Source organism: Pseudomonas gingeri (assembly GCF_013385635.1).
GTDB classification, from domain to species: Bacteria; Pseudomonadota; Gammaproteobacteria; order Pseudomonadales; family Pseudomonadaceae; genus Aquipseudomonas; species Aquipseudomonas gingeri_A.
Genome location: NZ_JACAPR010000009.1, coordinates 56731 through 113428, shown reverse-complemented (window position 1 = coordinate 113428; position 56698 = coordinate 56731). Strand labels below are relative to the sequence as shown.

Sequence of the window (56698 nt, the reverse complement as noted above, 5' to 3'; positions counted from 1 at the left end):
CTGCCTGAGACAACGAGCGAGCTGGCGAGCCAGGTAGAAATCTTCGAACACGGGTTCACGGTCCAGCGTTATGGCAGTGAGCAGGTAGATCCTTCCCGGTTCTGAATAGCGACCAGTACGCAAGCGGTGGGACCGATAATAGGTGGTCATCCATGACACTCCCGAATAGTTGGAGAACCAACGTACCGTAGAGGTCGCAAGCCTGGCGCTGAATCAATGCGGCTGGATGTGCCTGGAGGAATGCTTTCGGGGGCAAGCCCACTCCCACAATGAGGTGCCTGTCGTCGTTTTTCGCGGGCAAACCAGAAGACCGTACGCCATTCTCCCAGGTCATCCAAGACCTACAAAACAAGCGGAAATACCGTCAGTCAGATCCTTGATCCCCGTCATCCCGGCGAACGTATTCAGGATTACAATGGCCGCCTTTGCCAACCAAAGGAAGTCAGCCATGAAGATCCTTGTGAAAGAGTTAGCAAAATCCCACGGCAGCCAATGGCAGGTCCGGCTCGATCAGCATGCGGTGACTTTCCGCAGCGAAATCGAAGCCCGTGCCTTTGTCAGCACGCTGCAAGCACGTCTGCATGCCCCCCATTCCTTTCCCGAACAGCAACGGCAAGCCGTCGGCTGATCGCCGCGGGCCGTTTTCACAGAGAGCCTGACGCTAAGCGACTCGTGCGTTCTCCAGACGACGAGTCCCCATGGCAACCGTCACCGCCAGTACCCCACACAGGCCGATCACCAGCGCCATCGGCTTGGCGCTGCCGTCATGCAACAGCCCGACCAGCGACGCCGCACCCGCGGCGACGCTGAACTGCAGGCAACCGAACATCGCCGAAGCACTGCCGGCCCGTGCCCCCTGGCCGCGCATGGCGCATGCCGCCGCATTGGGAATGATGCAACCCAGGCTGGAAATACAGATGAACAGCGGAATCAGCAGCGGCCAGAGTTGCGCCGTGTGCAAGGTGCTGATGCCCAGCAGCGTGAGTCCCGCCGCCAGATAGACCCAGACCGCACGTGCCAGCAGAAAGGCAGGGCCATGCTTGCCCAGCAGGCGTGCATTGACCTGCGCCACCAGGATAAACCCCGCCGCATTGCTGCCGAACAACCAGCCGTAGTGCTCGGCCGGGACCCCGTACAACTTGATGAAGACGAAGGGCGAACCGGCGATGTAGGCAAACATCCCGGCAATGGCGATCCCGCCGGTCAGGGCATGACCGAAGAACACCCGGTCCGACAGCAGGCTGGCGTACTGGCGCAGCGCCCCCGACAACGGTGGCCGCGGCTGGTTGGCCGGCAGGCTTTCCGGCAGGCCGAGGGTCACGGCGACGGCGGACAATGCACTGAACAGCGTCAGCACGATAAAGATCGACTGCCAGCCATAGAGATTGACCAGCACGCCACCGAGCATCGGTGCCAGGATCGGCGCCAGGCCGGTCACCAGCATCAACTGTGAAAAGACCTTGGCCGAACCGACGGCATCACACTTGTCGCTGACCACCGCCCGGGAAATCACCGCCCCCGCGCAACCACCCAGCGCCTGCAGGAAACGCGCGGCGATCAGCCATTCCAGGTTCGGCGCGAAGGCACAGGCCAGGGACGCCACGGTGAACAGGAAAACCCCGACCAGCAACGGCCCCCGCCGACCGAAGCGATCCGCCAACGGACCATAGACCAGTTGCCCGATGGACAGTCCGAGGAAGTACACCGCCAGCGTCAGCTGGATATGCTTCTCATCGGTACCGAAGGCAATGGCCATCGACGGGAAACCCGGCAGGTAGAAATCGATGGCCAGCGGTGCGAAGGCGCTCAGGGCGCCGAGGATCAGGATTATTCGTAAGTTCATCAGGCATCCGGTAGCAGTGCGTGCAGCCGCCTAGTCTAACTGCGCGAGGATGCCTTGAACATTCCGATAGGTCGCTAACTAAATAACTACCTGGCATGATTCTGTGACGCGGAGCGTCACGGCTGCATTCCCACGCGGAGCGTGGGAACGATCGGTAGTTTTGGAATGCATTCCCATGCGGAGCGTGGGAACGATCAGTAGTTTTGGAATGCATTACCACGTGGAGCGTGGGAACGATCAATGACCGGAGTCAGCTCGCCAGCTTCACCTGGTAGCCTTCATCGCTGATCACGCTGATGATTTCGTCGGCCGTCAGCCCGCTCTGCACACCGATTTCCTTCGCGCCGAGGTCCACCTGCACGCTGGCCGCCGGATCCCTGGCCTGCACGGCCTGGGTAATGGCCTTGACGCAGTGACCGCACGACATGCCCTGGACCTTGAAGATTTGCATGACACTTCTCCTGTATTGAGGTTGGGAGCAGTCTCAAGCTTGCCATCGTGGCAAGGTCAAGTTCCTCGTGAAGCTGCCGGGCTGGCATTTCGCTCGCCCCTGCGCCAAGCTTCATCATCGACGATCCAACCGTAGGAGATTCAGCCATGCGCTGGTCAGTTTTCAGCCTGTTCGGCCTTCTCAGCCTTTTCGGTGCAACACCCTTTGCCAGCGCCGCCGGAGAAAACTACGGGGTGCTGATCATCTCCCGTGAGCGCCTGGAGGTCTCGACCCCGTGTGAAATCGGCGTCTACCTGCAGGATCAATTGTCGGCCCGACTGTTCCAGGAACAGGCGACCTCCTTCAACCTGCCACCCGGCGATATTTCCGTGCGCCTGAAAACCCTGCCGGGCCAGGCGCCGGGCTGCGCCGCGAGCATGCTTGCGGCCCCGCAGCAACTGATCAACCTCAAGGGCGGCGACGTGCGCAAATTCGCCATCGTCGCCGGACCGAATGGCATGCGCCTCAAGCAAGTACCGCTGGGTTACCAGTAAGCCGGGCCATCCGCAAAAGAGAGGCTTGACCTTGCCAAGGTGGCAAGGTTGATCCTGTGGGCAACTTCTCCAGGAGTATCGCCCATGCTCGAATCCACCCTCTTCGACCTGCCGATCGCCGGCATGACCTGCGCCAGTTGCGCAGGCCGGGTCGAACGCGCCTTGCGCAAAGTGACGGGGACCAGCGCGGTCAGCGTCAATCTCGCCACCGAACAGGCCCGCGTCCAGGCCCCCGCCGATAGCTTGCCGGCACTGCTGCAGGCCGTCGAACAGGCCGGCTACAAGGTGCCCAGCCAGAGCCTGGAACTGAGCATCGGCGGCATGACCTGCGCGTCCTGCGCCGGTCGTGTCGAGCGGGCCCTGGGCAAGGTCGCCGGGGTTCGCAGCGTCAGCGTCAACCTCGCCAATGAACGGGCGCACCTCGAATTGCTCGGCCAGGTCGACCCCGCGCTGCTGATCGCCGCCGTCAGCGCCGCCGGTTATTCCGCCACCCTGCGCCAGAGCGAAGCGGCCACGGCCCAGGCGCAACAGCAACGCCTGAGCCGCGAACGCTGGTCGCTGCTGCTGGCGATTGCCCTGGCGCTACCGCTGGTACTGCCGATGCTTGCCCAGCCATTGGGCTACGACTGGATGCTGCCGGCCTGGCTGCAGTTCGCCCTGGCGACGCCGGTGCAATTCATCTTCGGCGCACGTTTCTATGTCGCTGCGTGGAAGGCGGTCAAGGCCGGTGCCGGCAATATGGACCTGCTGGTCGCCCTCGGCACCAGCGCCGGTTATGGCCTGAGCCTCTACCAATGGGCCAACGCCGGCCACGGTCATATGCCCCATCTGTATTTCGAGGCCTCGGCGGTGGTGATCGCCCTGGTGCTACTGGGCAAATACCTCGAAAGCCGCGCCAAGCGCCAGACCGCCAGCGCCATCCGCGCCCTGGAAGCCTTGCGTCCGGAACGGGCGATCCAGGTGATCGACGGCCGCGAACAGGACGTCGCCATCAGCGCCTTGCGGCTCGACGACCTGGTACTGGTCAAGCCCGGCGAGCGTTTTCCCGTGGACGGTGAAGTAGTCGAGGGCCAGAGTCATGCCGACGAAGCCCTGATCAGCGGCGAAAGCCTGCCGGTGCCGAAACAACCGGGGGACAAGGTCACCGGCGGCGCCATCAACGGCGAAGGCCGGTTGTTGGTCAGAACCCAGGCGTTGGGAGCGGAAACCGTGCTCGCGCGGATCATCCGCCTGGTGGAAGACGCCCAGGCCGCCAAGGCGCCGATCCAGAAGCTGGTGGATAAGGTCAGCCAGGTATTCGTGCCGAGCGTACTGCTGCTGGCCCTGGCGACGCTGATCGGCTGGTGGCTGCACGGTGCGCCGCTGGAAACCGCGTTGATCAACGCCGTGGCGGTGCTGGTGATCGCCTGCCCTTGTGCCCTGGGCCTCGCCACTCCGACCGCGATCATGGCCGGTACCGGCGTCGCCGCGCGCCACGGCATCCTGATCAAGGATGCCGAAGCCCTTGAGCGCGCCCATGAAGTCAGCGCCGTGGTCTTCGACAAGACCGGCACCCTGACCTCCGGTACTCCGCGCATTGCCCATCTCAGCGCCGTGGACGGTGACGAAGCCCTCGCCCTGCAACTGGCCGGTGCCCTGCAGCGCGGCAGCGAACACCCGTTGGCCAAGGCGGTGCTCGATGCCTGCGCCGAACGTGGCCTGGCGGTCGCGGATATCCGCAACAGCCGCTCATTGACCGGACGCGGCATCGCCGGCGAGCTCGACGACCGTGCCCTGGCCCTGGGCAACCGGCGCATGCTGGACGAAAGCGGCCTGGCAGCCGGCGCCCTGGAGGAAACGGCGAGCGCCTGGGAAGCCGAAGGCCGCACCTTGTCCTGGCTGATCGAGCAGAGTCCGCAACTGCGGGTGTTGGCCTTGTTTACCTTCGGCGACACCCTCAAGCCCGGTGCCCGGCAAGCCATCGAGCAGTTGCAGGCGCGACAGATCAGCAGCCACCTGCTGACCGGCGACAATCGCGGCAGCGCCCGGGTGGTAGCCGAGGCGCTGGGCATCAGCGATGTGCACGCCGAAGTGCTGCCGGCGGACAAGGCCGCCACCGTCAGCGAACTGAAGAAGAGTGCTGTCGTGGCCATGGTCGGTGACGGCATCAACGACGCCCCGGCCCTGGCCGCCGCGGATATCGGCATCGCCATGGGCGGCGGCACCGATGTCGCCATGCATGCCGCCGGCATTACCCTGATGCGCGGCGATCCACGGCTGGTGCCCGCGGCGCTGGAAATCAGCCGCAAGACCTATGCGAAGATCCGGCAGAATCTGTTCTGGGCATTCGTCTATAACCTGATCGGTATCCCGCTGGCCGCCTTCGGCCTGCTCAACCCGGTGCTGGCGGGGGCGGCCATGGCCCTGTCCAGCGTCAGCGTGGTCAGCAATGCCTTGCTGCTCAAGACCTGGAAACCCGAAGACCTCGACTGAAGGAGAACCCATGAACATCGGCCAAGCGGCCCGCCAAAGCGGGTTGAGCGCAAAGATGATTCGTTACTACGAATCCATCGGCCTGCTCAAGGCAGCCACGCGCACGGACAGCGGCTACCGCCTGTACGGCGTGGACGAGTTGCACACCCTGGCGTTTATCAAGCGCTCGCGGGACCTGGGGTTTTCCCTGGAGGAAGTCGGCAAGCTGCTGATGCTCTGGCAGGATCGCCAGCGCGCCAGCGCCGACGTGAAGGCCTTGGCCCGGCAACATATCGACGAGTTGAACCGCAAGATCAGCGAACTCGCCGGGCTGCGCGATACCCTGCAGGACCTGGTGGAGCACTGCCAGGGCGATCATCGCCCGGACTGCCCGATCCTCAAGGACCTGGCGTCGGGGAGCTGTTGCGAGAAGACCATCGGTTGATGATCATTCCCACGCTCTGCGTGGGCATGCAGCCCGTGACGCTCCGCGTCACAACAGCGGACGCGGAGCGTCCAATGAGGCGTTCCCACGCAGAGCGTGGGAACGATCAGTCGTCAGCGATCAGTGCTGCATCCAGGGCGGAGGCGGCTCTTCGGCGAGTTTGCCCGGAGGCGCATCGTCAGCCGAACGGATCGCCTGGCGGCGTTCCTCGTCGAAGCGCGCCGCTTCGATCTCGCGCAGCACGCCGCCGACATCCGCCAACTCTTCCGGATCGTCGAACTCGCCGGTCAGCACGCTGGCCGGATGCAAGGTACCGGCTTCGAACAGGGCCCACATTTCCTTGGCGTAGCGGGTGCGCTTGAGCTCCGGGGCAAAGCGGCCGAAGTAGGAGGCCATGTTGCCGACATCACGCTCGAGCATGCTGAACGCGTGGTTGTTGCCCGCCGCGTCCACCGCCTGGGGCAAGTCGATGATCACCGGACCATCCGGTGTCAGCAGCACATTGAACTCCGACAGGTCACCGTGCACCAGACCGGTACACAGCATCAGCACGATCTGCGAAATCAGGAACGCGTGGTACTCGCGCGCCTGGTCCGGTTCCAGCACCACGTCATTGAGACGCGGCGCGGCATCGCCGTACTCGTCCGCCACCAGTTCCATCAACAGCACGCCTTCGAGGAAGTCAAACGGCTTGGGCACCCGTACGCCGGCACTGGCCAGACGGAACAGGGCCGCCACCTCGGCGTTCTGCCAGGCGTCCTCGGTTTCCTTGCGGCCGAACTTGGAGCCCTTGGCCATCGCGCGGGCCTGACGACTGTTACGCACCTTGCGGCCTTCCTGATACTCGGCCGCCTGACGAAAACTTCGTTTATTCGCCTCCTTGTAAACCTTGGCGCAACGCAGCTCGTTGCCACAGCGCACCACGTAAACAGCTGCTTCTTTGCCACTCATGAGTGGGCGCAGCACCTCGTCGACCAGACCGTCCTCGATCAGGGGTTCAATGCGTTTTGGAGTCTTCATCAGCTTTTATTGTGGGTCCTTTATTACCAAACACGCGAATGTCACTCGTTATACGGCCATCCTCTCACAGCAGGAAGGAAGATGCCGACCTCGAATGTTCTCCAATGCACTCAATGTGCCAGATTACCCCGGCAAATCCACGAGCCCCAAGGATAATAGCTGACCCTCACCCGGCCATTAACAAGCAAATGGCCTGTCATTTGCGACAATTGCCAGTCGTCGAATACTCGGTAAAAACAGGATTTTTCGCCAGACGGCCTCAATTTTTTCCTGCCCGAGCCGAAGCGCTCAGGGACAGAGGAGCTTTTGTCGGACAATCAGCACACCGCCCGCGAAACGGATTTTCAACACCGCAAGACTTGCACAGCAGCCCAGCTTCGCGCGCCATCGCTACGTCGTGGGCCCACAAGAAAAAAATCTGGAAGAATCTGGAGCGCGGATGAACATCAAGCAGAAACTGACCTGGGCGTTTGCAATCGTCGCCTGTTTGCCGGTGGTGCTGGTCGCCACCCTGGTGGTACTGAACCTGCGCAGCGAAGCGCGCAGCAGCTTTGTCGACGGCAGCGGCCGGGAGATCCGCCAGGTCAGCAATGCCATGCAGCTGTTCTTCGAAGGGGTCAGCCAGAACGTCGAATACCTGACGAAACAACCGCTGGTGAAAAACTCCGATGGCGCCGTCAAGAGCTACATGGGCGCGGATGCCGCGCAAATCGCCCTCAACGACCAGGACAAACAAATACTTGAGCTGTTGACCGGCATGACCGCGTCTCACCCGGCCTATTCCTACGTTTCCTACGGCCTCGCCAACGGTGGCTACGTCAGTACGCCGGTCGACCCGAAGATGACCAACTACGACCCGCGCGTACGCCCCTGGTACAAGACCGCCCAGGCCAATCCGGGCAAGACCCTGCGTACGACCGCCTACTACTGGGCTCCCGATGATGCCGTCATGATCGGCACCGTGCGTACCGTGGAAAACAAGCTGGGCGCCCAGGGTGGTGTCGTGGGCGTCGACGTGACGCTCAAGCAGCTCACCGAAATCGTCAAGCAGATCAAGCTCGGTGAAAGCGGCTACCTGATGCTGATGGAAAACAGCGGCACCGTCCTGGTCGACCCCAAGCAGCCGGAACACAACTTCAAGGCCCTGGACAGCCTCGGCAGCGGCTATGCCGAACTGGCCAAGGCCGGCAAGGGCCTGGTGGAAGTCGAGATCAACGGCGAGCACTACATGGCCAATATCTGGCCTTCGGAACAACTGGGCTGGACCTTTATCGGCCTGGTCAAGCAAAGCGAAGTCATGGGCACGGCCAACCAGTTGACCTGGCTGATCGCAATCATCGCCGCCGTGCTCGCGGTGATCTTCGCCCTCGTCGGCGCCAGTTTCGCCAGCCTGATCGTGCGACCGATCCGCAGCGTCTCCAGTGGCCTGGAAGGCATTGCCCAGGGCAACGGCGACCTGACCCAGAACCTGCAGATCCGCGGCAGCGATGAAACCGCGCAACTGGCGAGTTGGTTCAACCAGTTCCTGGCAGCGATCCGCAGCCTGATCCAGCATATCGGCCTGTCAGCGAACAAGATCCTCGACTCGTCACGCAACTCCACCCGGGTTTCGGGCGACATGGCCGACGCCGCCGGGCGTCAGCGCGAAGCGGTGGACATGGTGTCCACGGCGTTCCACGAAATGGTCGCCACCGCCAACGAAGTCGCGCGCTCCTGCAGCCAGGCCGCCGAGTCCGCCGACAGCGGCCAGCGCCAGGCCCGCGAAGGCCAGCAGCAGATCGACGCGGCGGTGAGCAGCGTCGATCAGTTGAGCCAGGAAATCGAGCAGTCGGCCCAGTCGATGCAGCAACTGGAGAGTGACAGCAACAATATCCAGTCGATCCTCGGTACGATCCGCTCCATCGCCGAGCAGACCAACCTGCTGGCGCTGAACGCCGCCATCGAGGCCGCCCGCGCCGGGGAACAGGGCCGTGGCTTTGCGGTGGTGGCCGACGAAGTGCGGGCCCTGGCCAAACGCACGGCGGACTCCACGGCGGAAATCGACGGGCTGCTGGGTAACCTGGCCAAACGTACCAGCCAGGTCGCGCAGCAGATGCATGCCAGCCTGGAAGTCTCGCAACAGTCGGTGACCCGTATCGGCCTGGCGCGTACCAGCTTCGGGCAGATCCGTGAGTCGGTGGACGTGATCCGCGACATGAACACCCAGATCGCCACGGCGGCGGAAGAACAGCATCAGGTAGCCGAAGACATCAACCGGCACATCAGCCAGATCCATGGCGATGCGCAGTTGGTGGCGGAGCTGGCGAACTCGGCACGGCTCGATTCCCAGAGCCTGGCGGGGTTGTCCAACGAGCTGGATGGCCTGGTGAAACGCTTCCGGACCTGAGCCCATTCACGGAGCACTCCCACGCTCCACGTGGGAGTGCATCCCGTGACGCTCTGCGTCACCGCCAAGAGCGGACGCGGTGCACCCAGTGCGGCATTCCCACGCGGAGCCTGGGAACGATCGAAACCACAGAACCAGCAGTGCTCGCTAGCGGAACAACTCTCCCGGCGTATAGCCGAACAGCCCCTTGAAGGCCGCGATATAAGCCGAGGTGGAGTCATAGCCGCAGGACAGCGCCGCGCGGGTGACGCTGTCGCCCTCTTCCAGCGCACTGAGCGACGACAGCAGGCGCATGCGCTGGCGCCAGCCGCGAAAGCTCAGGCCGGTCTCGCGCTGGAACAGGCGCATCAGGGTCTTCTCGGACATGCCCAGGCGCACCGCCCACTCGCTCAAGGTCACGCCCTGCTCCGGGCTTTCGATCAACTCGTTGCACAATCCCAGCAACCGCGGATGGCGTGGCAACGGCAGGGAAAAACCGACCTCCGGCAGACTCGCCAACTGATCCAGCAACACTTGCACCAGCCGCGCCTGGGCGCTGCCCTCCTGCGGGTAATCCGCCGGCAGCAGGCAGAAGCTCTTGATCAGCTCCCGCGCCAGCGGCGTCACCTCCAGCACCCGACAGCGCTGCGCCGCCCACGGGCAATCCTCGCGACGCACATACAGGCTGCGCATTTCCGCCTGCATCGACGTCACCACCTCATGCTCCAGACCGGCCGGAATCCACACGCCCCACTGCGGCGGAGCAAAGAAACTGCCTTCGGAGGTATGCACCCCGAGCACACCGCTGATGGCATAGGAAAACTGCACCCAGTCATGGCGATGACGCGGCGTCCACGAGCCGGCATTCAGGCTTTCGGCACGGGCATACAGCGGGCGCGGCAGGGCCGACAGCACGGGAATCTGTCTTTCGGGGCCACGTTGTCCGTTAGTCGGCATGGATCAACCTTGTGTCGCGGGATGGCTGGCGAATTCGACCTTAGGCCAGAGCCCGGTATAAGACAATGCTCATTGCACACCTTGTGGGAGAGGGGCTTATGTGGGAGGGGGCTTGCCCCCGAAGAGGCCAGTGGCCACGCTAAAAGCTTCGGGGCGGGGCGACGATCCGACAAGCCCCCCACATAAGCCCCCCCTTCCACGCAGGCCCATTCCCCCAAGAGTTTCCATTCAGAAATCCCGCGGGCCTCAGCGCTCGATAATCGCCGTCACCCCCTGGCCGCCGGCGGCACAGATCGAAATCAGGCCGCGCCCCTGCCCGGCCGTGTCGAGCAGCTTCGCCAGGCTCGCGACGATCCGACCGCCAGTGGCGGCAAACGGATGCCCGGCCGCCAGGGAGCTGCCCTTGACGTTGAGCCTGCTGCGGTCGATCGAGCCCAGCGGCGCATCGAGGCCCAGGCGCGTCTTGCAGTACTCGGGGTCCTCCCAGGCTTTCAGGGTACACAGGACCTGGGCGGCGAAGGCCTCGTGGATCTCGTAGTAGTCGAAGTCCTGCAGCGTCAGGTTGTTGCGCGCCAGCAGACGCGGCACCGCATAGGCCGGCGCCATCAGCAGGCCTTCTGCCCCCTTGACGAAATCCACCGCCGCCGCTTCGCCATCACGCAGGTAGGCCAGGATCGGCAGCCCGCGCGCCTTGGCCCATTCCTCACTGCCCAGCAGCACCAGCGAGGCGCCATCGGTCAGCGGCGTGGAGTTGCCCGCCGTCAGCGTGCCCTTGGCGCTGCGCTCGAACACCGGCTTTAGGGCCGCGAGCTTTTCCAGGGTCAGGTCCGCACGCAGGTTGTTGTCACGGGTCAGGCCGAGAAAGGGCGTGAGCAGGTCGTCATGCCAGCCCTCGGCATAAGCGGCGGCCATCTTCTGGTGACTCTCCAGGGCCAGTTGATCCTGCTCGCCGCGTGGGATGCTCCAGGTCTGCGCCATCAACTCGCAGTGTTGCCCCATGGACAGTCCGGTACGCGGCTCGCCGTTGCGCGGCAGCTCCGGTTTCAGGTGATGCGGGCGTAGCTGCAGCAGCGCCTTGAGCTTCTCGCCGGTGCTTTTGCTTCGATTGATTTGCAACAGAATCTGTCGAAGGCCTTCGTTGACCCCGATCGGTGCATCGGACGTGGTGTCGACACCACCGGCGATGCCGCACTCGATCTGGCCCAGGGCAATCTTGTTCGCCACCAGCAGGGCGGCTTCCAGCCCGGTGCCGCAGGCCTGCTGAATGTCATAGGCCGGGGTCTGCGGCGACAACCGCGAACCCAGCACGCACTCGCGGGTCAGGTTGAAATCCCGCGAATGCTTGAGCACCGCCCCCGCCGCCACTTCCCCGAGGCGCAGGCCATGCAGATTGAAACGTTCGATCAGGCCCTCCAGCGCCGCCGTCAACATCGCTTGGTTGCTCGCGGTGGCATAAGGGCCGTTGGAGCGGGCGAACGGGATGCGGTTACCCCCGATAATGGCAACACGGCGCAACGTATTCATAAAAAGCCCCCTATTATCTGAGTGATATTGCCGCTAAAAGAGTAGGCCTTTTCCTGCAAAACGAACCAGTCACCGTCCTTTGCGGTCAACCTTTGAACCCCTGCCGCCGGAGAGCGTTCCATGTCTGACCGTTATATCGACTTCGCCAACTCGACAATCGGTCAACGCCTGGTGGGAGCCCTTGGCCTGCCCGCACCGACACGCCTGGAACGCTGGCAGGCCGGACGCCTGCGGCCGGTCGAAGGCGCCTTGCTGCTGGGCGGCGGACCGCTGGCGGCGAAAGTCGGCGCCTTCGCCCTGAGACTGACCGATGCCGTCTACAGCTACGGCAGCGAGGTGCCGGGATGCACCGCGTGGATTCCCGGCCACGGCCCGAAACTCAAGGCCCTGGTATTCGATGCCAGCGCCATTGCGCAGACCGACCAGCTCAAGCAGTTGCGCGAATTCTTCCAGCCGTTGCTCAGAAACCTGGAGTCCTGCGCCCATGTAGTGATTCTCGGCCGCGCCCCGCAAAGCCTGCGCGATCCGTTCGCCGCCAGTGCACAGCGTGCCCTGGAAGGCTTCAGTCGCTCGCTGGCCAAGGAGTTGCGCAACGGCGGCACCCTGCAGTTGTTGCGGGTCGACGCTGACGCCGAGGACCAGCTCGAAGGCGCGCTGCGTTTCTTTCTGTCGCCGAAAAGCGCCTATGTCAGCGGCCAGGTGCTGCACCTCGAGGCCTGCGCCAGCCACGTCCAGGACTGGAGCCGCCCGCTCGCCGGGCGCAAGGCGCTGGTCACCGGCGCGGCACGGGGCATCGGCGCGGCGATTGCCGAAACCCTGGCCCGCGACGGTGCCGAGATCATCCTGCTGGATGTGCCGCCGGCCAAGGCCGATCTCGATGCCCTGGCCGCCCGCCTCGGCGCCCGCAGCATTGCCCTGGACATCTGTGCCGAAGATGCTGCCGCGCAGTTGGTCGAGCAACTGCCGGATGGCCTCGATATTCTCGTGCACAACGCCGGCATCACCCGCGACAAGACCCTGGCGAACATGACGCCGGAGTTCTGGGATGCGGTGCTGGCCGTCAACCTCAATGCCCCGCAGGTGCTGACCCGTGCCCTGCTCGACAGCGCTACCCTGCACGACGCCGGTCGGGTGATCCTGCTGGCCTCCATCAGCGGCATCGCCGGCAATCGCGGCCAGACCAACTACGCCGCGAGCAAGGCCGGACTGATCGGCCTGGCCCAGGCCTGGGCGCCGCTGTTGCGCGAGCGTGGTATCAGCATCAATGCCGTGGCTCCCGGTTTTATCGAGACACAGATGACCGCGCATATCCCCTTCGCCCTGCGCGAAGCCGGACGGCGCATGAGTTCCCTGGGCCAGGGCGGCCTGCCGCAGGACGTCGCCGAGGCGGTGGCCTGGCTCGCCCAACCGGGCTCGGGAGCGCTCAGCGGTCAAGCCTTGAGGGTCTGCGGACAAAGTGTATTGGGGGCCTGAACATGCAAGTGAATTGGCAGTACCTGACCATTGCCCCCGGGCTGCCGGGGTTGTATGTGCGGGCCGCCCGGCGGCGCAAGATCACCGGCACGCAGTTGCCGGCCGAGGGCCTGTGCTGCTGGGTCACCGTCGACACCAAGCGCCTGGCGGCCTACCGCAAGGTCTGTGGTTTTGCCGATACCGGCCTGATGCCGGCGACCTATCCCCATGTGCTGGCGTTTCCCCTGCAATTGCAACTGCTCACCGCCAAGGACTTTCCCTTCCCGCTGATGGGCCTGGTGCACCTGAGCAACCGTATCCGCATCCTGCGCCCACTGGGTGGCGTCACCAGCCTGCGGGTCGGCGTCCAGGTGCAGAACCTGCAACCCCACGCCAAGGGCGCGACGTTCGACCTGCTGACTCAGGTCGACGATGCCCTGGGGCCGCTCTGGGAAGCCGAGAGCCGCATGCTCTGCCGCGGGGTCAAGCTGGAGGGTCAAGCGCTTGCAGAAACCGAACCGCCACCTGCCGAACTGGCCGAGTTGACCCGCTGGCAATGCCCGGCCGATATCGGCCGCCAGTACGCCAGGGTTTCCGGCGACTACAACCCGATCCACCTGAGCGCCCTCAGTGCCAGGCTGTTCGGCTTCCCCCAGGCCATCGCCCATGGCCTGTGGAACAAGGCACGCACGCTGGCGGCCCTGGGCAATCACCTGCCGGCGGCGAACATCGAAATCGACGTAACCTTCCGCAAGCCGGTGCGCCTGCCCAACGAAGTGCTGCTGTATGCCAGCGCGCCCGGATCGAGCGGGAACCTGCGCCTGACCGGCGCCGCAGAGCTGGAGCACATGACCGGCAACTGGCATCCCATCGGCTGAGGCGGTACCGCCAAGCTGACAGCTTGCTGACCGTGATGAATATTTCATCCGCGCGCAGTGTTCTCCCTGTAGCAAGGCCCTTGCTTCCCGTTCTCATCCGCCGGAAGCTAGTCGCCTTGAAGGAGAACACTGCGCATGAACCTCGACGAACTGACCCAACGCCTGCACGGCATCCGCGATAGCAACGACTGGAAACAATTCCACAGCCCGAAAAACCTGGCGATGGCCGCCAGCGTGGAAATGGCCGAGCTGGTGGAGATCTTCCAGTGGCTGACGGAGGATCAGTCGCGCCAGTTGCCCGCGCAGAAGCTTGCCCATGCCGGGCAGGAGGTCGGAGATATCGTCCTCTATCTCCTGTTGCTGTGCAGCGAACTGGGACTGGACATGAACGAAGTGGTGCGGGCCAAGCTGGCCGACAGCGAGCGGCGGTTTGCCCAATGAGCGACCGTCATTTCGATCAACTGGCGACCCGTTTCGCGGAAAAGATCTACGGTGGCGCCAAGGGTGCGATCCGTCTCGCGGTGCTCCAGGCCGACCTCGCCGAAGCCCTGCCGGACCGGCCGTTGCGGGTACTGGACATCGGTGCCGGACTGGGCCACATGTCGTTGTGGCTGGCCGAGCGCGGTCACCAGGTGACCCTCGCCGAACCCGCCGAACCGATGCTCGAAGGCGCACGCCAGCGCTTCGCCGAGGCGGGACAGCCGGCGACCTTTATCCAGGCGCCGTGGCAGGACCTGCTCGGGCAACTCACCGAGCCCTATGACCTGGTGCTGTGCCACGCAGTACTGGAATGGCTGGCCGAACCCCATGCGATTCTGCCGGTGCTGCACCAATTGACGCGGCCCGAGGGCTGGTTGTCCCTGGCCTTCTACAACCGCGATGCGCTGATCTATCGGAATCTGCTCAAGGGCCATTTCCGCAAGATGCGCAAGAACGACATGGCCGGCGAAAAGCAGAGCCTGACCCCGCAGCAACCGCTTGATCCGCGGGAGCTGGCGGCGCAGCTCGAAGGTCTGTGGGCCGTCGAAGCCCAGAGTGGCGTGCGGGTCTTCCATGACTATATGCCGGTCGAGTTCCAGACCCGTGCCGAGTTGATCGACCTGCTGGAAATGGAGTTGGCCCATCGTCGTCACCCAAGCTTTGCCGGGCTTGGGCGTTACCTGCACTGGATCTGCCGTCCGGTGTAATGCGGAGGATGCAATGAATCGCCGTTTTGTTGTGTTGACACTGTGCCTGGGGCTGGCCGCCTGTTCGAGCCCGAACCCATATACCGCCGACTCGCGACCGATCCCGCCGGCGCCACCGCAAGCAGCCGGAGCCCTGGACCTGAGTGCCTACCCGGCACCGGCCCGCGACTATGGCCGCTATCGTACCTGGGCCTGGCTCAATGACCGGCTGCCCGCCGGCACGACCTGGGCGGACTCGGCGCAACTGGCCGAGATGGTCGGCAACGCCCTCGACGAGCAGGGTTTGCGGCCACGTCGCGACGGTACCCCGGCGGACCTGCGGGTCAGCGCCGATGTGCACATGGAAAAACGCCTGCGCCAGGTCCAGGAAGACTACGGCTATGCCGGCGCCTATGGTGGTGGTCCGTACGGAAACCGCTACGGTATGTATAACAGCGTGCCGATCGTGCGTACCTATGAAGTCCAGGTGCTCGTGGCGCGCATCAGCCTGTTCGACGCCGCGACCGGCCAGCCGGTCTGGAGCGCCAGCGCCGAAACCAGTAACCAGGGCAACCAGCTCGAACGCGCGGATGCCTTGCGCGCGGCGGTGCAGAAAGCCCTGGCTGCGTATCCACCCAGCTAGACAACTCGCCAGGCAACCGGAGAAAAATCATGTTCCGCCGTCTCGCTTTAGTCGCTTTCGCTGTGCTGCTCAGTGCCTGCGAAACCACCCAGGTCAACCATGACTTCGACGCCAGCCGCGATTTCGCGGCTTATCGCAGCTGGAGCTGGAAAGAACCCGCCCTGCAATATCGACCGGACGATCCACGGATCAAGAGTGACCTGACCGAGCAGCGCATTCGCCAGGCGGTCAGTGAACAGCTCGACCAGCGCGGCTTGCGCCCGGCGCCGGCGGGTGGCAAGGCCGATGTGAAGGTGCAGGCCTACCTGATCGTCGACAACCGCCAGCAGCAGATCAGTACCAACTACGGCGGCGGCTGGGGTGGCCCATGGCGTGGCGGCGGTTTCTGGGGTGGCCCGGGCTACAGCGAAACGCGTAATGTCGACTACCAGGTCGCGACGATCCAGGTCGACCTGCTCGACGGCAAGGACGGCAAGCTGGTCTGGCGCGGCAGTGCCGAACAGGTGGTCAATGAGACGCCAACCCCGGCCGAACGCAGCGCGGCCATCAACAAGACCGTGGCCCAGGTGATGGCGAACTATCCGCCCAGGTAGTAATTCTTGTGGTGCCCGGGCAGGCCCTGTGGCGAGCGGGCTTGCCCGCGCTCGACTGCGAAGCGGCCGCAAAACCGATCACCGTGTTTCGCCTGACACACCGCGTTCGCCGGTTTCAGGGCCGCTTCGCAGCCCAGCGCGGGCAAGCCCGCTCGCCACAAATGTCCGTCATCCCTCCTTCCACCAGTCGCCAACCCCACGACTCGCCAGCACCTCCTTTCAGCCTTGACTACACTGCCATGCAGTACAGGAAAGTAAGCGCTCGGCCACGCGCCGGCAAAGGAGTGCTCGATGTCTTTCCCCCGCCGACTCATGGCGTTGCGCGGCCCGTCGAGGCAACGCGGCGCAATCGGCCTGATGGCCGCCCTGACCCTGGGGCTGGCGTTGCTGTGCATGGTGGTGGTGGTTGATAGCGGGCGGTTGTATCTGGAAAAGCGCTCGTTGCAACGGGTGGCCGATTCGGCGGCACTGGAAGCGATGAGCCGGGCAGGTACTTGCGTCGCACCGAACCTGACGGCCGCCGGCTATGCCAATCAGAATGCCGTCCGCAATGCCTTTGTCGTGGCCAACGGCAATCGCACACTCACCACGACCTGCGGAACGCTGGTCACTGGCGCGAACAATATCCGCACCTTTTCCGCCGACGCCACGAAATCCCAGGCCATCCGGGTGGTTGCCACCAGGACCGTGCCCACCAGTATTGCAGCCGGCATAGGCGCACTGTTCTCCGGTGCCCCCAACCTGAATACCACACTGACGGCAACCGCCGTTGCCTCTCCAAAACCCCTGCCACCCCTGGCGCAACTGACCATTCGCAGCACGCTGGTCACGGTCGATTCGAGCAAATCAGCGGCGTTGAATCTTCTGTTCGGGCAGTTGCTGGGAGGCAATCTCAACCTCAGTGTCGCCGGCTGGCAAGGACTGGTCGACTCCAACATCAATCTGCTGAGCTACATGAATCAGTTGGCTATTGATCTGAACCTGGCCGCAGGAAACTACGCGGGAGTTCTCGCAACGAATGTATCCCTGACACGACTGATCGATACGGCAATTACAGTGCTCACGGCAGGGGGAACGACAACCAGTATCGCGGTCAGCGGGCTGACCGATCTCAAGGCCGCGGTAGGCAGTAACCAGGTCAAGTTGGGCGATATACTCAAGCTGCAAACAGCAACACCCTCCTCCGGTCTGGATGCAACCCTGAGTCTGTTTCAACTGGTAGAAGCCTTCGTACAGTTAGCCAATACCCAGAATTTTGCCAACGCCTCCATACCACTGGGCATTCCTGGCCTGATAAACGGCACCATCAAGATCAAGGTCATCGAACCACCTCAGCTATCAGCGGTTGGCAACCCCGCCAACATCGGTGTCAGCCCCATCGAAGTCCATACAGCCCAAGTTCGCATGGCCCTGTCACTGAACCTGCCCGTGCTGAGCAGCCCACTGGTGAACACCGCCGTCAATGGTTTGGTTTCGCCTCTGACCGATGTACTGAACAACCTGCTCAGTCTTAACCTGGGAGCCACGGTGAACTCGTTGGTTTGTGCAATTCTGGGTGGCTATTGCCAAACCAGCGACCTGAAAATACTTTCATCGTCGTCAACGCCCCCAGCGTCGAAAATAGATGTCGTACTGGGAATCGCAAGTGCCAAAACCAAAGTCACCGGCTATACCTGCGCCAGCGATGGAAGTAAAACACTGAGCACCGAGAGCAATACGTCCCTGATCACGGTCCAGACCGGTGATATCTCTGCCAGCGCACTGGACTCCCCAGGCTCGATAGCCGATACAGACGTCAATCCACTGGCTGTCATCGATATTGGTGCTATCACCTGCTTTCGCCCTTTGCTCGGACTGGGCCCGATCAGTTGTGACCCAACAACCCGCAAGCCTTTTTATGGTGGTGGTATCGGGTTAAAAATCAGCACCAACGCAACGCCTCAGGCAGCGTACCCAGATACATACATCCAGCCGCCAGAGATCAAGCAACCACCGCTGTACCAGCAGGTGCCGACCCAAGGCATCCTCAGTGCCTTGAGCCAGACACTCAGTGGCATCAAATTTCAGGTCTACAAACCTACCGGCACCAATCTACTGGGCGGGTTGCTGGCTACTGCAGGCACGCTTCTAAATGATCTCAATGGCACACTAGGGAGTGTGATTGGCGGCGTGCTTTCCCCCATAGTGGACCCCGTTCTCAACAGCCTGCTCACCAATCTCGGCATCAACCTCAACAAGGTCGAAGTCGGCGCCAACCTCAGTTGCAAACCACCGGGGCGCGCCGAGCTGGTGATCTAGTCCGTCAACACCACCGGCAACTCCACACAAAACCGAGCCCCGTCCTCGCCATTGCGCACGCTCATCCGTCCGCCCATGTTCTCGACGATGCCATAGCTCACCGACAAGCCAAGCCCGGTGCCGATGCCCACCGGCTTGGTGGTGAAGAACGGCTCGAAGATGCGTTCCAGCAAGCGCGGGTCGATGCCGCCGCCGTTGTCCTCGACGATCAGCCGCACGGCCCGTTCATCCCGTTCGGCCGTGACCGAGATCCAGGGTTCGAAGTCGCGGTTTTTCTCGCGTTTGCTCAACAGCGCATCCCGGGCATTGACCATCAGGTTGATCAGCACCTGCTCCAGTTGATCGACAAAGCCGCGCACCTGGACCTCGAACTCGATCGGCGGCACGCGCAACTCTACGCCCTTGCCTTTCATCCCCTCGCTCAACAACGACAGCGTGCCTTCCACCGCCTGCGCCGGATTGAACGGCGCGGCCTCGATTTCCGAACGCCGGCCGAACACCCGCATATGGTCGACCACCCGCGCCGCGCGCTGGACCTGGGCGTCGATGCGGTTGAGCTTGTCCTGCAGGTAGTCGATCTGCACATCGCCGTTGCTCAGGCGCTTGAGCACGTTGACGATGGCCATGCGCATCACGTTCAGCGGCTGGTTGATTTCGTGGGCCAGGCCGGTGGCCATCTCGCCGAGGGTGGCCATTTTCGCGCTCTGGGTCAGTTGCTGCTGGGAGCGGCGCACCTCGGTGTTGTCGCGGCCCACGGCCTGGACTTCCAGCAGTTGCCCCTGTTCATCGAATACGCCACGGTCCGACCAGACCCACCAGGCATGCTCGCGCCCGGGCAGTTGCAGACTGATTTCCGCGGTGCTCACCGGCTGTCCGGGCGTCAGTTGCGCCAGGCGCTGGACAAACGCCGCCTGTTGCTCCGGCGACATCCAGCTCCCCAGGTTCACCCCCGGCAGTTGCTCGGGCGCGCACTCCAGATAGGTCGCCAGCGGCTTGTTGCCGAAAATCAGCGTCAGGTCCGGGCGGTAGCGGCAGATCATCGCCGGCGAATCCTCCACCAGGATCCGGTAGCGCTCCTCGCTTTTCTCGATCCGCTCGGCGGCTTGGGTCGCCTCGGTGACATCCATCCACAAGCCCACCGCCTCCACTGGCAAGCCCAGGTCGTCACGCAGCAATCGTGCTTCATCGAGCAGCCAGTGGTACTCGCCGCCCTGGTCCTTGATCCGGTAACGACAACTGACATGGCCTTCGCGCAACAACTGGCGGGTGCGCTCGAAGTAACGATCACGGTCCTCGGGATGAATCCATTGCGCCAGGTTGCCCTGGGTACAATCGGCCAGGGTCCAGCCCAGCAGCGGCAGCAGGCTGTCGCTGAAGAACACCGGGACCAGGGCACCTTCGACATAACGCTGGACATAGATCACCGCCGGCGAACTGGCGATCAGGTTGTCCAGCCGGGCATGGGCGGCGGCGGCGGCCTGTTCCTGGTTCTTGACATCGCTGATATCGAGCATGAAACCGACGATACGCTGCGCTTCACCGGCCCCCAGTGCCTGCCCTTGCAGCCGATACCAGCGGGCAGCGCCCGCCGGATCTTCCTGGTACAGACGCACGCAGAGCAGCATGGCCTTGCCCTGCTGCAAGTCACGCATGCGGCTGGCCAGTTCCTGGCGATCGGCGGGATGGATCAGCGCCAGCCATTCGTCCATGGACACTATCGAGGCCGTCTCGCCAAGCCCCAGGCCCATCGCCAATGACGCCGCCAGTTGCAATTCGTCCCTGGTCGGCGACCACTCCCACCAGCCCGTCCCCAGCAACCCTTGCAACACGTCCAGGCGTTCCAGTTGCAGATGATGACGCTGTTGGCGCCAGCGGCTGAGCAACGGTGCGGCGAGGGCCGCCGCCAGTTGCAGCCAATCCTGGTCCGTCAGTTCCGGCGCCCGTTGTTGCACCGGGTAGAACCCGCACAGCAACCAGGCGGCCACGCCATGGTCATCGCGAAAGGGCACGAGAAAGCCATCGGCATTGCCCATGATCCCCTGCAGGCGCAGGTGTTCGCTCAGGCCATCGCGTACGCCCAGGCGCAACGGGGACATGCCGTTGAGGCTGTCCAGGCCGGTGCCCAGGGCCTGACCGCTGTGCCAGAGCGTCGGTGCATCGTGGCCACGGTAGTGACTGTGGATCTGCCACTGTTGCTGCGCCTCATCCAGCAGCGCCAGGGCTACACAGGGGATATGCCAGCGCTGGGCGAAGCTCTGCAGTTGGTCCGCCAGTACCTGCGGCAGGCGCGCCAGGCTGCACAGGCGCAATTGCTCGCTCATCTGTGCGGCGAAATGCTGAAGGTGTTCGCGGCTTTCCGAAACCTGGTTGTGCTTGAGCAGGTCGCCGATATCCAGCGCCTGCAACAGCCAGCCACCCTGATACGACTGGAGCCAGCCGCGCGTCTGTACGACCTGCCCGGCCAAGCCATTGAAATCCAGATCGAGGCTGTGCCCGAGCCAATCGGCCGGCACGCCTTCCACCGACAGCCGGCTGGATAGCGCCAGCAGGTCGCGCAGCCGGTACGGACCGCCCTGGGGCAATGCCGCGAGCCCATGGCGCAAGGGACCGCCGAGGCTCTGCACGCGCCCCTCGCCATCGAGCTGGATCTGCAAGCCCGCCGAGGAAGTGATCGGCTCGGGCAACAAGACCGGAGCCGGTTCGCCCGCCCGACCGAGCAAGCGCCCGAACAGCTTCTCCCCTGAGGTCAAAACTGCATGCTCGTGGTCGAGGTGAGAGTGTCGGGCAGGGTCGGTACGGTGCCGATACCGGGCAGCACCAGGAAAGGCAGGACGTTACGCAACCTTGAGGTGGGATAGCTGACCGTTACGGTGAGAAGTCCTTCTGGAGTAAAGTTCGTGGTGATATCACCGGCCTGAAAGTTCAGGGCCGTCGGGATCCAGCCCAGCCTCTGCTGCGCGGCAGTCTTGGCCGTGGTCTGAACCAGCGCCGGGTAGCCGACGGCCTTCGGATCAACCGCAACGGCTTGTCGTGCCGCTTCAGCCGTCGCGGCGTTGAACGACTGCATCATCAGCAACGGCAGGCTGTAGCTGACCAGCCCGTAGAGCACCGCGAAAAAAATCACGAACACCAGCGCGAACTCGATGGCGGCGGCACCTTTTTGCTTTCCGGGGAGGCTTGGGGTCATGACTGCGTCTACCCTGACAACTGCACGTAGCTATCAGCATAGAATCATTCGTCGGAAAGGGACGTTTTTTACCCGATGCATAGCCTTGTCCTACTTCTCTGGTTCACGCTCTGTGCGGCGCAGGATCTGCGCCAACGGCAAATCGCCAACAGCCTGACCCTGGGTGCCGCGGCACTGGCCCTGGCCTATCTGCTCTGGACCGGCACGACCTGGTTGGGCGCCACCGCGCAGCAAGGCGGCTGGGCGTTTCTGCTGGCCTTGCTGTTCACCCTGCCCGGTTATGCCACGGGGCGACTCGGTGCCGGCGACGTCAAGCTGCTTGCGGCACTGGCGCTGGCGAGCGACAGCCGCTACCTGCTCGGGACCTTTATCGGCGCCGGCGTGACCAGTGTCCTCTGGCTCTGGCTGGGCCCCAGGCTCTGGCCGCTGCTGGGTCAACGACTTAAGCAGGTCCTGCGGCATCTCGAACCGGGCCTGTCAAAAAAACAGCCCTTTGCCCCCTTTCTGTGGATGGGTCTTTTTTGTATGACACTCGGCATCCATTAGTCGTAGCGCAGGCTACTTCTATGTACATAGTAGGAAAGTGCGTCTACTTTTATTCAAAGCCCCCGAAGTTGCGCGTGTGGGCAGGGAACTCGTAGTCATTGGCTCGCAAGGCATGGAGTAGCGCGTGAACAAGCTTGTGTCTCAAGTGAAGGTGCTGGTAGTCGACGACCAGCCGCTGATCGTGGAAGAACTCTGCGAATTCCTGGAAAGCAGCGGCTACCGCTGCATACCCTGCCTCTCCAGCCGACAGGCCATCGAGCGGTTCAAGGAAGATGCCAGCATCGGGCTGGTCCTGTGCGACCTGCATATGCCCGAACTCGACGGCATCGAACTGGTCCAGGAGCTGCAACGGCTGGCCGGCAAGCGGCGGGTCTTCGAGTCGATCATGCTGACCGGCCGCGCCGACAAGCAGGATGTGATCAAGGCGCTGCGCGCCGGTATTGCCGACTACTACCAGAAACCGGTGGACCTCGACGAGTTGCTCGAAGGGATCCAGCGCCAGGAGGCGGTGGTCGCCGAGCGCAGCCACAGTGACAACCTCGGGCACCTGAACCAGAAACTGCAGTTCCTCGCCGAGTCCATCGACGATCTCTACCACGACCTGGATAGGGCTCGACACACACACCAAGGCACACGCGACGTCGCCAGCGGGGAAGACCTGAACGACTCCGACAGCCTGGAGGCACCGGCCATCTTCAATCAGCTGTCGCCCCGGCAAGTGGATGTGGCGCGGCTGGTGGGCAAGGGGCAGACCAACTACCAGATCGCCTGCGAACTGGGCATCACCGAAAATACCGTGAAGCTCTACGTGTCGCAGGTCCTGCGCCTGACCCACATGCATAACCGCACGCAACTGGCCCTGGCCTTGTCACCCGGCGGAGCACGACAGCGGGACGCGACCGCGCATTGATCCGCCGGGCCCAAGGGCATGCTCAATTGCCCTTGACCCTCCCGCCCTCATCCTGCTTGTAGAAATCCGGGATCGGATGCTTGTAGCTGTCCAGCCAGCGCTGCAGGCTCTGTTCGCGCTCGCTTGGCGTCGCCACCTGGGGCGTGGGGGAGCGTTGCTGGCCCCGCACCTGCAACTGCAGCCAGTTTTCCGTCTCCTGTTGATAACGCGACGACGGTCCCGACTCAATGGCCTGGACCGTCAGTGACAACAACAGGCCGCCTGCGACCCACCCTGCTCGATAGTTCATCTCGACCTCCCTTCCCTCGACTTGGCGGCGATTTACTTGACGGCCGGCTTGTCCGCCCCGGCCACCACCGCGACCTGATCCGATCCTGACGCTGCCGGGTTCTTGAGTTGCTGCGCGCGAGCCTGGGCGTCGCTGACCTGTTCGGGACTCAGGCCCAGGCGTGTCACCAGTTGCGCCGCCTGGCTCCAGTTGTCCTGGTAGATCAGCAACGTGACCAGGTTCACCGCCGCCAGTGGGTCGGACTGCTTGAGCTCGATGGCGGTGAGGAACTCGAAACGCGCATCCTCCAGGCGCAATTGATTGAGGTAGACCACCCCCAGGTCATTGCGCACCTTCTCGTCGGTCGGCGCCAGGCGTGCCGCCCGCTGCAGATGCGCCATGGCCTGGCCGCTGTCCTTGCGCGCGGCGGCCAGTTGCCCGAGTCCATGCTCGCCCTCGGCCGCCAGGCAGGTGCCGAGCAGGCTGCGATACAGCGGCTCCGCTTCGCTACGGCCCAGTTGCCGATAGACCCGCGCCTTGCGCAAGCGCACCTCATCCAGGCTTTCCGGCAACTTCTGCAGGTTGGCGAGGCTGGCGTGCAGCTTGCCCTCGTTGGCCATATCGTCCGCCAGGTTCAGCGACAACTCCTGATCGGAGCTGGGTTTGCCGCAACTGCCGCCCGCCAGGGCCGCCCACGGCGCACGCCCATCCGTGGCACAGCCACCCAGCGCCAGCAGAGCCAGCCCCGCAATCACTGCTTTCATCGCATCACTCCCTAGGATGTGCCAAAAGCCCTGGCCAAGGCGGTAAAGCCAGGCCCGGCGAGGACAATCAATAACGCCGGAAACAGAAACACCATCATCACCACGGACATCTTCGCCGACATCTTGGAAATGTATTCCTGCAGGCGGGTCAGGCGTCGGTCATCCAGCAACTGCTTGAGTGCCAGCAGCGACTTCATCGCCCCGCCGCCCTGCTGGATCAATTGCTGGAGAATCACGCAGGTGTCGTCAAACTCGTCCACCGCCAGCAACCTCGCCGCCTTGCCCAGCTCTTCGCCGAGTTCAAGGCCCGAATCGACCCGCGCCAGCACCAGGCGCAATTCGCCGGTCAGCACCGGCAGCAACTGCCCGGACTCGTTGGCGAGCACCCGTAACGCCTGCTCCACTGCCATGCCCGACTCAAAGAGAATCCGCAGCAGGGGGATAAAGGTCGAGACTTCGATGGCGACCTGTTTCTGCCGGTTCCTGGCCACCGCGGCCAGGATGCGCTTGGGCAACAGGTAACCCGCCGCCAGCGCCAGGAAAGGTGCGATCCAGGGCGATTCGAGCTTGGGAAAAAACACCCCCTGCCCCACTAGCACAATCACCAATGCCAGCAACGGCACGCCGATCTGACTGGCGGCATATAACGAACGCTGGCTCGCCTTGCGCCAACCGACACGGTTGAGCAACACCTGGGTTTCGTTATCCAGGCTCACCGAGCGTTGTCCGAAACGGCTATCGCCCAACGCCCGCAACCAGCCGCTGAGCTTGCCGGCTTCGCGGACCATATGCCCCTGCAAGCGCTGCGTCACCGCCCGTTCACGCTGGCGATCCTGCAACAGGCTGCCGACAACCAGCACCAGGGCGGCGAGAAACAGCAGTGCGCTGATCAACAGGGCCATTTCATACGCTCCGCAACATGCGCCACAGCGCCAGGCAACCGAACACCTGGAGGCCGAAGGAGACCAGCAACATGCGCTGGCCGCTCGGGTCCTGCCACATGTTCATCAGATAACCGGGGTTGGTCACCATGAAGTAACCCGCCACGCTGACCGGCAACAAGGCCAGGACCACCGCCGTCATGCGTGTCTCGCCAGTCATGGCGCGCAGTTGTCGCGCGCCTTGCTCACGCTCGCGGATCAGCTTGATCAGGTTCTCCAGCAACTCGCTGGCATTGCCGCCATAGCGATGATTGACCTTCAGGCCGAGCGCCAGGAAACGGAACTCCTCGCGCTCGTAGAACTCGGCAAAATCGCTGGCCGCTTCAGGCAGGCTGACCCCCAGGTCGACATTGCGACGCACCCGGCCCATGGCCTCGCGCAACGGGTCCGCCGATGCCTCGATGCCACCCAGGATCGCATCGGCCAGGGTCTTGCCGGACTTCAGGCTGCGCACGGCATGATCGAGCAAGGGCGGCAGTTGTTCGACCATGCGGCGCACCCGGCGCTGGTAGCGCCAGCCGACAAACAGCCGCAGGCCAAGAGGCGGCATCACCAGCATGACCAGCCCACCGATCCAGCCTGCCGCCAGTGCGCCCATCAACACAAGCACCGCCCACATCACCAGCCACAGGCCAAGTCGCTCCCCGGGACGGTCGAGGCCGGCGCGCAGAAACAGTCGATCCAGGCGGTGCTTGCCCGGGCTCACGGCGCTGGCCAATTCCGGCTGCCCCTCGGCCAGCCGGCTCAGTACCCGCTCATTACCGGTCTTGCGCATGCCCAGATAGAACAGGCGCACCGAGCCCCCGAGCAACAGCAGGCAGATCAGACCGAGCAACAGCGCGCCAAGCATGGTCGAGCCTCCTCAATCGTCAAAGGTCAGGGACGACTCGCGTCGCAACTTGTCGCCCGCCGGATTGACGGCATCGCGCAGGAAGCCGAAACCGGTACGCCGATCCAGACGGAACAGGGTATTGGTGACATAGACGTCATCGCGCACACCCACCACTTCCACCACCTCGCTGACACAGCGTCGACCGTCGGGCATGCGGGTCAGCTGGATCACCACGTCCAGCGCCGCGCAGATCATCTGCCGCAAGGTCTTCTCCGCCACCTGGCGCCCAGTCAGTCCTACCAGGGTCTCCAGCCGCAACAGGGCATCCTGGGCATTGTTGGCATGCACGGTGCTCATGGAGCCGTCGTGACCGGTGTTCATCGCCGTCAGCACATCGAGCACTTCGACGCCGCGAATCTCGCCGAGAATGATCCGGTCCGGACGCATCCGCAGGGCGTTGCGGATCAGGTCGCTGGACTTCACTTCGCCATGGCCCTCGGCATTCGGCGGGCGGGTTTCCAGGCGCACCACATGGGGGTGATTGAGTTGCAGCTCGGCGACGTCTTCGATGGTGACCAGTCGCTCATGGCGGTTGATCAGTTGACTGAGGATATTGAGCAAGGTGGTCTTGCCGGTGCCGGTGCCGCCGCTGATCAGGACATTGCAACGCTTGCCCACGGCCTCCTGGAAAAACTCGAAGATGGCCTGGTCGATGGTCTGCATCGCCACCAGGTCGCTGCTCTTGAGCATGTCCTTGCGAAATTTGCGGATCGACAGGCAAGGCCCGTCCAGGGCAATCGGCGGGATGATCGCATTGACCCGGCTGCCATCGGGCATCCGCGCATCGACCATCGGCGACGACTCGTCCAGGCGCCGTCCGAGGGGCGCGAGAATCCGCTGGATGACCCGCTCCACGTGATGGTCATCGATAAACCGCAGGTCACTCTGGTGCAGGATGCCGTCGCGCTCGACAAACACCCGGTGCGGACCGTTGACCAGGATCTCGGTCACCGCCGTATCGCGCAGCAGCACTTCCAGCGGACCGAACCCGGTCAACTCATCGACGATTTCCTCGGCGAGCCGCTCCATCTCGTAGCGGGAAATCGCCAGGTGCAGGCGCGACACGTACTCGCCGACCTTGTCGATGACAAACTGCGCCAGGGCCTGGCGCGAGCCTTCCAGCAGGTTTTTCCCCGACTCCTCGATAGCATCGATGATATAGCGGTGCAGCACCAGCTTGAGGCCTTCGTGGTCGGTATTGCCGACCGACGAGCGCGACTGGCCGCCGAACAGTTTCTCGGCCATCACTTGTGTCCCCAGAGCCGGTTGAGCCAGCCCTCGGACGTTTTGGTGCGTCCCTCGGAGCGCTTGGCCAGGCGCTCACCCAGGGTCTTGAGTCCCTGGGTGAGTGCTTCGCGGGGGGCCAGTTCGAAGAGGGTCTGGCCCTGGTTCTTCGCATTGAGCCGAACCTCGGCGCCATGGGGCAGCACCGAGATGACCTCGAAGCCGAAGGTCTTGCCGAGGGTTTCCGAGTCCGGCGAAACCCCTTTGAGGTAGCGGTCGACCAGCAGCCGGGCGTGGTCGAGCTTCATGCCTTTCTCGCGCCACAGGTTGAGCACCGTCAGGTTGCGTCGGCAGTCGAGGACACTCTGGTCGGTGTACCAGAGCAGCTTGTCGCAATGGCTGACAAAGGTGCGCAGGGCTTCGCTGTCGGACTGCCCGGTGAGGTTCACCACGATATGCTGGAAGTGCTGGCGCAAGGCGCTGAGCAGCATGTACAACTCGGCGGCACTGGTGCGCTTGAGCGGCTCGTCGCTGCTCGCATAGGCGAGGATGCGCAGGCCCGCCTCGGCGCTGGTGAAGGCACTGTCGATCATCGTCGCATCCAGTCGGCGCAGGTGACGCAGGGCATCGCCAAAATGAAACGAACTTTCCAGGCCCAGCAGCGCCAGGCTGTCGCCTCGGGGCAGACCCAGGTCGAGCAGCAGGGTCTGTTGCCCGCTTTTCTGCACCACCAGCGCCAGGTGCGTGGCCAACAACGCACCGTCGGCATTGCCCTGGGCGCCGTAGAGCACGGTAAAGCCGCCCAGTTGGGTACTGGGGGTCACCGCCGGCAGGCGCTTGCTCAGGCGTCGGACCAGCCCGGCCACTTCGCTGGAACGCGAACCATAGGCGACAAAATCCCGGGCGCCGGCCCGCATCGCGTTGAGCACCAACTGGTTGTCCATGCCGTCGCCGAGGGCGACGATCGCCAGCATTGGCTTGGCCTCCAGCACGCCCTCGATCAGGGCGCTCTGGGCCACCAGGTTCTCGCGGTCGAGGCCAACGAAGATCAACCCGGCAAAGGTGACATCCACCAGCGAGAGCAATTCATCGAGGCTGCCGCCAGCGCTCACCACCTGCCCCAGCGGCGCCAGCGCGCCCTGCAGCCATTCCAGGTCCGTGGTGTTGCGGGTGATTGCCAGAAAGGTCTGGCTCAGGCTCTGGCTCATTGCGATAACCCACTGCGGCGGTCGTAGTTGCCGTTGTCGAGGAAGAACAGCCGGAACCAGTTCGGGTCGTATTGACGCAGTTTCTCCCCCGGCAGGCCGGGCAACTGGGCATCCGCCGCGAGCGGTTGGACCAGGTGCGGGGTGACGATCATCAGCAGTTCCTGTTCTTCGCGCTTGAGGCTCGAGTTGCGAAAGAACGCGCCCAGCACCGGTATCTCGCCAAGTCCGGGCAATTTGTTGACCTGGGAGCTGTTGCGGGTGCTGATCAGGCCACTGATGACGAAGCTCTCGCCGTCGGCCAGGGAAATGCTGGTATCGGTACGGCGGATCGTCAGTGCCGGCACCGGAGTACCGGAGATGGTCACCGCATTGCTGTAGTCCAGTTCGCTGACCTCGGGCGCGACTTTCAGGGTGATGCGGTTTTTGCCGATCACCGTCGGCGTCAGTGTCAGGCGAATACCGAACTCCTTGTACTCGATGGAGATCGTGTCGCTGCCACTGCTGGGCACCGGAATCGGGATCTCGCCACCGGCCAGGAAACTCGCGCTCTGCCCGCTCAGGGCGACCAGGCTGGGACGCGCCAGGGTGTAGGCGAAGCCGCTGCTTTCCAGGGCATTGATCAGCGCTTTGACGCGCCCGCCGCCAAAACCGATATTGAAGCCGCCGGTGTCGAAGGGCAGCCCTCCGGTCAAGCTGCTGCCGACCTGAGTGCCCGGGGTACCAAACAGGAAGTTTTTGCCCTGGCCGAAAATCGAAGTTCCCGCTTCCTTGAGCTTGGTCCGGCTAACTTCGACAAAACGGATATCGGTCTGTACCTGGCTGGGCAACGAGGGATCCGCCGAGGGCGATACCGAGGCCGTGGTCAGTCCCGCCGTGGCCTTGCCCTGGACAAATACCATGCTCTGGCGCGGCGCGCTGGAACAGGCTGTCCAGACCATCAGGCTGGTGGCCCCCGGCGCCATGCCGGTGAGCAGGAAGCCCTGGTTGCCGTTGAGATGCACATCAGCGATTTTCGGATCGCCCACGGCCAGGCGGGTGATTGCCACCGGCGACTGCAACGCCTGCTGCTGGCCTTCGCCCACTTCCACCACGGCGGGCAATTGCCCGAGGCCGGAGCAGGCAACCGAAGCCGCGAGGGCGGACTCCAACGGCAAACTCCCCAGGACCAGGGCCCAGACCACGCGTTTGACGCTCGACAGCGATCCACTCATCCATAACTTCCTTGCAGATCAGGGCGTTTGTTGACTGATTTGATTGCCACGAATCACCTCGACAGCGCGGCCATGTCCCGCACCCGGCGTCGCCAGGGACTGGCCCTTGGGCGCACCGGCCAAGGCCAGCTGGGTGAACTGGAACAGATCGTGGCTGGCCGCATCGAGCTGGCCGGAACCGGCGTTTTCCCCGGCCCAGTAGCGCGGCAGCAGATGTTCGTCGGCACTGCGCACCGCCAGGCGCAGGGTGCCGACCTGGGTCGCCAGCATCATCCGGCTCAGCAGTCGTTCGGGAACCGCCAGGACCACGGTGCGCGCACCGGCGCGACGCTGCTCCTGGCGGGCGCGCTCGTCTGCCGTCATGGCCGGGGTGGCGGGATTGCCGTCATTGGTCAGGCCCAGCTGATCGCCGACACTGAGCAGACGCATCGCCGGGATCACCACCTGGGCCGACTGCTGCAGATTGCTCGCGTCCTGGCGCAGGAACAGCAGCACATCGACGTAATCGCCCGGGGTCAACTGACCGCCCGCGCCGATCACTTCATCCACGGCCACCGCCAGCGCGCGCTCATCGGAACGGATCATCCGCGCCAGCGGGCCGCCGGCCTGGAAGCTCTCGTCGCTGAGCCAGGTCCCCGCCTTCAGCGGGCGCCAGGGCGTGCGGTCCACCGCCTGTTGCAATGAACTCAAGCTGCCGGCCGGTGCATTGCGCAGCCGTTCGACCACCAGGTCGGCGGCCGTCAGCGGGACAAAAGGAGGGACATCGTGGGCCAGGACCACCACCGGTTGGCGGGCCTGGTCTTCGGCACTGGCCACGGCTTTTTCGACAGGTGCGGTGGGCGTCTCCGGCGGAGCGACCGGTGCCGGCTGACGACTCAGCGTCAATCCCCAATAACCGGCAATGAGGGCGCCGATCAACAAAATGACCGCGAGCACCATGGTGACGCGACTGTTCATGACGGCTCTCCCTTTCCTGCTGCACGACAGACTGAAAAACCTGCGCATTCAGGCAGCTATGAACATCAACTATTTCGCTATTTGAAGGTAGCGCAGCTAGGACAAAACGCCATTACCGAGCGAAAAATATCCAAAGAAAGAGCAAGAAAACCGACATTTATTGACGCCAACTTCCGGATTAATACTTTGTGATTAATCCGTTCTTACAGTTGTTGGCCGCCGTTTTCTTGACAATGCTGTGATGGCATAGGGGAACCATGTCGCAAGACCGCTGTAACAGCGCTTTCAAGCGCAAGGAGATGTCAGATGTTCCTTGATTTCTTTACCAGGCTGTATGTGCAGGTCCAGGTTTTCTTTCACCGCAAAGAGGGTGCTTCGGGTATCGAGTATGCGATTGTTGCAGCAATGGTCGCCGTGGTGATTGCGGGTTTGGCGGGTGGTATAGGGGACAAAATAGAGACGATATTCACCAATATCAAAAATGGCATAGGCTCCTAGACTGACTCCTCATATCCCTCAAAGAGGCGCTACACTCCCATGCAAACCCAGTAACAGGAATCACCCATGACTTCCTCTGCTCCCCCACGCCAACAGCTCCTTCTAGTGGATGACGAAGAGGACGCCCTCCTGGAACTGGCCGAACTGCTGGAAGGAGAAGGGTTCTCCTGCTTTACCGCGACGTCGGTCAAGCAGGCGTTGTTCCACCTGACCAAACACCCGGACATTGCGCTGGTCATCACTGACCTGCGCATGCCCGAGGAAAGCGGCATGTCGCTGATCAAGCGCTTGCGCGAACACACCTCCCGCCAACACCTGCCGGTGATCGTGACGTCCGGTCACGCCGACATGGACGATGTCAGCGATATGCTGCGCCTGCAGGTCCTCGACCTGTTCCGCAAACCCATCTATCACGTGCGCCTGCTGGAAACCCTCAACAACCTGTTTCCGCAGCCACGGATACAGGTTGTGGGTTCCTGAATCACGCCCACCCACCCGACTCCTGACGCCAGACTTACTGCGAACAGCAAAAGCGCCGGCAAGCAAGCCGGCGCCTGCATCGCCCTACAATTGATAGCTGAAACTGAGGGTATAGCGCGGCCGTCGATTGAAGGTGTCCAACGCCATATCGGACATGGGCTTGGCCGCTTCCAGGGCGATGTTGTAGTAGCGCCCGTCGCCGAAGCGAAAGCCCAGCGCCGCCGAGGACATGTCCGAGGCCTTGATCGGCGATTCATTGAACCAGGCTCGCGCCCGGTCCAGTACCACATAGGGCTGCAGCACCTTGACCCAGGCACCGTCGCGGCTGAAGCTGTAGTTCAGCTCATAGGCCACGCCCCAGCCCTTGTCGCCATTGCCCTGGTCATCCGGATAACCGCGGCCGAAATTCTGCCCGCCGAACACCGCCCGTTCGCTGTCCGGCAGGTTGTCCCGGCTCCAGTACAGCGCCGCCGAGATCACGCCCTGCCAATGCTCGAAAAACTTGTCGCTCTGCACCCCCGACAGCCGTAGCCGGAAGAAGTCCAGGTCGTACAGCTCGTTGTTGGTATTGGCGCCCATGCCATTGATGCCCTGGTAGACACCGGCACTGAGAATACGCAGGCGCTCGGCATCCGATTTGCGCCAGTCACCCTCGAATGCCAGTGCACGCAGGTCAGTCTTCTCCTCCACCTTCAGCGGTTGCCCGACCACCTGGTAACGGGTCTTGTCATTCACGCCATAGAGCCGTCCGCCGAGACTCAGCCATTCGTTGCTGGCAGCAATCAGCGGATGGCTGACGCCGATGGAAAAGCGATCGTTCTGACGATGGGGCTCCAGTTCGAGGTTGTTGTCCAGGATCAGGTTGCTGCTGGGATCACTGCGATAGTGCGACCCGTACAGGCTCAGTTGGGTGCCTTCGGCATTGAGGAACTGGCTGTAGTCGACGCGGTAGTAATGTTCCTTGTCCTTGCCCGGTGGAAACAGGCCGCTCACGCTCAGTTGCTCGCCCATCGATGTCCAGGCGTTGCTGCTGGCACCGAGCAGCGCCTGCAGGCTGTCGCGACTGCTGTCCACGGTATTCAGGGACGTGGTGAACGGCTTGCGACTGGCGATCGCGATCAGGCTGGTCGCGCCGTCGGTAGTCCCGGGCGGTGGGACCTGGGCCTGCAGGGCCACGCCGGGAATCCGGCTCATCAGGGTGGTGTAGCGTTCGAACGTCTTGCGAGTCAGTGGGCGCTCGGCCTTGAGCTTGGCCACCAGCTTGTCGAGGAGCCCGGACACCGCGCCGATATCCCCCTGCAACTGGTAGTCGCGGATATAGCCCTCGACCAGCACCACGCGGACCAGACCCTGGTTGAAGTCCTGCGGAGGCAGGAACGCGTAGGACAGCAGATAACCATCTTCCTGATAACGACGGGTGATGCCGCGTGTGGCCTCGATCAGATCGGCCAGGGTCGTCTCGTGCCCCATCAAGGGCTGATACAGCGCACCGAGTTCCTGCAACGGATAGATCGTCCCGCCTTCGATCTGCAGCTTGCGGATGGTCACTCTGGTTCCCATCAGCAACGCCTGGCCCTGGCTTGCAGCGGGTTGTGGCAACTGCGGGCTGATGCTCTGCGGACGGTAGGCGTCAGCAGGCAGGTTCGGGGTCGGCAGGGTGCGAACGGTGTCGTTGCTGTTGAGAAAACTGGGCAGGGTATCGGCGTAGACGGATGAACAGAGGGCGCACAACGAAAACAGGGCAAAAACGCGCATGGGACACTCCATTGCCAGACCGCAGCGGCGTTGCGAAAAAAGAGTATTGAGGCTCGCGGTGCATCATCTGCTGTGACACGACCGGTCCAGGAGCCTTGCAACTGCACTCGAAAAAAGACGAGAGAATCAATTGAATCCCTCGTCTCAACCAAGCGTAGGCGCTGTAGGAATGGCCGTCGAATCGGCCAGGTGCAATTCGCTATTTTCGACTGGTCAGGCCCAGGCCATTGAGCAACCCGCCAAGACCGCCCGCACTGCCACCGGTCGCGGTACCGGTGCCGGTTCCGCCGTTGACCAGGCCGCCGACCGAACCGACGGTGGCGCCCACGGCATTGACGGTTTGTCCCAGTGTGCTGACCACGGGATTGCTGCTGGCGCTGTCAAGCTTGGTGCCGATGCCGCTCACACCGCTGCCGATCTGCCCCAGCAGGCCGCCCACCGGGCCGCCCAGGCCGGTGGTGTTGCCGATGTTCTGGGTCAGGCTGGTTACGCCAGAGGTCACCGGATTCAGCGCATTGCCAAAGTTGCCGCCCAGGCTGGCCAGCGGCGCACCGGCGCCGGTGTTGGCCATCCCGGTGCCACCGAACAGGGTGCCCAGCGAAGCGATGTTGTTGCCCAGCGAGAGTCCGGTCAGCCCCAGCGAATCGAGCAAGCCATTGCTGCTGCCGGCCGCCACACCGGTGCCGACACCGCCGACGATACCGCCCACGGTTTCCAGCAGCCCGGCTCCGCCCAGGCCTGGCAGGCCGCCGGAACCGGAGCCGCTGCCCGAACCATTGGGATTCACATAACCGCCCGCCGTGCCGACCAGGCCACCGGCATTGCCGAGCAGCCCGCCGACGGTATTGGTCAGGGGATTGTTGTTACCGGCATCGGCAACCTTGTCACCGGTAGTGTCCAGCGCCGTACCGACACGCTCGAGCAGGCCACCGACCGGATTGCCCAGGCCGGTCGCACTACCGACCTTGGCCGTGGTGCTTTCCACCAGGGAGATCACCGGGACCAGCTTGTCACCGACGCCCTGGGTCAAGCCGCCCAATGGACCGGTGGTGGAAGCGGTGCTGAGGGTGTCGCCGAGCATGGTGACCCGCTGGCCGACCCCATCCACCAGGGTGCCGACTTGCCCCACTACCGGGCTGACGATGGGAATGTTCTGAATCGGCGCCGTGGCGGCAAAGGCCTTGACCCCTTTACCCAGACGGGACACCCCCGTCCCCAGGTCGCCGGCGGCATCGCCAACACCGGCGACAGTGGTGCCGAGGGCATTACCGTCGGTGCCCAACTGGCCAAGGCCGTTGGTCAGGCCGGCACTCAGGCTGCTCACCGCATCACCGGTCGAATCCACCAGGCCACCGACGCCACCGGTCAGGGCCGTGCTGCCCAGCAGGGGAACCGCCGCCAGGTTGGTGCCAAGGGTGCTGACCAGATCGCCCACGCCATCAGTAGTGGATCCCACACTACTGACAACCCGGCTGGTAACCAGGGGCGCAACCGTGCCGCCACCGGTCCCACCGCCCGTGCCACCACCACTACCGCCACCGCTACCACCACCGGCACCCGAGCTGCCGTCCGAAGCACTGGTCTCGCTATGACTGCCACCGCCACCACTGCTGCAGCCCGAGAGGCTGACTGCCACAACCAACATCAATGCCGTACTTGCTTTCCACCATATTTTTTGAGTGTTCATGAGCGTGAGTCCTTGCACCTGTGTACTGCCTGTTATTTTTAGAAAGCCCCTCGTTCCATTGACCGAGAGATACTTTCATCCGTACAGGTATAACAGTCCCGAAACCCACTTTCGACAACGCTAAACTTGGTATTAACAACTAATATAAAGTTTGCAAAATCGACGAAAAAGCTAATACCAATTAAATAGCCATTCCTTGACGCCAATATAAAAACCCATACTTATCAATGACAAACAAACTCACGCCGACACAGTAAAAAAACCTATGACTTAAGTTGTATATATACAATTTCCAGTACCGGCAGCCTGAAAAGGCTCTTGATTCGGTCCTGATGCTCAAATAGACAGTAGGCGCACAGTCACGCCATCCTGAATTTCCGCTCGCAAACCTCTATGCTCAAGGGAACTCGACGGCTCGCTTCATGGCCAAAGGCTGAAATCCGTCGCCACACGCTCATCGGGATACACACATGCAGGCAGAAAGTTTTTTCGAGTGGCTGGGCCGGGCACTGGGATCGGTGATCCGTTTTATCGTCGACGGACTGAGCGGGCTGTTCAACCTGTTGACCCACGCCGGCGGCAACTTCGTCGATGGCCTGGCCCGGGCCCTGGGCATGGACACCTCGCTGATCAGCATCCTGATCCTGATCATCGGCCTGATGTTCCTCTACTCGGCGGTCCGCGCCTTCATGCGCGCTTCGATCATTTTCGGCATCATCTGGCTGGTGCTCGGGCTCTGGCTGCTGAGTTGGATCATCCACTGACGCTCACCACGCCCGCCAAGGCCGGCGCTACAATGCGCGCTCTTTCAAGGAGCCTGCATGTCCACCCTGATCGCTGACTGGCGCGACCGCCCAACCCACCGCAAGGTCTGGGCCCTCGCCGCGCCGATGATCCTGTCGAATATTTCCGTTCCCCTCGTGGCCCTGGTCGACAGCACCGTGATCGGCCACCTGCCCCATGCCCATCAACTGGGTGCCGTGGCGGTAGGGGCCAGCCTGTACATTTTCCTGGCCTGGGCCATGGGTTTCCTGCGCATGGGCTCCACCGGATTCGCCGCGCAGGCCGCCGGTCGCGGCGACGGCACGGCGTTGCGGCAGATCCTCTTGCAGGGACTGCTGTTGAGCCTGGGGCTGGCGGCCTTCCTCGGGGTGATCGCCCTGCCCTTCAGCGATCTGGCGCTGAAGGTCATGCAACCCTCCGTCGAGCTGCACCAGTTGACCCTGGACTTCTTCCACACACGGCTGTTCGGACTGCCGGCGGCCCTGGCCAGCTATGCTCTGGTCGGCTGGTTCCTCGGTACCCAGAACGCCCGTGCGCCGCTGGCGATCCTGCTGACCACCAACCTGATGAATATCGCGCTGAACCTGTGGTTCGTGCTCGGTCTCGACTGGGGCGTGGTCGGCTCGGCCCGCGCCTCGGTCATCGCCGAATGGAGCGGCGCCCTGCTCGGCCTGGCGCTGACCGGCAAGGCCTTGCGCACCCACCCTGGCAAGGTCGCCTGGGCCGCGCTGGCGCTGTGGCAGAACTGGCGGCCGTTGCTGACGGTGAACCGCGACATATTCATTCGCAGCATGGCCCTGCAATCGGTGTTTTTCCTGATCACGGTGCAAGGCGCCCGGCTCGGCGACGCCACCGTCGCGGCCAATGCCTTGCTGCTCAACGGTCTGTTGCTGACAGCGCACGCCCTCGATGGCCTGGCCCATGCGGTGGAAGCCCTGTGCGGCCATGCCATCGGCGCCCGCGAACGGCAGACCCTGCGCCGATCGCTGGTGGTTGCCGCCGGCTGGTCACTGCTGGCCAGCCTCGCCTTCGCCCTGCTGTTCCTGCTCGGCGGCCACCTGTTCATTACCCTGCAGACCGATATCCCCAGCGTACGCGAAACCGCTTTCGGCTACCTGCCTTACCTCGCCGTATTGCCCTTGATCGCCGTCTGGAGCTACCTGCTCGACGGCCTGTTCATCGGCGCCACGCGGGCCAGGGAAATGCGCGATGCCATGCTCCTGAGCGTGCTGCTCAGCCTGCCCTTTGCCTGGGTCTTGAGCAGCCATGGCAATCACGGCCTGTGGATAAGTTTCCTGTTGTTCATGCTGCTACGCAGCCTGACCCTGGCCGCCTGTGCCTTGAAGCTGCGCAAGCAGGATCGCTGGTTCGACAGCCCGGCTCACTGAGCCCGGCTATCACTCGCACCCAGGCCGTCAGCCGTGTGTCCGACTCCAGGCCTGGCGCAGGTTTTCCAGGCGTTCACCGGGCGTCTCACCCTGCAGGCCAGGCGGAAATGACGCCGCCGGATACTGCGCGCGCAGACCCAGCCAGTCATCGAGGGTCGCGCTGTCGCGGAAGCCCTGGGCGACGCCTTCCTGCAGATGGTGCCAGGTCTTGCCGTAATCGTGGCCGCTGGCACAGCTCCACTGATAGGCATGTCGCTCCAGCAGGCAGGCCTGCAAGCGCCGTTGCTGCATGGCGCCGAGAAACTCCCGATGCCCCAGGGCGGGCCCCTCCAGGCGTGGATTGATCAGTTGCTGCCAACCGAGACTGCCAACGGCCTTGTCGGCCCAGGTGCCGCCGTGCCAGTAGAGCAGGATGATCGGCCCGAGCCAACGGCTCAGCTCGTGGGCATCCGCGCCATCGAAGAAGTAGCTGGCCGTCTGCGGGTTGTAGTAACTGAGCACACCCTGGCGCTGCGCATCGAAACGCACCACCAGCATCTGCCGCAAATGCGCGAGCAGGGTCGCCACCGGTACACGGCTGAGCAGGAACAGCCCGGCCCATTGCCGGGGTCGGGTCTGGCTCAGCTTTGCCAACTGACAGTCCGCGGCCAGCTTCACCAGCCGCGGCCCCCAGTCACGCACGCCATGGAACGGCGTGCCTTCGAACAGCAAGTGGCTCTCATAGCTGGCGTAGCGTTCCCGCAACGCCGCGACCAGCCCCGGAGCGCCGGGAATGTCCAGGAGCAGCCACAGCGTACCGGGCGTCGCCGGATCATCGCTGATCATGAGACACCGCCCTGGCCACCCGCCACGGTGCCCGGACAATCCCAGGAAGCCGGCCGGCCGCCAGCAAACGCGGGTTGGCTTAAAAGCACCAGTGGATGCCCCTCGCGCAGCAGCTCGAATGCCGACCCGCCAGGGCAACGTTGCGTGATCGCCGGTGCCGGGCTCGAGTGCAGGGCATCGCAGCGGCCAACGATTCGCGGTTGATCCGGATCGCCTTCGAGGAAACGCACCCAGATCGCGGTACCCGGCTCAAGCCCCGCCGCAAAGGCCTGGCGCTCGCCTGCCGTCGACTGGGCAAGCGGCAGCCAGCAGTCACCCTGGCTGGCCCCCTCGCCCTGATAGAACGCCAGCAACTGCACGGCCACCCGCCCCTGCGCATCGCACCTGGCCCTACGCTTGTCCGCCGCGACCACCCAGGCCCGGAACAGGCCGGACAACAGCGGCCTCGGGTAGCGGTCCGGGGTACGCAAGGCCACCTCCCAGGAGGTGGCGCGAAAGATGTTGCTGTAGATCATCGACCGCGGATCCAACGGGTTGCTGTCCCCACGATGCTCAAGGGCCGTGAGCAGCCAGAGGCGGTTCCACGGCGCACAAGGGTGGCCCGACAACGGCATGAAGCTGGCGCAGTGCAGCCCCGGAAGATCGCTTTCGCCCTGCGCCGACTCCTGGGCACGTCCGGCGCGTCGGCGGGCATCTCCCGACAGATTGACGCAGAAATCCCGGATACCCGCGCCCTCCTCCGGACAGAAACGTGCCTCGTGCACACGACGCAAGGCCCCCAGGCTGTCGGCAAACACCAGTCGATGACGGTCACGGGCGTGCTGGAAGTGAAAGTGAATACCTTCTTCGGCACACAGCCGCTGGATGAACTGCAGGTCGGACTCGTCGAACTGCACGCAATACGGGCGCAGGGTGCAGCGGCCCTTGAGGGCAAAGCGAAAGGCATCCTCGCCCAGGCCATGCTCGCCGAGCACCTGGGCAATGATGCCGGGCACCGATCGCTGCTGGAACAGTCGTCGTCGCCAGCGCTGTGCCAGGCAACCCAGGCGCGGGCCCAGGTGCAGGCGGTAATGGTCTCGCGCCAGGCCGCCACAACGCAGATTGATACCCTGGATCTGTCCGTGGATGCCCTGGCCGTTCGCCCCCAGGGCCAGGAAACAACTGCGGTACATCAATCCGCCCAGGTCCGCTGCGGCCTCCTCGTCAAGCACATCCACCTCGAAAGAGAACAGCTCGCTGACGGCCTCGTGACCACTGAAGGAGGTGACAGTCAGCGCATGGGACAAGCCGGCAACATCCAGACGAAAGAACGACTCGGTGACTGGATCGAACATTGGCTTTCCTCTACATGGACCTACGGAACCAGCTTGGGATTCTCGCCGACAGACAAGACCGAGTAGAGGGTCGAAGAGGTGTTAGAGAAATTGCCTACGCAAAACGCGGAAGCGAAGAAGCCATCACTTTGCCGTTAGCCAATAAAAAACCCACCGCCAAGGGTGGGTTTTTCGACAATCAGATGCCGCCTACATAATCAAAGGAAAAAGCCCTTTGCCGAAAGAGCTTTTTCCGAGGAACTTTCGGCCTTACCTCAAGAAGACAGGTAGGAAGAACGGGTCAGGCCGAGACGCAGGGCGTCGAGGTACTGGGTCCGCTCTTTCACACTGATATTGGCGCTCGCCACTTTGTCGCGGTAATGCGTCATCAGTTCTTCCGGCGACAAGTGCACATAACGCAGCATGTCCTCGATGGTGTCGTGGGTCTCGATACCGGCGTGGTACACGCTGCCATCGGCGTTCTGGTAGATGTTCACCGAGTCGGTATCACCGAACAGGTTGTGCATGTCACCGAGAATTTCCTGGTAGGCACCCACCAGGAAGATCCCCAGCAAGTAGTCTTCGCCTTCGTTCAGCGCATGCACCGGCAAGCTGGTCTCGATGCTCTGCTCGTCGACATACTGCTTGATCTTGCCGTCGGAGTCGCAGGTCAGGTCTTGCAGCACCGCACGGCGCAGCGGCTCTTCGTTCAGGCGGTGCAGCGGCAGGATCGGCAGCACCTGGCCGATGGCCCAGGTGTCGGGCAGGCTCTGGAACACCGAGAAGTTGCAGATGTACTTGTCGGCCAGCTTGTCGTTGAGTTCGTCGAGCACCTGGCGATGCGAGCGCTGGCGGGCCTTCAACGAGTTGTGCAGGCGTCGGCAGACGGCGAAGTAGCACTGCTCGGCCAGGGCTTTTTCGGCCAGGGTCAGCTTGCCGTCGGCATACTGGGTGGCCACGTCGCTCATGTAGTGCGTGGCGCGCCAGTAGGTTTCGGTGACCATCTCGATATCGGTCGGGCCCAGCAGTTCCACCAGCCACTGCACGGTTTCCGGCAGGTTCTCCGGGTTGTCGATATGCGGCACGTCGTCGTTGTGCTTCTCGACGTCGGTCACCTGCACCACCAGCATGGCGTGGTGGGCGGTCAGCGAGCGGCCGCTTTCCGAGAAGATGTTCGGATGCGGCAGGTTCTGCGCATCGCAGAACTCCTTGAGCATGCCGACCACGACACCAGCATAGTCATCCATGTCGTAGTTGATCGAACTGGCGTTGCGCGAGTGGGTGCCATCGTAGTCGACACCCAGGCCGCCACCGACGTCGATATGGTCCACCGGCAGGCCGAGGTTGCGCAGTTCGCCGTAATAACGGATCGCTTCCTTGAAACCGTACTGGTAGTCCGCCAGGTTGGCGATCTGCGAACCCATGTGGAAGTGCAGCAGGCGAATGCCCTGGTCCAGGCCGGCCGCGCGGAAACGCTCGACCACCGACAGCAGTTGCGCCGCCGACAGGCCGAACTTGGACTTCTCGCCACCGGTGTCGGCCCACTTGCTCGAAGCCAGGGAGGACAGACGTACCCGCAGGCCGACCTGGGGCTTGACCTTGAGGGACGCCGCCTCTTCGATCACCAGTTCGACTTCGGATTCTTTCTCGATCACGATAAAGACGTTGTGGCCGAGCTTCTGGCCCATCAAGGCCAGACGGATGAACTCGCGGTCCTTGTAGCCGTTGCAGACGATGGTGCCGCCTTTCGGCGCCAGCGCCAGCACGGCCAGCAGTTCCGGCTTGGAGCCGGCTTCCAGGCCGATGGAGACGTCCTGGGTGGCGATGATGTTCTCGATCACCGCTTCCTGCTGGTTGACCTTGATCGGGTACAGCGCGGTGTACTTGCTCTGGTATTCCAGGCGTTCGATGTTGGCGTCGAACGCACCGGTCAACTGGCGCACGCGGTCCTGCAGGATATCCGGGAAACGTACCAGCAGCGGCAGGGACAAGCCGCTCTTGCGTAACTCGTCGACCTGCTCGAAGAGGTCGATAGGCGAACTGCTTGGACCGTTCGGACGAACTTCGACGCGACCGGCGTCATTGATCGCGAAATACCCGGCCCCCCAATGGCGAATCCCATAAACACTGCGGCTGTCCGCAACTGTCCATTGGCTGCCATCGTCTTTGCGTGTGCGTCGTACGGACATCGAAGTCCCCTATAAAGAAGTCAAATAACGCCACCTGGATCCAGGCTGCGCGCAGTCTAAAGAATGAAAATGACGATTCGCCTGCATGCAAGGGTTGTGACCTTGAATCCAGTACCGAGTTTAGAGGCTGTTCGGGAACAGGCTCTGTGAAAACCATGGGGACGACCGCCAGGCCACGTTCAGCCGGGCCGGCAGGTCAACTTCACGGTGGTTTTCACAGAGGCTGCTAGCCGCCGGACTTCTTCGCCTTGAAACCGTGTTTGCCCAGTTCCGCCAACAGCAACTCGACGTGATCGCCCTGGATCTCGATGACGCCATCCTTCAAGGCGCCGCCGGTACCACAGCGTTTCTTCAACGTGGTTGCCAGTTCCCTGAGGGCGTCTTCGGCCAGGGGCACGCCGGTGATGGTGGTCACCGTCTTGCCGCCACGGCCCTTGCTTTCGCGACGCACGCGGGCAATGCCGTCACCGGCGGGGATCTGGGTTTGTTTGCAGATACAGGCGGCCACCGGCTGGCTACAGTCCGGGCAATGTCGACCTGCGTCGGTGGAGAACACCAGGCCGCCGAGGGCGGCGAAGGATGCGGCTTTTTTGGCCACCGGCAATCCTCTTGGGAGGACAAAGACTGGTCGTCGCGCCTGGGCAGGCGTCCGCGACCGCGAAGCCCCACTCAGGCAGGGGCAGCGCAACTCAAGCGGCCAGGCCGCTTGAGCTTGAAAAGTCGCGCAGTGTAACGGCAAAAAGCCGATGACCCAAGAGCCAATCGGCGCCATTTCATGAAGGTTTTGCGACCTCCGTCGCCTGGCCCTGCAAATAGCGCTTCAACGCCGCCAGGGAGTCCGGGCAATAAGGCTTCTGCGCCGTTTCGGCCAGGGCGGCGGCGACCGGGATGAAACGCGCTTCCAGCACTTCTTCCGGCTGCAGCCGCAACGGCCCGTCCCAGACGGCACTGAACACCGCGCACCAGAGCCGGTTGCCCGGCTGGTCGAAGAAAAAATGCTCATGGGCGGTCAGCGGCACGCCCCCCACGCCCAACTCTTCCTCCAGCTCGCGGGCCGCCGACTCGGCGTAGCTTTCATCGGCCTGGACCATGCCGCCCGCCGCCACATCCCAGTAACCGGGATAGATGGCCTTGCTCAGGGTACGGCGATGCACGCACAACTCGCCGGCCGAATTGAACAACAGGACATAGGTGCCGCGGCCGATAAGGCCGCGCTCGCGCAACTCGGCCCGGCCGAGAGCACCGAGTAACCGGTCCTCGCCATCGACCCAGGCGATCTGTTCGGCATCGGAGGCGGCGCGGTGCGCAGCCTCCCTCGGGGAGACATTCATCGATCAGCCCTGGTTGAGCAGTTGGCGCAGGTCGATCACCGCGGCGTTGGCCCGCGAGATGTAGTTGGCCATGACCAGCGAGTGGTTGGCGAGAATGCCGAAGCCGCTGCCGTTGAGGATCATCGGGCTCCACACCGGCTCCTGCGACGCCTCCAGCTCACGGATGATCTGCCGCACGCTGACGGTGGCATTCTTCTTCGCCAGCACGTCGGCGAAATCGACCTCGATGGCCCGCAACAGGTGCGACAGCGCCCAGGCCTGGCCACGGGCCTCGTAGAACACGTTGTCGATCTGCAACCACGGCGTCTCGACCACCTCTTCATCGACCTGCGGCGCCTGGCCGGGGATCACGCTTTCGGTTTTCAGCGCGGTATTGAGCTTGACCCGTCCGACACTGGCCGACAGACGCTGGGACAACGAGCCCAGGCGCGTGGCGACATCGCCGAGCCAGTTGTTCAGGTTATCGGCGCGGGCATAGAACAGCGCGTTGTTCTGGTTCGGATCGGACAGGCGGGCCTGGTAGCGGCTCAGGGAGTTGATCCCTTCCTGGTATTCCGACTCACTGGACGGCAGCATCCAGCTCTTGTTGTCGAAGTTGAAGCGCGGCTCGGCCTTGGCCAGGTCGGCGTCTTCGGCCGACTGCGACTGCGAACGGGCGAAATCCTTGCGCAGGGCGCGGGTCAGATCGCGGACCTGGACCAGCACGCCGTATTCCCAACTGGGGATATTGTCCAGCCAGAGGCCAGGCGGAAAGCGGTCGTTGGAGAGATAACCGCCCGGCTTGGTCAACAGGGTACCGGCAACGGTCTTGAGGGTTTCCACCGTGGTAAAGCCCACGACCATCTTGCGCCCTTCCTTCTCGGCGGCGATCTGGGCGTTCTGCTGCACGGGAAACAGCGCAGGCTCCTGGCTCCAGTACCAGCCGAGCAGGATCGTCACCACCAGGTACAACCCGATCAGGGTCGCCAGGGCACGACTGAACAGCAGGCCGCCGAAATAGCCGCGGGTCGCCGACTTGGGTTCGGCAGCACGATCCGGCGCGCTGCCTGCGCGTTTTTTCCAGTCCAGCATGGCTCTATCCTTTCAATCACTTGAGTTCATCGGTTCGACCACAACCCTACTCCATCGTGCCTTGCCTGCCTCGGCTTAAATCAACCCGGGCAAATAAAACCAGACACGGCAGCGTTGCCATCCGTCGGGCAACTATAAATCAAGCCGCCCCGGGACGCTTCACACAAGCGCCATCCAATTGGCGATGCCCGCCACACAAGGCCTGCGGGGCGACCGATCGGTCACCAAATGAATCGGATAAATTGACACGTGGCACGTGTATTGACAGAAAGAGGTGCTAGCATAGAGCCACCAGTTATTCCTCCGTCGTTCGTCTAACCAGTAGTCAGGATATGACCGAGCCAGAAGACCCCAGTCGCGAGCGCCTCAAGCATCACTTTGCCCAGCGGGTCATTCATCAGGCACGTCAGATTCTGGAGATATGGCAACGTCTGCAGCGCAGCGAGTGGTCGAGCAGCGACATGTCCGAACTCAGCGAAGCGAACCTGCGCCTGCTGCGTTTCGCCGAACGTTTCGAGCAACCGGAACATACCCAGTTGGCCCATGGCATCAGCCGCTCGCTGGAAGCGGTGGACGCCAACCGCGGCCGCCTGAGCAGCGGCCTGATCACCGAACTCAATCGCCTGATGCAACGCCTGTCGCGCACCGGTCTGCGCCACGGCGACCAGCTCGACCAGACCTTCCTGCCGCCGCTGCGCAAACCGGTCTATGTGATGCTGCAGGACCACGAGCGCGCCGAGCGACTGGCCAAGCAACTGGAGTTCTTCGGCCTCAGCGCCCAGTCGCTGGACAGTGTCGCCGCATTCCGTTCGTCCATGGCCGAGCGCCTGCCGGCGGCGATCGTCATGGACGTCGACTTCAGCGGCAACGGCATGGGCCTGCACCTGGCGGCCGAAGCCCAGCTCGGCCTCGAACAGAAACTGCCGCTGCTGTTTTTCAGCCTGCACGAAACCGATACGCCGACCCGCCTGGCCGCCGTGCGCGCCGGGGGCCAGGAGTTCCTCACCGGGACCCTGGAGGCCTCCAGCCTGCTGGAGAAAATCGAAGTCCTGACCTGCGTTGCCCAATATGACCCCTACAAGGTCCTGGTCATCGATGACTCGCGGGCCCAGGCGCTGCACACCGAGCGCCTGCTCAATAGCGCCGGGATCGTCACCCGCACGTTGATCGATCCGATCCAGGCCATGGCCGAACTGGCGGATTTCCAGCCCGACCTGATCATCCTCGACATGTACATGCCGGCCTGTACCGGTACCGAGCTGGCCAAGGTGATCCGCCACAACGACCGTTATGTCAGCGTGCCGATCATCTACCTGTCCGCCGAGGACGACCTGGACAAGCAACTCGACGCCATGAGCGAAGGCGGCGACGACTTCCTGACCAAGCCGATCAAGCCGCGCCACCTGATCACCACCGTGCGCAACCGCGCGGCACGGGCGCGCAACCTCAAGGCGCGGATGGTCCGCGACAGCCTGACCGGCCTGTACAACCACACCCATATCCTGCAACTGCTCGAAGACTGCAGCTTCCGCGCCCGTCGCGAATGCAAGCCGCTGAGTTTCGCCATGCTCGATATCGACCACTTCAAGCGGGTCAACGACAGCCACGGCCACCCCATGGGCGACCGGGTGATCAAGAGCCTGGCGCTGTTTCTCAAGCAGCGCCTGCGCAAGACCGACTTTATCGGCCGTTATGGCGGCGAAGAGTTCGCCATCGTCATGCCCGACACCGACCTGGAGTCGGCCTACAAGGTGCTGGATGAGATTCGCCAGCGCTTCGCCGAAATCCATTACCCGGCGCAACCGCAGGACCTGTGGTGCACCTTCAGCGCCGGGGTGGTCGAACTGCATGAAGACAGCGACAGCCTGATGATGGCGACCCAGGCCGACGAGGCGCTCTACCGCGCCAAGCATGCCGGGCGCAACCGCGTGCAGGTCGCACGGCAAAGTGCCAGCTTTTCATCGGATTCGACCGACTCCGTCATGACACTGTAACCAAACAGCAATAACTTCAGGCACTTACCACTACTTGTCGTGGATAGAATCCTGAATGCGCCTGAAGCTGCTGACCAATCTCAACACCCTGTTGCTCGTTGCCGTGTGCCTGGCACTCGGCGCTACGCTCTGGTGGTCGCAACAGGCGCTGGAACGTCCCTATCAGTTGATGGAGCGCTACCTCGGCCTGTCGCAGCAGTTCCAGAACCAGGCGGCGCGCAATATCGAGGACTACCTGGGCAGCGGCGACGCCTTGCGCCTGAGCAGTGCGAGCCAGGCCATCGAAGCGATCGAACAGGAACTCGCCGCCCTGCCGCCGTCGATGACCGCAACCCTGCACCCCAGCCTCGCCGCCCTGAACGACTTCAGCAAGACCGACCTGCTGGCCGCCGGCAAGCTGGCCGGTGATCCGCAAGCCCTGCTGCTGCAAGCCGAGCGCGAACTGGGGGGCAACCTCGAACAACTGACCCAGTACGCTACCGGCGCCAAAAGTCCCGAGGCCGCGGCCTACCTGCCACCGCTGCTGGCGGCGTCCTCGCACCTGGCCAAGCTCTCGTTGGCCCGGGACAAACTGGTCAGCAGCGGCCGCAGCGAGCTGGCCGCCGATGTCGAGCGCGAACTGGCCAGTATCAGCACCCAGGCCGGACAGCTGGAAGCCCTGCCCCTGCTGGGCGTGACCTCGAGCAGCGAATCCAACACCGACGACTTCAGCGCCATGATGGGCCTGGAGAGCAGCGAGAAAACCGTCGCCACCGACACCGGCGTCGACCTCAAGCGCGAGCTGCACAGCCTGCTGACCCGCTATCCGGCCGAACTGACCCGCACCCGCGAACAGATCCAGCGCCGGGCCGACCTGGCCACCGCGACCCACCTGAAGATCAGCGCCGTGCAACAGGCCATCGCCGCACTGGAGCCGGTGGTGCGTGCCCAGCACGGCAAGATCCAGGGCGAAGTGCGGCTGATGCAGGGCGTGATGATCGGCCTGATCCTGCTGATCGCCCTGTTGATCGATACCCTGCAGCGCAAGCTGGCACGGGTGCTGACCAACCTCGCCCCGGCCCTGTCGACCTGGGCCGAGGGCGATTTCAGCCGGGATATCCAGTTGGGCAAGACCAACCGCGAACTGCACGATATCGAAGCCTCGCTGAACCGCCTGCGCGCCTACCTGGTGGATCTGGTGGGGACCATTCGCCAGAACGCCGAGCAGGTCGCCGGCAGCAGCCGCGCCCTGGCCGAACTGAGCAGCGGCCTGCATAGCGGGGCCGAGCGCCAGGCCGGCGATACCGCACAGATTCGCGACTCTCTGGGCGAACTGGAAGCGACCATCCAGCAGGTGGCCGGCGATGCCAGCCAGGCCGCGGATGCCAGCCGCAGCGCCGGCGCGGCGGTGGAGCACGGGCAGAAGGTCATCGGCCTGAGCCTGGCCGGCCTGCACTCGCTGGTGGGCGAAGTGCAAGGCAACGCACAGATGATCGAACACCTGGCCGAGGAGTCCGCGACCATCGGTGGCGTGCTGACGGTGATCCGCTCGATTGCCGACCAGACCAACCTGCTGGCGCTCAACGCCGCCATCGAAGCCGCGCGCGCCGGGGAAATGGGGCGCGGCTTCGCGGTGGTCGCCGAAGAAGTCCGTACCCTGGCCCAGCGCACCGCCGGCGCCACCGGGGAAATCCAGACCCTGATCGCCGGCTTGCAGAGCGCCGCCCGCCAGTCGGTGGAAGGCATGCGCGCGCAGGTCGAGCACGCCGAGGCGACCGCCGACCAGGCCCAGGCCGCCGATGGCGCGCTGGATGAAATCGTCGGCGCGATCCAGACCATTTCCGATACCGCGGTGCGCATCGCCGACGTCACCTCGCAGCAGAGTGGCGCGGTCAGTGAAATCCGCGACCACAGCGAACGCATCCACCAGCTGGGCGGCGACAACCTACTGCGCATCGGCGAGGGCCGCAGCCAGGGTGAGCGCCTGCTGGAACTGGGCACGGAGTTGCATACGGCGGTGCAAGCCTTCCGCGTTTAATCCCCTCGCGGCGGCGGCGCACTTGGTTATCATGCGTGTTCTTCCGATTCGCGAGATCGCCATGCGCCGCCTGTTCTGCCTGATGCTCCTGCTGTGCGCTTTCCCGGCCTTCAGCGCCAGCCTGCTCGACGGCCGTCCCAGCTCGACCCTGGGCGCCGTCAACAACAGCAAGGACTTCCTGCCCGTACATGAAGCCTTCCAGCTGAGCCTGGTCAGCAGCACGCCGCAAGCGATCACCCTGCGTTTCGTCCCCACCGAAGGGTATTACCTGTACCGCCACCGCTTCCAGTTCCGCCCCGAGCCGGCGGATATCCAGCTGGGCGCCGCACAATTGCCCGCTGGAGAGCAGAAACACGACGAGTACTTCGGCGATGTCGAGGTCTATCACGGCATTCTCGATGTCACCCTGCCCCGCTCCGCCGGCGACACTCGCGCCTTTACCCTCGCGGTGACCTACCAGGGCTGCGCCGACAAGGGCCTGTGCTACCCGCCGGAAACCGAACGCCTGCGCATCGACGGCAGCACCGCGCCTTCCGCTGCGGCCCCCGCCGCGGGCAAGACATCCTGGAGCTGGAGCGCACTGGCGCTGTTCTTCCTCGGCGGCCTGGCACTGACCTTCACCCCCTGCGTCCTGCCAATGCTGCCGATCATTTCCGGCTTCGTGCTGCACGGTCGCGTCAGCGGTGTGCGCGGTTTCAAGCTGTCGCTGGCCTATGTGCTGGCGATGGCCGCCTGCTTCGCCCTGCTGGGCGCGCTGATGGGCCTGTTCGGCGCCCAACTGAACCTGCAGGCACGCCTGCAATCGGCCTGGGTGCTGGTGCCCTTTGCCGGTTTCTTCGTGGTGTTCGCCCTGGCGATGTTCGGCCTGTTCGAGTTGCAACTGCCCCAGGCCATCAGCGGCCGCCTGAACCGGCTGGCCAGCGGCACCCAGGGCGGCTCGCTGTGGGGAGCGGCGGTGCTCGGCGTGGTCTCCAGCCTGCTGGTTTCGCCCTGTGTTTCCGCGCCCCTGGCCGGCGCCCTGCTGTATATCAGCGCCAGTGGCGACGCCCTCGGCGGCGCCTTGAAACTCTTCGCCCTGGGCCTGGGCATGGGCACGCCACTGCTGCTGGTCGCTACCGGCGGCGCGGCCTGGCTGCCGAAAAGCGGGCCGTGGCTGGTCACGGTGAAGAACGCCATCGGCGTGCTGTTGCTCGGGGTCGCACTGTTCCTGCTCAGCCGCGTCCTGCCCGGCCCGATCACCCTGTTGTTGGGTGGTTTGCTCGCCGCGGGTGTCGCGCTTTTTCTCGGCGCCCTGGAGTTCGTCGAGAAAACCGCCAGGCAGCGCCTCGCGCAACTGTTCGGCCTGTTCCTGCTGGCCTACGCCCTGAGTTGCTGGTACGGCGCCTTCAGCGGCCAGAGCAACCCGTTCCAGCCCATCGGCCGGACACCGCCTGCCACCGGCATGTCGCCAACCACCAGCAGCCAATGGCAGACCATCAGCACCCCGGCTGAACTCGACAGCGTCCTGGCCGCGGCCAAAAGCGCCGGCCAGCCACTGCTGCTGGACTGGTACGCCGACTGGTGCATCAGTTGCAAAGTCATCGAACATGAAGTGCTTAACGAGGCGAACGTCCTCGAAAAGCTGCAAGACTACCGGCTGGTGCGTTTCGATATCACCGCCAGCAACGCCGAACAACGCGCCCTGCTCGACCGCTACCAGCTGTTCGGGCCGCCGGCGCTGATGTTTTTTGGCAGAGACGGCAGCGAAAGGACCGAGGCCAGGGTCATTGGCGAGATCAATGCGCGGGACTTCGTCGAACGTGTCGCGAAAGCGAATGACCATTTTTAACAAATGAGTCACAAACTTCGCGCAAACATCGGACATCGTGCTGGCTATTGCAGTTAACTGGACAGTCATCCGGGCTTTGCGGCATAGTCGGCGCGCACTGACAACTGCGCACGGATAACAAGGAAACAATCGATGGCGACCCTACTGGTCCTGCACGGACCCAACCTGAACCTGCTGGGCACCCGCGAGCCTGGCGTCTACGGCGCGGTCACACTGCCCGAGATCAACCAGGATCTGGAACGTCGGGCCCGGGAGGCCGGGCACCATCTCATGTATCTGCAGAGCAACGCCGAGTACGAATTGATCGACCGGATCCACGCCGCGCGCAGCGAAGGCGTGGACTTCATCCTGATCAATCCAGCAGCTTTTACACATACAAGCGTCGCATTACGTGACGCGCTGCTGGCGGTGAGCATCCCATTCATCGAAGTGCATTTGTCGAACGTGCATAAACGCGAACCTTTCCGCCATCACTCCTACTTCTCGGATGTTGCGGTAGGTGTGATCTGCGGCCTTGGCGCCAGCGGTTACCGACTGGCCCTGGAGGCCGCCCTGGAACAGCTTGAAAGAACGGCAACAGCTTGAACGACAAGCGATAAACGCCCCTGACCGACCCTTGGGAGTTGATGATTCATGGATATCCGTAAAGTTAAGAAATTGATCGAATTGCTGGAAGAGTCCGGTATCGACGAACTCGAGATCAAGGAAGGCGAAGAGTCCGTACGCATCAGCCGCCACAGCAAGACCCCGGCGCAGCAGTACTACGCTCCGATGCCTGCCCAGGCTCCAGCTCCAGTCGCCGCCCCGGCTGCTCCGGTTGCCGCTGCCGCCGCGCCTGAAGCCGCTGGCGCACCGAAGCTGAACGGCTTCGTGGTCAAGTCGCCGATGGTCGGTACTTTCTACCGCACCCCGGCCCCTACTTCGCCAGCGTTCGTCGAAGTCGGCCAGACCGTCAAGAAAGGCGACACCATCTGCATCGTCGAAGCGATGAAGATGATGAACCACATCCAGGCCGAAGCCAGCGGTGTGATCGAATCCATTCTGGTAGAAAACGGTCAGCCGGTTGAGTATGACCAGCCGCTGTTCACCATCGTTTGAACCGCGGAGCGCCTTCGATGTTGAAACCTGCGAAGCTGGAAAAAGTCCTGATCGCCAACCGCGGCGAGATCGCCCTGCGTATCCTGCGCGCCTGTAAGGAAGAGGGCATCAAGACCGTCGCTGTTTACTCGACGGCCGATACGGAACTGATGCACGTGAAACTGGCGGACGAAAGCATCTGCATCGGCCCGCCCCTGGCTACCCGCTCGTACCTGAATATCCCGAACATCATCGCGGCCGCCGAAGTCACCGGCGCCACGGCGATTCACCCGGGCTACGGCTTCCTCGCGGAAAACGCCGATTTCGCCGAACAGGTCGAGAAATCCGGTTTTGCCTTCATCGGCCCGAAAGCCGACACCATTCGCCTGATGGGCGACAAGGTATCGGCCAAGTCGGCCATGATCGCCGCCGGCGTACCGACCGTTCCCGGTTCCGACGGCCCGCTGCCTGAAGACCCGGAAACCGCCCTGCGCATCGGTCGCGAAGTCGGCTACCCGGTGATCATCAAAGCCGCTGGCGGCGGCGGTGGTCGCGGCATGCGCGTGGTGCACAGCGAAGACGAGCTGATCGAAGCGGCCAAGCAGACCCGCGAAGAAGCCGGTGCCTGGTTCAGCAACCCGATGGTCTACCTGGAAAAGTTCCTGACCAACCCACGTCACGTGGAAGTCCAGGTGCTCTCCGATGGCCAGGGCCATGCGATCCACCTCGGTGACCGCGACTGCTCGCTGCAACGTCGTCACCAGAAAGTCCTGGAAGAAGCCCCGGCACCGGGCATCGACGAGCAAGCGCGGGCAGAAGTCCTGGCGCGCTGCGTCAAGGCCTGTATCGACATCGGCTACCGTGGTGCCGGTACTTTCGAGTTCCTGTACGAGAACGGCCGTTTCTACTTCATCGAGATGAACACTCGCGTACAGGTAGAGCATCCGGTATCGGAAATGGTCACCGGCATCGATATCGTCAAGGAGATGCTGAGCATCGCCGCTGGCAATCCGCTGTCGTACACCCAGGACGACGTGAAGATCCACGGCCACGCGCTGGAATGCCGGATCAACGCCGAAGACCCGAAGACCTTCATCCCGAGCCCTGGCCTGGTCAAGCATTTCCATGCCCCGGGCGGCAACGGCGTGCGGGTCGACTCGCACCTGTACAGCGGCTACAAGGTTCCGTCGAACTATGACTCCCTGATCGGCAAGCTGATCACCTGGGGCGCCACTCGCGACGAAGCCATGGCGCGCATGCGCAATGCCCTGGACGAAGTCGTCGTGGACGGGATCAAGACCAATATCCCGCTGCACCGCGACCTGGTTCGCGACGCCGGGTTCTGCGAAGGTGGTGTGAACATTCACTACCTGGAACACAAGCTCGCTCACCAGTGAGCCAGTGATCCAACACAAGGCCGCTTTCGAGCGGCCTTGTGGCGAGCGGGCTTGCCCGCGCTCGGCTGCGAAGCAGTCGTAAAACCGACTCACTCGGTCCACCTGGTGCACCGAATTCGCTGGTTTCAGGGGCGCTTCGCGCCCCAGCGCGGGCAAGCCCGCTCGCCATAACCCCCTCTTCTCCACCCGTAATGCCGATGACCGGGATGACGGTCGTCTTCTGCCTCCCGCTCGCGTAAACTGGCGCGCTTCTCGCAACCGAACCGGTTGCACATTCACTTTTTTCACAGGTGCCCGCCATGCCTTGGCTGCAAGTACGCCTCGCCATCAGCCCGGAACAAGCCGAAACCTACGAAGACGCTTTCCTTGAAGTCGGCGCTGTTTCGGTAACCTTCATGGATGCCGAAGATCAGCCGATTTTCGAACCCGAACTCAACACCACGCCCCTGTGGTCACACACCCACCTGCTGGCGCTGTTCGAAGGCGGCACCGAGGCGACCAGTGTCCTCGCGCACCTGGAACTGCTGACTGGCTCGCCACTGCCCGAGCACCACAGCGAAGTGATCGAGGACCAGGACTGGGAACGCAGCTGGATGGACAACTTCCAGCCCATGCGCTTCGGCCAGCGCCTGTGGATCGTGCCCAGCTGGCACGCCGCCCCGCAGCCGGACGCGGTCAACCTGTTGCTCGATCCGGGCCTGGCCTTCGGCACCGGCACGCACCCGACCACCGCACTCTGCCTGGAATGGCTCGACGGCCAGGACCTCAAGGACTGCAACGTCCTCGACTTCGGCTGCGGCTCGGGCATCCTGGCCATTGCCGCGCTGTTGCTCGGCGCCCGGGAAGCGGTCGGTACCGATATCGACGTGCAGGCCCTGGAAGCCTCGCGCGACAACGCCGGGCGCAACAACATCGCCGAGGAACTGTTCCCGCTGTATCTGCCGGAACAATTGCCGCAGGTACCGGCCGACGTGCTGGTCGCCAATATCCTCGCCGGCCCGCTGGTTTCCCTGGCCCCGCAACTGTCCACCCTGGTCAGGCCGGGCGGCCGCCTGGCGCTGTCCGGCATCCTCGCCGAACAGGGCGAGGAAGTGGCTGCCGCTTATGCCAAGGACTTCGATCTGGACCCGATTGCCGATCGCGATGGCTGGGTGCGCATCAGTGGTCGTCGGCGCTAGAATGGGCGCTTGGATAAACCGGATCGCCGCATGACCGACAGCTTCGTCACCCAGTGCCCGCATTGCCAAACCAGCTTCCGCGTCAGCCACGCTCAATTGAGCGTGGCGCGCGGGGTGGTTCGTTGCGGCTCCTGCCTGCAGGTGTTCAACGCCGCGCGGCAGTTGCTGGAGCAGCGTGCGGCCCGGGAAAGCGGGACAATCCCGCCGGCGGCACCTGCCGCGACCGCCGCGGTCGCGCCACCCGCGCCCCTGCTGCCAGCCGCACCACCCGCTCCGCCACCACGGGCCATCAGCCAGAAGCAGTGGACGACGCAAGAGCTGGACCTGGACAATCTGGACCTCGACGAAGAGCTGGCCCGCCTGGAACAGCGGGAAATCCAGCCGGCCAAGGCCTTCGGCGAACACAGCGGCAAGGGCGAGTCCTTCAGCGCGCGTCGCGACAGCGATGACGACGAGGCCCAATGGTCAGGCAGCCTGTTCAGCGAACCGGCCAGCGAACATGACGACATCGCCGACGACGAACCACCCACGCCAATCGCCCCGAGCAGGAGCGAGCGCAAGCCGGAGCAGTCCAGGTCCGAGCCATCCAGATCCGAACCGGCCAAGTCGAGCCGCACCGAACCGTCGCTGTCCTTCGATCTCGCCGATCTCGATGACGAACCCCAGGCCCCACGCCTGAAAATCGAAGACGACGAGCTGGAAGACGCCGCGATCCACGAGCCGCTGGACGCCGACGAGCACGACGAAGATGAACCCGCGGCCGGCAACCCGAAGAAAACCACGCGCACGCGCAGCGAGCCCGGCATGCACGACGACGTGCTGCTGGACCTCGAGGACGACCCGATCCATCTCGACTGGCAACGCCGCCGGTCACCCTGGGGCAGGCGCCTGTTGTGGCTGCTGCTGGTGCTCCTGGCCGCGGCGGCACTGGCCGGCCAGTACATTGCCTATCACTTCGACGAACTGGCGCGCCAGGACCAGTACCGGCCGTGGTTCCAGCAACTGTGCCCGGAAATCGGCTGCAAAGTGCCCTCCAAGGTCGATATCGCCCGGATCAAGAGCAGCAACCTGGTGGTGCGCAGCCACCCGGACTTCAACGGTGCACTGGTGGTGGACGCGATCATCTACAATCGAGCGTCGTTCTCCCAGCCCTTCCCGCTGCTGGAGTTGCGCTTCGCCGATCTCAACGGTCACCTGATCGCCAGCCGGCGCTTCAAACCCGGCGAATACCTGGGCGGCGACCTCAGCGGCCAGAGCGAAATGCCACCACAAACCCCGATCCATATTGCCCTGGACATCCTCGATCCAGGCGCCAAGGCCGTGAACTACAGCCTCAGCTTCCACTCGCCCGAGTGATTCAGGGCCCGTCGCGCTGTTCGGCGGTGTTTTTCCGGCAGCAACCAAACTGCTGGCGATAACGGAATAACTGTTCAGATTTTATCCAATTTTGCCTTTATCCGGTCATCGAGAGCGGGTATCATGCCAACCCTTTTTCGAACTCTAATGATCCGGCCCCACAACAGGGAAGTCCTATGTCGGCGGTACGCATCGGCCCATACACACTGCAGAACGGCTTGATTCTCGCCCCGATGGCGGGGGTCACCGACCAGCCCTTTCGTCAGCTTTGCCGACGCCTGGGCGCGGGCCTGGTGGTTTCGGAAATGGTAACCAGCGACATGAGCCTGTGGAACAGCCGCAAGTCGCGTCTGCGCATGATCCACGAAGGTGATCCCGAGCCCCGCTCGGTACAGATCGCCGGTGGTGATGCACAGATGCTGGCGGATGCGGCCCGGGCCAACGTCGAGCTGGGGGCACAGATTATCGATATCAACATGGGCTGTCCGGCCAAGAAGGTCTGTAACAAGGCCGCCGGCTCCGCCCTGTTGAAGGATGAAGACCTGGTGAGGGAGATCCTGCATGCCGTCGTGGCGGCAGTCGATGTCCCGGTCACCTTGAAGATACGGACCGGCTGGGACCGGGCGAACAAGAACGGCCTGACGGTGGCGAAGATCGCCGAGCAGGCGGGCATTACCGCCCTGGCGGTGCACGGACGGACCCGTGCCGACCTGTACACCGGCGAAGCCGAGTACGACACCATTGCCGCGATCAAGCAGGCGGTGTCGATCCCGGTCTTCGCCAACGGCGATATCGATTCGGCTGAAAAAGCCCGGTACGTGCTGCAAGCGACCGGTGCCGACGGCCTGTTGATCGGCCGTGCCGCCCAGGGGCGGCCATGGATTTTTCGTGAGATCGAGCATTTTCTGCGTACCGGCGAAACCCTCCCGGCACCGGAGCTGTTCGAAGTGGAACGCATTCTGCTAGAGCATCTGGCCGCGCTGCATGCCTTCTATGGGGAGGTCATGGGCGTCCGCATTGCCCGCAAGCATGTCGGCTGGTATCTCGCAACCTTGCCGGGCGCCAGGGAGTTTCGCGCCCACTTCAATCGTTTGGAAGATACGGAAGCACAGTGCGCCAACGTTCGTGAGTTCTTTGCCGAACGTTACAAGAGCCTGGTGACAGGGGACGGAGAGGGGGTGGCCGCATGACGATGATGACCGAGACTTTAGTGAGTGGAACAACGCCCGTGAGCGACAACGTCAATTTGAAACAGCACCTCAATACGCCGAGCGAAGAAGGCCAGACCCTTCGCGGTAGCGTCGAGAAGGCGCTGCACAATTATTTCGCCCACCTTGAGGGCGCGGCCGTCACGGACGTGTACAACCTGGTGCTCTCCGAAGTCGAGGCTCCCCTGCTCGAAAGCGTGATGAACTACGTCAAGGGCAACCAGACCAAGGCCAGTGAGCTGCTCGGTCTGAACCGCGGCACCCTGCGCAAGAAACTCAAGCAGTACGATTTGCTGTAAGCATTCAATCAAACCAGAAAGGCGCCCGCGTAGAACCGGTCGCCTTTTTTGCTGACTCCCTTGCTTTTTGATGGACATTGAGATGACCGACCAGACTACCCGCCTGCCGATCCGCCGCGCCCTGATCAGCGTTTCCGACAAGACCGGAATCCTCGATTTCGCTCGTGAACTGGAAGCCCTGGGCGTGGAAATCCTCTCCACCGGCGGCACGTTCAAGCTGCTGCGGGACAACGGCGTCGCTGCCGTGGAAGTGGCGGACTACACCGGCTTCGCGGAAATGATGGATGGCCGGGTGAA

At 63.4% G+C, this 56698-nt stretch carries 53 protein-coding genes and 1 pseudogene (2 of these 54 running past the window's edge); 30 read left to right on the top strand and 24 right to left on the bottom strand.

The window, feature by feature from the left end; translation table 11 throughout:
* Positions 1–150, bottom strand: the start of a protein-coding gene (locus HX851_RS38640; RefSeq protein ID WP_177064631.1) for an REP-associated tyrosine transposase. 309 nt of this gene lie to the left of the window's left edge; only the first 150 of its 459 coding nucleotides appear in the window; the start codon lies at positions 148–150; the stop codon falls past the left edge of the window.
* Positions 151–448: 298 nt separating this feature from the next.
* Between HX851_RS38640 and HX851_RS38635 the strand changes: the two genes are divergently transcribed.
* Positions 449–628 (top strand): hypothetical protein, encoded by a 180-nt coding sequence (locus HX851_RS38635; RefSeq protein WP_177062549.1) that lies wholly within the window; start codon positions 449–451, stop codon positions 626–628.
* Positions 629–661: 33 nt separating this feature from the next.
* Here the strand turns inward: HX851_RS38635 and HX851_RS38630 are convergent, their stop codons facing one another.
* Together HX851_RS38630 and HX851_RS38625 are read right to left on the bottom strand one after the other, a co-directional pair.
* Positions 662–1843: a multidrug effflux MFS transporter gene (locus HX851_RS38630; RefSeq protein ID WP_177062551.1), complete on the bottom strand. Its 1182-nt coding sequence runs from the start codon at positions 1841–1843 to the stop codon at positions 662–664.
* 250 nt (positions 1844–2093) lie between these two features.
* Positions 2094–2294, bottom strand: a complete 201-nt coding sequence (locus HX851_RS38625) for a heavy-metal-associated domain-containing protein (RefSeq protein WP_177064629.1) — start codon at positions 2292–2294, stop codon at positions 2094–2096.
* 146 nt (positions 2295–2440) lie between these two features.
* Between HX851_RS38625 and HX851_RS38620 the strand changes: the two genes are divergently transcribed.
* The 3 genes from HX851_RS38620 to cueR all read left to right on the top strand — a co-directional run bounded on the left by HX851_RS38620 (position 2441) and on the right by cueR (position 5723).
* Entirely contained in the window at positions 2441–2827 is a 387-nt protein-coding gene (locus tag HX851_RS38620; RefSeq protein WP_177062553.1) for a hypothetical protein, read from the top strand.
* 84 nt (positions 2828–2911) lie between these two features.
* Positions 2912–5299, top strand: coding sequence for a heavy metal translocating P-type ATPase (locus tag HX851_RS38615; protein WP_177064627.1), 2388 nt, complete (start codon positions 2912–2914; stop codon positions 5297–5299).
* Positions 5300–5309: 10 nt separating this feature from the next.
* A complete protein-coding gene (gene cueR, locus HX851_RS38610; RefSeq protein WP_177062555.1) occupies positions 5310–5723 on the top strand; it encodes a Cu(I)-responsive transcriptional regulator in 414 nt (137 codons plus the stop codon).
* Positions 5724–5843: 120 nt separating this feature from the next.
* On the opposite strand, the gene HX851_RS38605 is transcribed toward cueR, so the two are convergent.
* The gene (locus HX851_RS38605; protein ID WP_177062556.1) at positions 5844–6743 is read right to left on the bottom strand and encodes a PA4780 family RIO1-like protein kinase; all 900 of its coding nucleotides are present in this window, start codon (positions 6741–6743) and stop codon (positions 5844–5846) included.
* 439 nt (positions 6744–7182) lie between these two features.
* Here HX851_RS38605 and HX851_RS45410 point away from each other — a divergent pair.
* Both HX851_RS45410 and HX851_RS45405 read left to right on the top strand, forming a co-directional pair.
* Positions 7183–8271, top strand: a pseudogene (locus HX851_RS45410) (cache domain-containing sensor histidine kinase); the annotation flags it as partial.
* Between the two features lie 90 nt (positions 8272–8361).
* Positions 8362–9129, top strand: a complete 768-nt coding sequence (locus HX851_RS45405) for a methyl-accepting chemotaxis protein (protein ID WP_370590545.1) — start codon at positions 8362–8364, stop codon at positions 9127–9129.
* A 147-nt stretch (positions 9130–9276) separates the two neighbouring features.
* On the opposite strand, the gene HX851_RS38595 is transcribed toward HX851_RS45405, so the two are convergent.
* Entirely contained in the window at positions 9277–10065 is a 789-nt protein-coding gene (locus HX851_RS38595) for an AraC family transcriptional regulator (RefSeq protein WP_177062558.1), read from the bottom strand.
* Between the two features lie 246 nt (positions 10066–10311).
* Positions 10312–11589: an acetyl-CoA C-acetyltransferase gene (locus HX851_RS38590; protein ID WP_177062559.1), complete on the bottom strand. Its 1278-nt coding sequence runs from the start codon at positions 11587–11589 to the stop codon at positions 10312–10314.
* Between the two features lie 120 nt (positions 11590–11709).
* On the opposite strand from HX851_RS38590, the gene HX851_RS38585 reads away from it, so the two are divergent.
* The 7 genes from HX851_RS38585 to HX851_RS38555 all read left to right on the top strand — a co-directional run bounded on the left by HX851_RS38585 (position 11710) and on the right by HX851_RS38555 (position 18619).
* A complete protein-coding gene (locus HX851_RS38585) occupies positions 11710–13062 on the top strand; it encodes a 3-oxoacyl-ACP reductase (protein ID WP_177064625.1) in 1353 nt (450 codons plus the stop codon).
* A gap of 2 nt (positions 13063–13064) precedes the next feature.
* On the top strand, positions 13065–13919 hold the full coding sequence (locus HX851_RS38580) for a MaoC family dehydratase (RefSeq protein ID WP_177062563.1): 855 nt from the start codon (positions 13065–13067) through the stop codon (positions 13917–13919).
* Positions 13920–14054: 135 nt separating this feature from the next.
* The gene (locus HX851_RS38575) at positions 14055–14360 is read left to right on the top strand and encodes a MazG-like family protein (RefSeq protein WP_177062565.1); all 306 of its coding nucleotides are present in this window, start codon (positions 14055–14057) and stop codon (positions 14358–14360) included.
* Entirely contained in the window at positions 14357–15106 is a 750-nt protein-coding gene (locus HX851_RS38570; protein ID WP_177062566.1) for a methyltransferase domain-containing protein, read from the top strand. The genes HX851_RS38575 and HX851_RS38570 overlap by 4 nt, the downstream gene beginning before the upstream one ends.
* Before the next feature lie 13 nt (positions 15107–15119).
* Complete coding sequence (locus HX851_RS38565; protein WP_177062567.1) at positions 15120–15728, top strand: DUF4136 domain-containing protein; 609 nt, start codon at positions 15120–15122, stop codon at positions 15726–15728.
* A 29-nt stretch (positions 15729–15757) separates the two neighbouring features.
* Positions 15758–16321, top strand: a complete 564-nt coding sequence (locus HX851_RS38560) for a DUF4136 domain-containing protein (protein WP_177064623.1) — start codon at positions 15758–15760, stop codon at positions 16319–16321.
* A gap of 291 nt (positions 16322–16612) precedes the next feature.
* The gene (locus HX851_RS38555; protein ID WP_177064620.1) at positions 16613–18619 is read left to right on the top strand and encodes a pilus assembly protein TadG-related protein; all 2007 of its coding nucleotides are present in this window, start codon (positions 16613–16615) and stop codon (positions 18617–18619) included.
* Here the strand turns inward: HX851_RS38555 and HX851_RS38550 are convergent.
* Together HX851_RS38550 and HX851_RS38545 are read right to left on the bottom strand one after the other, a co-directional pair.
* Positions 18616–21369, bottom strand: coding sequence for a PAS domain-containing sensor histidine kinase (locus tag HX851_RS38550; RefSeq protein WP_177064618.1), 2754 nt, complete (start codon positions 21367–21369; stop codon positions 18616–18618). The two genes, HX851_RS38555 and HX851_RS38550, sit on opposite strands and share 4 nt — an antisense overlap.
* On the bottom strand, positions 21366–21806 hold the full coding sequence (locus tag HX851_RS38545; RefSeq protein ID WP_177064617.1) for a TadE family protein: 441 nt from the start codon (positions 21804–21806) through the stop codon (positions 21366–21368). Before HX851_RS38545 ends, HX851_RS38550 begins: the two co-directional genes overlap by 4 nt.
* A gap of 75 nt (positions 21807–21881) precedes the next feature.
* Here HX851_RS38545 and HX851_RS38540 point away from each other — a divergent pair, with 75 nt between their 5' ends.
* Together HX851_RS38540 and HX851_RS38535 are read left to right on the top strand one after the other, a co-directional pair.
* A complete protein-coding gene (locus HX851_RS38540; protein ID WP_177062571.1) occupies positions 21882–22352 on the top strand; it encodes a prepilin peptidase in 471 nt (156 codons plus the stop codon).
* Positions 22353–22476: 124 nt separating this feature from the next.
* Positions 22477–23262, top strand: a complete 786-nt coding sequence (locus tag HX851_RS38535) for a response regulator transcription factor (protein ID WP_177062572.1) — start codon at positions 22477–22479, stop codon at positions 23260–23262.
* 22 nt (positions 23263–23284) lie between these two features.
* On the opposite strand, the gene HX851_RS38530 is transcribed toward HX851_RS38535, so the two are convergent.
* The 8 genes from HX851_RS38530 to cpaB are packed head-to-tail and all read right to left on the bottom strand — an operon-like array spanning position 23285 to position 30727.
* Positions 23285–23551 carry a DUF3613 domain-containing protein gene (locus HX851_RS38530; RefSeq protein WP_177064615.1) on the bottom strand — a complete coding sequence of 89 codons (267 nt, stop codon included), beginning with the start codon at positions 23549–23551 and terminating at the stop codon, positions 23285–23287.
* Positions 23552–23583: 32 nt separating this feature from the next.
* Complete coding sequence (locus HX851_RS38525; RefSeq protein WP_177062575.1) at positions 23584–24294, bottom strand: tetratricopeptide repeat protein; 711 nt, start codon at positions 24292–24294, stop codon at positions 23584–23586.
* 11 nt (positions 24295–24305) lie between these two features.
* Positions 24306–25196, bottom strand: coding sequence for a type II secretion system F family protein (locus HX851_RS38520; protein ID WP_177062576.1), 891 nt, complete (start codon positions 25194–25196; stop codon positions 24306–24308).
* 1 nt (position 25197) lies between these two features.
* A complete protein-coding gene (locus HX851_RS38515; RefSeq protein WP_177062578.1) occupies positions 25198–26085 on the bottom strand; it encodes a type II secretion system F family protein in 888 nt (295 codons plus the stop codon).
* 12 nt (positions 26086–26097) lie between these two features.
* Positions 26098–27375 carry a TadA family conjugal transfer-associated ATPase gene (locus tag HX851_RS38510; RefSeq protein ID WP_369680901.1) on the bottom strand — a complete coding sequence of 426 codons (1278 nt, stop codon included), beginning with the start codon at positions 27373–27375 and terminating at the stop codon, positions 26098–26100.
* Positions 27372–28559, bottom strand: a complete 1188-nt coding sequence (locus HX851_RS38505) for a CpaE/TadZ family protein (RefSeq protein WP_177062582.1) — start codon at positions 28557–28559, stop codon at positions 27372–27374. The genes HX851_RS38510 and HX851_RS38505 overlap by 4 nt, the downstream gene beginning before the upstream one ends.
* Positions 28556–29770, bottom strand: coding sequence for a type II and III secretion system protein family protein (locus tag HX851_RS38500; RefSeq protein WP_177062584.1), 1215 nt, complete (start codon positions 29768–29770; stop codon positions 28556–28558). Before HX851_RS38500 ends, HX851_RS38505 begins: the two co-directional genes overlap by 4 nt.
* A gap of 18 nt (positions 29771–29788) precedes the next feature.
* Complete coding sequence (gene cpaB, locus HX851_RS38495; RefSeq protein WP_177064613.1) at positions 29789–30727, bottom strand: Flp pilus assembly protein CpaB; 939 nt, start codon at positions 30725–30727, stop codon at positions 29789–29791.
* Between the two features lie 306 nt (positions 30728–31033).
* Between cpaB and HX851_RS38490 the strand changes: the two genes are divergently transcribed.
* Both HX851_RS38490 and HX851_RS38485 read left to right on the top strand, forming a co-directional pair.
* On the top strand, positions 31034–31225 hold the full coding sequence (locus HX851_RS38490) for a Flp family type IVb pilin (protein WP_177064610.1): 192 nt from the start codon (positions 31034–31036) through the stop codon (positions 31223–31225).
* Positions 31226–31291: 66 nt separating this feature from the next.
* Positions 31292–31705, top strand: coding sequence for a response regulator (locus tag HX851_RS38485; protein WP_177062588.1), 414 nt, complete (start codon positions 31292–31294; stop codon positions 31703–31705).
* Positions 31706–31789: 84 nt separating this feature from the next.
* Here HX851_RS38485 and HX851_RS38480 read toward each other — a convergent pair whose 3' ends face one another.
* Both HX851_RS38480 and HX851_RS38475 read right to left on the bottom strand, forming a co-directional pair.
* Positions 31790–33460 (bottom strand): ShlB/FhaC/HecB family hemolysin secretion/activation protein, encoded by a 1671-nt coding sequence (locus HX851_RS38480; RefSeq protein ID WP_177062589.1) that lies wholly within the window; start codon positions 33458–33460, stop codon positions 31790–31792.
* Positions 33461–33659: 199 nt separating this feature from the next.
* A complete protein-coding gene (locus HX851_RS38475; protein ID WP_177064608.1) occupies positions 33660–35147 on the bottom strand; it encodes a collagen-like triple helix repeat-containing protein in 1488 nt (495 codons plus the stop codon).
* A gap of 470 nt (positions 35148–35617) precedes the next feature.
* Between HX851_RS38475 and HX851_RS38470 the strand changes: the two genes are divergently transcribed.
* Entirely contained in the window at positions 35618–35911 is a 294-nt protein-coding gene (locus HX851_RS38470) for a hypothetical protein (protein ID WP_177062591.1), read from the top strand.
* Between the two features lie 57 nt (positions 35912–35968).
* Positions 35969–37318 (top strand): MATE family efflux transporter, encoded by a 1350-nt coding sequence (locus HX851_RS38465; protein WP_177062592.1) that lies wholly within the window; start codon positions 35969–35971, stop codon positions 37316–37318.
* 27 nt (positions 37319–37345) lie between these two features.
* On the opposite strand, the gene HX851_RS38460 is transcribed toward HX851_RS38465, so the two are convergent.
* The 6 genes from HX851_RS38460 to HX851_RS38435 all read right to left on the bottom strand — a co-directional run bounded on the left by HX851_RS38460 (position 37346) and on the right by HX851_RS38435 (position 44047).
* A complete protein-coding gene (locus tag HX851_RS38460; RefSeq protein ID WP_177064606.1) occupies positions 37346–38143 on the bottom strand; it encodes a DUF4123 domain-containing protein in 798 nt (265 codons plus the stop codon).
* Positions 38140–39477, bottom strand: a complete 1338-nt coding sequence (locus HX851_RS38455; RefSeq protein ID WP_177064604.1) for a contractile injection system protein, VgrG/Pvc8 family — start codon at positions 39475–39477, stop codon at positions 38140–38142. The genes HX851_RS38460 and HX851_RS38455 overlap by 4 nt, the downstream gene beginning before the upstream one ends.
* A gap of 254 nt (positions 39478–39731) precedes the next feature.
* A complete protein-coding gene (speA, locus tag HX851_RS38450; protein ID WP_177062595.1) occupies positions 39732–41645 on the bottom strand; it encodes an arginine decarboxylase in 1914 nt (637 codons plus the stop codon).
* 226 nt (positions 41646–41871) lie between these two features.
* A complete protein-coding gene (locus HX851_RS38445; protein WP_177062596.1) occupies positions 41872–42243 on the bottom strand; it encodes a translation initiation factor Sui1 in 372 nt (123 codons plus the stop codon).
* Between the two features lie 175 nt (positions 42244–42418).
* Complete coding sequence (locus tag HX851_RS38440) at positions 42419–42976, bottom strand: NUDIX hydrolase (protein ID WP_177064602.1); 558 nt, start codon at positions 42974–42976, stop codon at positions 42419–42421.
* A gap of 3 nt (positions 42977–42979) precedes the next feature.
* Positions 42980–44047, bottom strand: coding sequence for a DUF2333 family protein (locus HX851_RS38435; RefSeq protein WP_177062600.1), 1068 nt, complete (start codon positions 44045–44047; stop codon positions 42980–42982).
* Positions 44048–44379: 332 nt separating this feature from the next.
* On the opposite strand from HX851_RS38435, the gene HX851_RS38430 reads away from it, so the two are divergent.
* The 11 genes from HX851_RS38430 to purH all read left to right on the top strand — a co-directional run.
* Positions 44380–46041, top strand: a complete 1662-nt coding sequence (locus HX851_RS38430; protein ID WP_177062602.1) for a response regulator — start codon at positions 44380–44382, stop codon at positions 46039–46041.
* Positions 46042–46096: 55 nt separating this feature from the next.
* Positions 46097–48058, top strand: coding sequence for a methyl-accepting chemotaxis protein (locus HX851_RS38425; RefSeq protein ID WP_177064600.1), 1962 nt, complete (start codon positions 46097–46099; stop codon positions 48056–48058).
* Positions 48059–48119: 61 nt separating this feature from the next.
* Positions 48120–49886 (top strand): protein-disulfide reductase DsbD, encoded by a 1767-nt coding sequence (locus HX851_RS38420; protein ID WP_177064639.1) that lies wholly within the window; start codon positions 48120–48122, stop codon positions 49884–49886.
* 132 nt (positions 49887–50018) lie between these two features.
* Positions 50019–50471 carry a type II 3-dehydroquinate dehydratase gene (aroQ, locus tag HX851_RS38415; protein ID WP_177062607.1) on the top strand — a complete coding sequence of 151 codons (453 nt, stop codon included), beginning with the start codon at positions 50019–50021 and terminating at the stop codon, positions 50469–50471.
* 48 nt (positions 50472–50519) lie between these two features.
* A complete protein-coding gene (accB, locus tag HX851_RS38410; protein ID WP_017125631.1) occupies positions 50520–50984 on the top strand; it encodes an acetyl-CoA carboxylase biotin carboxyl carrier protein in 465 nt (154 codons plus the stop codon).
* Between the two features lie 17 nt (positions 50985–51001).
* Positions 51002–52360: an acetyl-CoA carboxylase biotin carboxylase subunit gene (gene accC, locus HX851_RS38405; RefSeq protein WP_177062609.1), complete on the top strand. Its 1359-nt coding sequence runs from the start codon at positions 51002–51004 to the stop codon at positions 52358–52360.
* Between the two features lie 299 nt (positions 52361–52659).
* Positions 52660–53538, top strand: coding sequence for a 50S ribosomal protein L11 methyltransferase (gene prmA, locus HX851_RS38400; RefSeq protein WP_177064598.1), 879 nt, complete (start codon positions 52660–52662; stop codon positions 53536–53538).
* 30 nt (positions 53539–53568) lie between these two features.
* Positions 53569–54894: a DUF3426 domain-containing protein gene (locus HX851_RS38395; RefSeq protein WP_177062613.1), complete on the top strand. Its 1326-nt coding sequence runs from the start codon at positions 53569–53571 to the stop codon at positions 54892–54894.
* A gap of 176 nt (positions 54895–55070) precedes the next feature.
* Positions 55071–56084 (top strand): tRNA dihydrouridine synthase DusB, encoded by a 1014-nt coding sequence (gene dusB / locus HX851_RS38390; RefSeq protein WP_017125635.1) that lies wholly within the window; start codon positions 55071–55073, stop codon positions 56082–56084.
* A complete protein-coding gene (fis, locus tag HX851_RS38385) occupies positions 56081–56401 on the top strand; it encodes a DNA-binding transcriptional regulator Fis (RefSeq protein WP_003186237.1) in 321 nt (106 codons plus the stop codon). The genes dusB and fis overlap by 4 nt, the downstream gene beginning before the upstream one ends.
* 82 nt (positions 56402–56483) lie before the next feature.
* Positions 56484–56698 carry the 5' portion of a bifunctional phosphoribosylaminoimidazolecarboxamide formyltransferase/IMP cyclohydrolase gene (gene purH, locus HX851_RS38380; protein ID WP_177064597.1) on the top strand. The gene runs 1393 nt beyond the window's last position, so 215 of the gene's 1608 nt are visible here — the first part of the coding sequence; its start codon is at positions 56484–56486; its stop codon lies off the right edge, out of view.

Excerpts from the sequence above, each read along its gene's own strand:
- HX851_RS38560 (WP_177064623.1), top strand. The coding sequence starts at position 15,758 with ATGTTCCGCCGTCTCGCTTTAGTCGCTTTCGCTGTGCTGCTCAGTGCC.
- HX851_RS38475 (WP_177064608.1), bottom strand. The coding sequence starts at position 35,147 with ATGAACACTCAAAAAATATGGTGGAAAGCAAGTACGGCATTGATGTTG.
- HX851_RS38500 (WP_177062584.1), bottom strand. The coding sequence starts at position 29,770 with ATGAGTGGATCGCTGTCGAGCGTCAAACGCGTGGTCTGGGCCCTGGTC.
- HX851_RS38420 (WP_177064639.1), top strand. The coding sequence starts at position 48,120 with ATGCGCCGCCTGTTCTGCCTGATGCTCCTGCTGTGCGCTTTCCCGGCC.
- HX851_RS38565 (WP_177062567.1), top strand. The coding sequence starts at position 15,120 with ATGAATCGCCGTTTTGTTGTGTTGACACTGTGCCTGGGGCTGGCCGCC.
- HX851_RS38540 (WP_177062571.1), top strand. The coding sequence starts at position 21,882 with ATGCATAGCCTTGTCCTACTTCTCTGGTTCACGCTCTGTGCGGCGCAG.
- HX851_RS38620 (WP_177062553.1), top strand. The coding sequence starts at position 2,441 with ATGCGCTGGTCAGTTTTCAGCCTGTTCGGCCTTCTCAGCCTTTTCGGT.
- HX851_RS38485 (WP_177062588.1), top strand. The coding sequence starts at position 31,292 with ATGACTTCCTCTGCTCCCCCACGCCAACAGCTCCTTCTAGTGGATGAC.
- HX851_RS38525 (WP_177062575.1), bottom strand. The coding sequence starts at position 24,294 with ATGAAAGCAGTGATTGCGGGGCTGGCTCTGCTGGCGCTGGGTGGCTGT.
- HX851_RS38615 (WP_177064627.1), top strand. The coding sequence starts at position 2,912 with ATGCTCGAATCCACCCTCTTCGACCTGCCGATCGCCGGCATGACCTGC.
- HX851_RS38555 (WP_177064620.1), top strand. The coding sequence starts at position 16,613 with ATGTCTTTCCCCCGCCGACTCATGGCGTTGCGCGGCCCGTCGAGGCAA.
- accC (WP_177062609.1), top strand. The coding sequence starts at position 51,002 with ATGTTGAAACCTGCGAAGCTGGAAAAAGTCCTGATCGCCAACCGCGGC.
- HX851_RS38595 (WP_177062558.1), bottom strand. The coding sequence starts at position 10,065 with ATGCCGACTAACGGACAACGTGGCCCCGAAAGACAGATTCCCGTGCTG.
- accB (WP_017125631.1), top strand. The coding sequence starts at position 50,520 with ATGGATATCCGTAAAGTTAAGAAATTGATCGAATTGCTGGAAGAGTCC.
- HX851_RS38520 (WP_177062576.1), bottom strand. The coding sequence starts at position 25,196 with ATGGCCCTGTTGATCAGCGCACTGCTGTTTCTCGCCGCCCTGGTGCTG.
- HX851_RS38455 (WP_177064604.1), bottom strand. The coding sequence starts at position 39,477 with ATGTTCGATCCAGTCACCGAGTCGTTCTTTCGTCTGGATGTTGCCGGC.
- HX851_RS38515 (WP_177062578.1), bottom strand. The coding sequence starts at position 26,085 with ATGCTTGGCGCGCTGTTGCTCGGTCTGATCTGCCTGCTGTTGCTCGGG.
- HX851_RS38545 (WP_177064617.1), bottom strand. The coding sequence starts at position 21,806 with ATGACCCCAAGCCTCCCCGGAAAGCAAAAAGGTGCCGCCGCCATCGAG.
- fis (WP_003186237.1), top strand. The coding sequence starts at position 56,081 with ATGACGATGATGACCGAGACTTTAGTGAGTGGAACAACGCCCGTGAGC.
- cpaB (WP_177064613.1), bottom strand. The coding sequence starts at position 30,727 with ATGAACAGTCGCGTCACCATGGTGCTCGCGGTCATTTTGTTGATCGGC.
- HX851_RS38440 (WP_177064602.1), bottom strand. The coding sequence starts at position 42,976 with ATGAATGTCTCCCCGAGGGAGGCTGCGCACCGCGCCGCCTCCGATGCC.
- HX851_RS38590 (WP_177062559.1), bottom strand. The coding sequence starts at position 11,589 with ATGAATACGTTGCGCCGTGTTGCCATTATCGGGGGTAACCGCATCCCG.
- cueR (WP_177062555.1), top strand. The coding sequence starts at position 5,310 with ATGAACATCGGCCAAGCGGCCCGCCAAAGCGGGTTGAGCGCAAAGATG.
- HX851_RS38460 (WP_177064606.1), bottom strand. The coding sequence starts at position 38,143 with ATGATCAGCGATGATCCGGCGACGCCCGGTACGCTGTGGCTGCTCCTG.
- HX851_RS38470 (WP_177062591.1), top strand. The coding sequence starts at position 35,618 with ATGCAGGCAGAAAGTTTTTTCGAGTGGCTGGGCCGGGCACTGGGATCG.
- HX851_RS38570 (WP_177062566.1), top strand. The coding sequence starts at position 14,357 with ATGAGCGACCGTCATTTCGATCAACTGGCGACCCGTTTCGCGGAAAAG.
- HX851_RS38530 (WP_177064615.1), bottom strand. The coding sequence starts at position 23,551 with ATGAACTATCGAGCAGGGTGGGTCGCAGGCGGCCTGTTGTTGTCACTG.
- HX851_RS38435 (WP_177062600.1), bottom strand. The coding sequence starts at position 44,047 with ATGCTGGACTGGAAAAAACGCGCAGGCAGCGCGCCGGATCGTGCTGCC.
- speA (WP_177062595.1), bottom strand. The coding sequence starts at position 41,645 with ATGTCCGTACGACGCACACGCAAAGACGATGGCAGCCAATGGACAGTT.
- prmA (WP_177064598.1), top strand. The coding sequence starts at position 52,660 with ATGCCTTGGCTGCAAGTACGCCTCGCCATCAGCCCGGAACAAGCCGAA.
- HX851_RS38625 (WP_177064629.1), bottom strand. The coding sequence starts at position 2,294 with ATGCAAATCTTCAAGGTCCAGGGCATGTCGTGCGGTCACTGCGTCAAG.
- HX851_RS38430 (WP_177062602.1), top strand. The coding sequence starts at position 44,380 with ATGACCGAGCCAGAAGACCCCAGTCGCGAGCGCCTCAAGCATCACTTT.
- HX851_RS38425 (WP_177064600.1), top strand. The coding sequence starts at position 46,097 with ATGCGCCTGAAGCTGCTGACCAATCTCAACACCCTGTTGCTCGTTGCC.
- HX851_RS45405 (WP_370590545.1), top strand. The coding sequence starts at position 8,362 with ATGGCCGACGCCGCCGGGCGTCAGCGCGAAGCGGTGGACATGGTGTCC.
- HX851_RS38630 (WP_177062551.1), bottom strand. The coding sequence starts at position 1,843 with ATGAACTTACGAATAATCCTGATCCTCGGCGCCCTGAGCGCCTTCGCA.
- HX851_RS38490 (WP_177064610.1), top strand. The coding sequence starts at position 31,034 with ATGTTCCTTGATTTCTTTACCAGGCTGTATGTGCAGGTCCAGGTTTTC.
- HX851_RS38465 (WP_177062592.1), top strand. The coding sequence starts at position 35,969 with ATGTCCACCCTGATCGCTGACTGGCGCGACCGCCCAACCCACCGCAAG.
- HX851_RS38480 (WP_177062589.1), bottom strand. The coding sequence starts at position 33,460 with ATGCGCGTTTTTGCCCTGTTTTCGTTGTGCGCCCTCTGTTCATCCGTC.
- dusB (WP_017125635.1), top strand. The coding sequence starts at position 55,071 with ATGTCGGCGGTACGCATCGGCCCATACACACTGCAGAACGGCTTGATT.
- HX851_RS38635 (WP_177062549.1), top strand. The coding sequence starts at position 449 with ATGAAGATCCTTGTGAAAGAGTTAGCAAAATCCCACGGCAGCCAATGG.
- HX851_RS38585 (WP_177064625.1), top strand. The coding sequence starts at position 11,710 with ATGTCTGACCGTTATATCGACTTCGCCAACTCGACAATCGGTCAACGC.
- HX851_RS38605 (WP_177062556.1), bottom strand. The coding sequence starts at position 6,743 with ATGAAGACTCCAAAACGCATTGAACCCCTGATCGAGGACGGTCTGGTC.
- HX851_RS38575 (WP_177062565.1), top strand. The coding sequence starts at position 14,055 with ATGAACCTCGACGAACTGACCCAACGCCTGCACGGCATCCGCGATAGC.
- HX851_RS38505 (WP_177062582.1), bottom strand. The coding sequence starts at position 28,559 with ATGAGCCAGAGCCTGAGCCAGACCTTTCTGGCAATCACCCGCAACACC.
- HX851_RS38580 (WP_177062563.1), top strand. The coding sequence starts at position 13,065 with ATGCAAGTGAATTGGCAGTACCTGACCATTGCCCCCGGGCTGCCGGGG.
- aroQ (WP_177062607.1), top strand. The coding sequence starts at position 50,019 with ATGGCGACCCTACTGGTCCTGCACGGACCCAACCTGAACCTGCTGGGC.
- HX851_RS38395 (WP_177062613.1), top strand. The coding sequence starts at position 53,569 with ATGACCGACAGCTTCGTCACCCAGTGCCCGCATTGCCAAACCAGCTTC.